This window comes from Curtobacterium sp. UCD-KPL2560 (assembly GCF_001705035.1).
Lineage (GTDB): Bacteria > Actinomycetota > Actinomycetes > Actinomycetales > Microbacteriaceae > Curtobacterium.
Map to the genome: position 1 here is coordinate 1 of NZ_MCIG01000009.1, position 57671 is coordinate 57671.

General features: G+C 72.7%; 49 protein-coding genes (1 of these 49 running past the window's edge). 30 read left to right on the forward strand and 19 right to left on the reverse strand.

Translation table 11 applies throughout. The features are described 5' to 3' along the window. The first annotated feature begins 225 nt into the window (after positions 1–225). From BEP24_RS04135 to BEP24_RS04195, 13 genes are all read left to right on the forward strand, one after another. The gene (locus BEP24_RS04135; protein ID WP_065960598.1) at positions 226–636 is read left to right on the forward strand and encodes a hypothetical protein; all 411 of its coding nucleotides are present in this window, start codon (positions 226–228) and stop codon (positions 634–636) included. Positions 637–918: 282 nt separating this feature from the next. After that, on the forward strand, positions 919–1992 hold the full coding sequence (locus tag BEP24_RS04140) for a BMP family ABC transporter substrate-binding protein (RefSeq protein WP_065960599.1): 1074 nt from the start codon (positions 919–921) through the stop codon (positions 1990–1992). 86 nt (positions 1993–2078) lie between these two features. After that, entirely contained in the window at positions 2079–3599 is a 1521-nt protein-coding gene (locus tag BEP24_RS04145; RefSeq protein ID WP_065960602.1) for an ABC transporter ATP-binding protein, read from the forward strand. A gap of 145 nt (positions 3600–3744) precedes the next feature. Then, on the forward strand, positions 3745–4989 hold the full coding sequence (locus BEP24_RS04150) for an ABC transporter permease (protein WP_083230075.1): 1245 nt from the start codon (positions 3745–3747) through the stop codon (positions 4987–4989). Then, on the forward strand, positions 4986–6272 hold the full coding sequence (locus BEP24_RS04155; RefSeq protein ID WP_065960604.1) for an ABC transporter permease: 1287 nt from the start codon (positions 4986–4988) through the stop codon (positions 6270–6272). The genes BEP24_RS04150 and BEP24_RS04155 overlap by 4 nt, the downstream gene beginning before the upstream one ends. A 19-nt stretch (positions 6273–6291) precedes the next feature. Beyond that, complete coding sequence (locus BEP24_RS04160; protein ID WP_083230066.1) at positions 6292–6819, forward strand: cytidine deaminase; 528 nt, start codon at positions 6292–6294, stop codon at positions 6817–6819. 1 nt (position 6820) lies between these two features. Beyond that, on the forward strand, positions 6821–8110 hold the full coding sequence (locus BEP24_RS04165; RefSeq protein ID WP_065960606.1) for a thymidine phosphorylase: 1290 nt from the start codon (positions 6821–6823) through the stop codon (positions 8108–8110). A 134-nt stretch (positions 8111–8244) separates the two neighbouring features. Continuing rightward, positions 8245–9357: an adenosine deaminase gene (locus BEP24_RS04170; RefSeq protein ID WP_065960607.1), complete on the forward strand. Its 1113-nt coding sequence runs from the start codon at positions 8245–8247 to the stop codon at positions 9355–9357. A 5-nt stretch (positions 9358–9362) separates the two neighbouring features. Continuing rightward, positions 9363–9809: a PTS sugar transporter subunit IIA gene (locus tag BEP24_RS04175; RefSeq protein ID WP_065960608.1), complete on the forward strand. Its 447-nt coding sequence runs from the start codon at positions 9363–9365 to the stop codon at positions 9807–9809. Continuing rightward, on the forward strand, positions 9806–10084 hold the full coding sequence (locus BEP24_RS04180; protein ID WP_065960609.1) for a PTS sugar transporter subunit IIB: 279 nt from the start codon (positions 9806–9808) through the stop codon (positions 10082–10084). The genes BEP24_RS04175 and BEP24_RS04180 overlap by 4 nt, the downstream gene beginning before the upstream one ends. A 32-nt stretch (positions 10085–10116) precedes the next feature. Beyond that, on the forward strand, positions 10117–10944 hold the full coding sequence (locus BEP24_RS04185) for a purine-nucleoside phosphorylase (protein ID WP_065960611.1): 828 nt from the start codon (positions 10117–10119) through the stop codon (positions 10942–10944). 44 nt (positions 10945–10988) lie between these two features. Next, positions 10989–12680 carry a phospho-sugar mutase gene (locus tag BEP24_RS04190; protein WP_065960699.1) on the forward strand — a complete coding sequence of 564 codons (1692 nt, stop codon included), beginning with the start codon at positions 10989–10991 and terminating at the stop codon, positions 12678–12680. Between the two features lie 347 nt (positions 12681–13027). Next, complete coding sequence (locus tag BEP24_RS04195; protein WP_139197504.1) at positions 13028–13981, forward strand: hypothetical protein; 954 nt, start codon at positions 13028–13030, stop codon at positions 13979–13981. Positions 13982–14138: 157 nt separating this feature from the next. Here BEP24_RS04195 and BEP24_RS04200 read toward each other — a convergent pair whose 3' ends face one another. Further along, complete coding sequence (locus BEP24_RS04200) at positions 14139–15911, reverse strand: biotin carboxylase N-terminal domain-containing protein (RefSeq protein WP_065960616.1); 1773 nt, start codon at positions 15909–15911, stop codon at positions 14139–14141. A gap of 96 nt (positions 15912–16007) precedes the next feature. Continuing rightward, positions 16008–16805: a Maf family protein gene (locus BEP24_RS04205; protein ID WP_065960617.1), complete on the reverse strand. Its 798-nt coding sequence runs from the start codon at positions 16803–16805 to the stop codon at positions 16008–16010. Positions 16806–16819: 14 nt separating this feature from the next. Between BEP24_RS04205 and BEP24_RS04210 the strand changes: the two genes are divergently transcribed. The 4 genes from BEP24_RS04210 (at position 16820) to BEP24_RS04225 (ending at position 21302) form a co-directional block, all read left to right on the forward strand. Continuing rightward, a complete protein-coding gene (locus BEP24_RS04210; RefSeq protein WP_065960619.1) occupies positions 16820–18079 on the forward strand; it encodes a TRAM domain-containing protein in 1260 nt (419 codons plus the stop codon). Between the two features lie 162 nt (positions 18080–18241). After that, on the forward strand, positions 18242–18958 hold the full coding sequence (locus BEP24_RS04215; protein WP_065960621.1) for a response regulator transcription factor: 717 nt from the start codon (positions 18242–18244) through the stop codon (positions 18956–18958). 5 nt (positions 18959–18963) lie between these two features. Next, entirely contained in the window at positions 18964–20256 is a 1293-nt protein-coding gene (locus BEP24_RS04220; protein WP_065960623.1) for an ATP-binding protein, read from the forward strand. Then, positions 20253–21302, forward strand: a complete 1050-nt coding sequence (locus tag BEP24_RS04225) for a hypothetical protein (RefSeq protein ID WP_065960701.1) — start codon at positions 20253–20255, stop codon at positions 21300–21302. The genes BEP24_RS04220 and BEP24_RS04225 overlap by 4 nt, the downstream gene beginning before the upstream one ends. 499 nt (positions 21303–21801) lie before the next feature. Here the strand turns inward: BEP24_RS04225 and BEP24_RS04230 are convergent, their stop codons facing one another. Both BEP24_RS04230 and BEP24_RS04235 read right to left on the reverse strand, forming a co-directional pair. Beyond that, entirely contained in the window at positions 21802–22062 is a 261-nt protein-coding gene (locus tag BEP24_RS04230; protein ID WP_065960625.1) for an acyl-CoA carboxylase subunit epsilon, read from the reverse strand. Positions 22063–22093: 31 nt separating this feature from the next. Further along, positions 22094–23689, reverse strand: coding sequence for an acyl-CoA carboxylase subunit beta (locus BEP24_RS04235; protein WP_065960629.1), 1596 nt, complete (start codon positions 23687–23689; stop codon positions 22094–22096). Between the two features lie 74 nt (positions 23690–23763). Between BEP24_RS04235 and BEP24_RS04240 the strand changes: the two genes are divergently transcribed. The 3 genes from BEP24_RS04240 to BEP24_RS04250 all read left to right on the forward strand — a co-directional run bounded on the left by BEP24_RS04240 (position 23764) and on the right by BEP24_RS04250 (position 26526). After that, the gene (locus BEP24_RS04240) at positions 23764–24627 is read left to right on the forward strand and encodes a biotin--[acetyl-CoA-carboxylase] ligase (protein WP_065960631.1); all 864 of its coding nucleotides are present in this window, start codon (positions 23764–23766) and stop codon (positions 24625–24627) included. A 4-nt stretch (positions 24628–24631) separates the two neighbouring features. Beyond that, on the forward strand, positions 24632–25150 hold the full coding sequence (locus BEP24_RS04245; protein WP_065960633.1) for a PH domain-containing protein: 519 nt from the start codon (positions 24632–24634) through the stop codon (positions 25148–25150). A gap of 68 nt (positions 25151–25218) precedes the next feature. Continuing rightward, a complete protein-coding gene (locus BEP24_RS04250; RefSeq protein WP_065960634.1) occupies positions 25219–26526 on the forward strand; it encodes a UDP-glucose/GDP-mannose dehydrogenase family protein in 1308 nt (435 codons plus the stop codon). Positions 26527–26612: 86 nt separating this feature from the next. Here BEP24_RS04250 and BEP24_RS04255 read toward each other — a convergent pair whose 3' ends face one another. Continuing rightward, positions 26613–27248 carry a hypothetical protein gene (locus BEP24_RS04255; RefSeq protein WP_065960635.1) on the reverse strand — a complete coding sequence of 212 codons (636 nt, stop codon included), beginning with the start codon at positions 27246–27248 and terminating at the stop codon, positions 26613–26615. 94 nt (positions 27249–27342) lie between these two features. Continuing rightward, entirely contained in the window at positions 27343–27825 is a 483-nt protein-coding gene (locus tag BEP24_RS04260; RefSeq protein ID WP_065960636.1) for a GtrA family protein, read from the reverse strand. A gap of 157 nt (positions 27826–27982) precedes the next feature. On the opposite strand from BEP24_RS04260, the gene BEP24_RS04265 reads away from it, so the two are divergent. After that, positions 27983–29119: a 5-(carboxyamino)imidazole ribonucleotide synthase gene (locus BEP24_RS04265; protein ID WP_065960638.1), complete on the forward strand. Its 1137-nt coding sequence runs from the start codon at positions 27983–27985 to the stop codon at positions 29117–29119. Positions 29120–29189: 70 nt separating this feature from the next. Next, complete coding sequence (purE, locus tag BEP24_RS04270) at positions 29190–29657, forward strand: 5-(carboxyamino)imidazole ribonucleotide mutase (RefSeq protein ID WP_065960703.1); 468 nt, start codon at positions 29190–29192, stop codon at positions 29655–29657. 244 nt (positions 29658–29901) lie between these two features. Here the strand turns inward: purE and BEP24_RS04275 are convergent, their stop codons facing one another. The 3 genes from BEP24_RS04275 to rfbB all read right to left on the reverse strand — a co-directional run bounded on the left by BEP24_RS04275 (position 29902) and on the right by rfbB (position 33039). Next, positions 29902–31044, reverse strand: coding sequence for a glycosyltransferase family 1 protein (locus BEP24_RS04275; RefSeq protein ID WP_065960641.1), 1143 nt, complete (start codon positions 31042–31044; stop codon positions 29902–29904). A gap of 142 nt (positions 31045–31186) precedes the next feature. Next, positions 31187–32038, reverse strand: a complete 852-nt coding sequence (gene rfbD / locus BEP24_RS04280; protein ID WP_065960705.1) for a dTDP-4-dehydrorhamnose reductase — start codon at positions 32036–32038, stop codon at positions 31187–31189. Between the two features lie 14 nt (positions 32039–32052). Further along, entirely contained in the window at positions 32053–33039 is a 987-nt protein-coding gene (rfbB, locus tag BEP24_RS04285; protein WP_065960644.1) for a dTDP-glucose 4,6-dehydratase, read from the reverse strand. 91 nt (positions 33040–33130) lie between these two features. On the opposite strand from rfbB, the gene rfbC reads away from it, so the two are divergent. Both rfbC and rfbA read left to right on the forward strand, forming a co-directional pair. Beyond that, positions 33131–33739, forward strand: a complete 609-nt coding sequence (gene rfbC, locus BEP24_RS04290) for a dTDP-4-dehydrorhamnose 3,5-epimerase (RefSeq protein ID WP_065960647.1) — start codon at positions 33131–33133, stop codon at positions 33737–33739. Between the two features lie 10 nt (positions 33740–33749). Continuing rightward, on the forward strand, positions 33750–34613 hold the full coding sequence (gene rfbA, locus BEP24_RS04295) for a glucose-1-phosphate thymidylyltransferase RfbA (protein ID WP_065960648.1): 864 nt from the start codon (positions 33750–33752) through the stop codon (positions 34611–34613). Between the two features lie 91 nt (positions 34614–34704). Here the strand turns inward: rfbA and BEP24_RS04300 are convergent, their stop codons facing one another. Then, complete coding sequence (locus BEP24_RS04300) at positions 34705–35556, reverse strand: glycosyltransferase family 2 protein (protein WP_065960650.1); 852 nt, start codon at positions 35554–35556, stop codon at positions 34705–34707. Further along, a complete protein-coding gene (locus BEP24_RS04305; protein WP_065960652.1) occupies positions 35553–36674 on the reverse strand; it encodes a glycosyltransferase family 1 protein in 1122 nt (373 codons plus the stop codon). Before BEP24_RS04305 ends, BEP24_RS04300 begins: the two co-directional genes overlap by 4 nt. Before the next feature lie 76 nt (positions 36675–36750). Here BEP24_RS04305 and BEP24_RS04310 point away from each other — a divergent pair, with 76 nt between their 5' ends. Continuing rightward, positions 36751–38163 carry a glycosyltransferase gene (locus tag BEP24_RS04310; RefSeq protein ID WP_065960654.1) on the forward strand — a complete coding sequence of 471 codons (1413 nt, stop codon included), beginning with the start codon at positions 36751–36753 and terminating at the stop codon, positions 38161–38163. Between the two features lie 90 nt (positions 38164–38253). On the opposite strand, the gene BEP24_RS04315 is transcribed toward BEP24_RS04310, so the two are convergent. From BEP24_RS04315 to BEP24_RS04325, 3 genes are read right to left on the reverse strand one after another with little or no spacing between them, the layout of a single operon-like run. Further along, positions 38254–39195, reverse strand: a complete 942-nt coding sequence (locus tag BEP24_RS04315; RefSeq protein ID WP_065960657.1) for a glycosyltransferase family 2 protein — start codon at positions 39193–39195, stop codon at positions 38254–38256. 5 nt (positions 39196–39200) lie between these two features. After that, positions 39201–40409, reverse strand: a complete 1209-nt coding sequence (locus BEP24_RS04320) for an ABC transporter ATP-binding protein (protein ID WP_065960659.1) — start codon at positions 40407–40409, stop codon at positions 39201–39203. Positions 40410–40412: 3 nt separating this feature from the next. Next, positions 40413–41324, reverse strand: a complete 912-nt coding sequence (locus BEP24_RS04325; protein WP_083230068.1) for an ABC transporter permease — start codon at positions 41322–41324, stop codon at positions 40413–40415. 274 nt (positions 41325–41598) lie between these two features. Between BEP24_RS04325 and BEP24_RS04330 the strand changes: the two genes are divergently transcribed. The 3 genes from BEP24_RS04330 (at position 41599) to BEP24_RS04340 (ending at position 49571) form a co-directional block, all read left to right on the forward strand. Then, positions 41599–43506, forward strand: coding sequence for a glycoside hydrolase family 99-like domain-containing protein (locus BEP24_RS04330; RefSeq protein ID WP_253181563.1), 1908 nt, complete (start codon positions 41599–41601; stop codon positions 43504–43506). Between the two features lie 49 nt (positions 43507–43555). After that, the gene (locus BEP24_RS04335; RefSeq protein ID WP_065960664.1) at positions 43556–46591 is read left to right on the forward strand and encodes a glycosyltransferase; all 3036 of its coding nucleotides are present in this window, start codon (positions 43556–43558) and stop codon (positions 46589–46591) included. Positions 46592–46832: 241 nt separating this feature from the next. Beyond that, a complete protein-coding gene (locus BEP24_RS04340; RefSeq protein WP_065960666.1) occupies positions 46833–49571 on the forward strand; it encodes a hypothetical protein in 2739 nt (912 codons plus the stop codon). Between the two features lie 550 nt (positions 49572–50121). Here the strand turns inward: BEP24_RS04340 and BEP24_RS04345 are convergent. Further along, positions 50122–51801, reverse strand: coding sequence for a DUF2142 domain-containing protein (locus BEP24_RS04345; protein ID WP_065960668.1), 1680 nt, complete (start codon positions 51799–51801; stop codon positions 50122–50124). 213 nt (positions 51802–52014) lie between these two features. Here BEP24_RS04345 and BEP24_RS04350 point away from each other — a divergent pair, with 213 nt between their 5' ends. Next, positions 52015–52776 carry a polyprenol monophosphomannose synthase gene (locus tag BEP24_RS04350; RefSeq protein WP_216093102.1) on the forward strand — a complete coding sequence of 254 codons (762 nt, stop codon included), beginning with the start codon at positions 52015–52017 and terminating at the stop codon, positions 52774–52776. After that, a complete protein-coding gene (locus BEP24_RS16865) occupies positions 52773–54035 on the forward strand; it encodes a lipopolysaccharide biosynthesis protein (RefSeq protein WP_141693348.1) in 1263 nt (420 codons plus the stop codon). The genes BEP24_RS04350 and BEP24_RS16865 overlap by 4 nt, the downstream gene beginning before the upstream one ends. 125 nt (positions 54036–54160) lie before the next feature. Here the strand turns inward: BEP24_RS16865 and BEP24_RS04360 are convergent, their stop codons facing one another. The 4 genes in view from BEP24_RS04360 to BEP24_RS04375 are tightly spaced (at most 50 nt apart) and all read right to left on the reverse strand, a layout consistent with a single transcriptional unit that may run on beyond the window. Further along, complete coding sequence (locus tag BEP24_RS04360; protein ID WP_065960671.1) at positions 54161–55180, reverse strand: glycosyltransferase family 2 protein; 1020 nt, start codon at positions 55178–55180, stop codon at positions 54161–54163. Further along, positions 55177–55677 carry a DUF2304 domain-containing protein gene (locus tag BEP24_RS04365; RefSeq protein ID WP_065960673.1) on the reverse strand — a complete coding sequence of 167 codons (501 nt, stop codon included), beginning with the start codon at positions 55675–55677 and terminating at the stop codon, positions 55177–55179. The genes BEP24_RS04360 and BEP24_RS04365 overlap by 4 nt, the downstream gene beginning before the upstream one ends. After that, entirely contained in the window at positions 55674–56411 is a 738-nt protein-coding gene (locus tag BEP24_RS04370) for a glycosyltransferase family 2 protein (RefSeq protein WP_065960675.1), read from the reverse strand. Before BEP24_RS04370 ends, BEP24_RS04365 begins: the two co-directional genes overlap by 4 nt. Before the next feature lie 50 nt (positions 56412–56461). Next, positions 56462–57671 carry the 3' portion of a DUF2029 domain-containing protein gene (locus tag BEP24_RS04375; RefSeq protein ID WP_065960677.1) on the reverse strand. It continues 239 nt past the right edge of the window, so the window shows 1210 of its 1449 coding nt (coding positions 240–1449); its start codon lies beyond the right edge, outside the window; its stop codon occupies positions 56462–56464.

The following is a 57671-nucleotide window of genomic DNA, read 5'->3' on the forward strand; positions in this document are numbered from 1 at the left end:
GGACGGGGACGGGGGCGGGGACGGGTACGGTCGTCCCGGCCCTGGGGGCCGGAACGAACCGGGGGAGTGCTGGCGGGGGAGATCACGGCGGAAGTCGGCACGGTACGGGGTCGGACGCGCCGCGCGACCGGTGGGTGTCTCGCAGCCGTGGCGGTCGTCGGCCTCCTCGGCGGGTGCGCGCTTCTGCACCCGGATGCGAGGACGACACGAGCAACGGCGCCCACGGTGGACGCGGACACCGCGAAGCAGCAGATGGTGGCCGCCGTGGACGACGCCACGGGGCTCCTCGGCGGCGACTGGCAGGCCCGGACCGGCCCGGACTACGCCGAGGACTGCACCCTCCCGAGCGGCGAGCAGGGCGCGCAGTGGCGGTACCTGACGGGGAGCACCCGCACCGGGGACCCCGCCGCCGACGGCGCGCGTGTAGCGGAGTACTGGCGCGGACAGGGCATGGACGTCGTCGTGCGCGGCTCGGCCGACGAACCGGCGGTCTTCGCCAGTGGCGGTGGGGAGATCTCCTCGATCAGCGTGTACACCCCCTCCGGCAACACCACCGTCCAGGCCCTCTCGCTGTGCTTCCCCGGCGACGCCGACCGCATGGCCGAACGGGACGCGGACGATGCGCCGCAGCCGTGAACCTCGCCGCCACGAACACGGCAGCCGTGTGACCCTTTCGTGCACGATCGCCGACCCGCACGGACGGGTGTAGCGCTCCACCACGAAATCGCCCTCGTGTCCCGCGGAGTGGGGACCGCCCGTGCCCTCCCGTTACGGGCGCGTTTCGGCGGGGTCGCGATCCCGTAACTGATCCCGGCACCCGCTCAGGGGCGTTCTGTACCGGCCCGACGGTCGTGTACTGTCGCCACGATCGCCCGGAACGCACGTGGTCCGGGCACCGCTCCCCGGAGGAACCAACCCGTGACATCTCGTACCCGTCAGGTCGTGCTCAGCGGCATCGCGCTCGCCGGCACCATGGCAGTCCTCGCTGGCTGCTCGGCCGCCCCGTCCGAATCCGCGTCCTCGAAGAAGAGCGACTTCCGACCCTGCATGGTCTCCGACGCCGGTGGCTTCGACGACAAGTCGTTCAACCAGCTCGGGTTCGAGGGCATGAAGGACGCTGCGTCCGACCTCGGCGCGACCTACAAGTCGGCCGAGTCGAAGGACGCGACCGTCTACGACTCGAACATCCAGCAGCTCGTCGGCCAGAACTGCAACCTCATCGTCACCGTCGGCTTCAACCTGGCCGACGCGACGAAGAAGCAGGCCGCGGCGAACCCCGACACCGACTTCGCGATCATCGACGACAACTCGATCGACGCGAAGAACGTCAAGCCGATCACGTTCGACACCTCGCAGGCCGCCTTCCTCGCCGGCTACGCGGCGGCGTCGTACTCGAAGTCCGGCGTCGTCGGCACCTTCGGCGGCATGCAGATCCCGACCGTCACCATCTTCATGGACGGCTTCGCGGACGGCGTCAAGTACTTCAACGAGCAGAAGAAGAAGGACGTCAAGGTCGTCGGCTGGGACGTCGACAGCCAGAAGGGCTCCTTCACGGGCGGCTTCGACGCCGGCACGCAGGCGAAGGCCGTGGCGCAGACGCTCCTCGACCAGGACGCCGACGTGATCCTGCCCGTCGGTGGTCCGATCTACCAGTCGGCTGCCGAGGCGATCAAGGACGCGAACAACGGTTCGGTGCTGATCGGTGCCGACAGCGACCTGTACGAGGCCGACCCCCGCTACAAGGACATCGCGTTCACGTCCGTCGAGAAGGGCATGCGCCCCGCCGTCAAGGACGTCGTCGAGCAGGCCGCCGGCGGCAAGTACTCGAACACCCCCTACGTGGGCACGCTGAAGAACGACGGCGTCGGCATCGCCCCGTTCCACGACTACGCGTCGAAGGTCGACTCGGGTCTGCAGGGTGAGCTGGACAAGATCAAGTCGGGCATCATCGACGGCTCGATCACGGTCGAGACCAAGGCGACCGTCAAGTAACACGACCGATGCGGGCGGGGGACCAGTCCTCCGCCCGCATCGACGTGTCCCCGCACAAGCACCGACAGAAACAGACTCAAGCGAACATGAAGCTCGAACTCCGCGGCATCACGAAGCGGTTCGGTCCCCTCGTCGCCAACGACCACATCTCGCTCACCGTCGAGCCGGGTGAGGTGCACTGCCTCCTCGGCGAGAACGGTGCCGGCAAGTCGACCCTGATGAACGTCCTGTACGGCCTGTACCAGGCCGACGAGGGCGAGATCCTCCTGGACGACGTCGTCCAGGACTTCGACGGACCGGGTGACGCCATGCGCGCCGGCATCGGCATGGTGCACCAGCACTTCATGCTCGTGCCGGTCTTCACCGTCGCCGAGAACGTCATGCTCGGTCAGGAGCAGACCTCCTTCGGCGGACGCCTCGACCTCGCCGGTGCGCGCGCCCGCGTCCGGGAGATCAGCGACCGCTTCGGCTTCGACGTCGACCCGGACGCCCGCGTCGAGGACCTGCCGGTCGGCGTGCAGCAGCGCGTCGAGATCATCAAGGCGCTGTCCCGCGACGCGAAGGTGCTCGTGTTCGACGAGCCCACCGCAGTGCTCACGCCGCAGGAGACCGACGAGCTGATGGGCATCATGCGCCAGCTCCGCGCAGCCGGCACCGCCATCGTCTTCATCACGCACAAGCTGCGCGAGGTGCGCGAGGTCGCCGACCGGATCACGGTCATCCGCCTCGGCGCCGTCGTGGGCGAGGCCTCGCCGACCGCGACGAACAACGAGCTCGCAGCACTCATGGTCGGCCGTGCGGTCTCGCTCGTGGTCGACAAGGCACCGGCCTCCGGCGGCGAGGACGCCCTCGTCGTCGACCACGTCACCGTCACCGACCCGTCCGGCGTCGTGCTCGTCGACGACGTCTCCTTCACGGTCCGCCGCGGCGAGGTGCTCGCCATCGCGGGCGTGCAGGGCAACGGGCAGACCGAGCTCACCGAGGCGATCATCGGCCTCGAGCCCGTGCACGCCGGGCGGATCGTGCTCGACGGCAAGGAGCTCACCGGCCGCACCGTCAAGCAGGTGCTCGACGCCGGGGTGGGCTTCGTCCCCGAGGACCGCAAGGAGGACGGGCTTGTCGGCGAGTTCACCATCGCCGAGAACCTCATGCTCGACCGTGCCGACCACGACGAGTTCGTCCGCGCGGGCACCATCCGAGCCGCCGAGCGTGACGCGTTCGCCGACGAGAAGATCGCCGAGTTCGACATCCGGACGCCGTCCCGCGCCACCGCGGCCGGCCGGCTCTCCGGCGGCAACCAGCAGAAGATCGTCCTCGCACGCGAACTGAGCCGCGAGCTGCGCCTGTTCGTCGCCGCCCAGCCGACCCGCGGCATCGACGTCGGCTCGATCGAGTTCGTGCACAAGCGCATCGTCGCCACGCGCGACACCGGCGTCCCCGTCATCGTCGTCTCCACGGAGCTCGACGAGGTCGTGGCCCTCGCCGACCGGATCGCGGTCATGTACCGCGGCGGCATCGTCGGCATCGTCCCCGCGGACACCCCCCGCGACGTCCTCGGCCTCATGATGGCCGGGGAACTCCCCGAAGGAACGAAGCAGGTCGCATGATGGCCGGAGAACTCCACAGCACCAACGCAGCAGGAACGGAGCTGGCAGCGTGAGCAACACGCCAGACCACACGCAGCAGCCGGCGACCCCGGTCGAGACCCCCACCGACGACCGCCTGCAGGACGTCGAGGCCACCCCGCACCTGATGACGGACTCCGCGGACGACACCGAGCGACGCGCCGGTGGCGACCGCTGGCGTGCGGCCGCGCAGCAGATCGTGAACGGCTCCGTGCTCGTCACGGTCCTGGCCGTCGTCCTCGCCCTCGTCGCGTGCGGTGTCCTCATCGCGCTGACCGACGAGAACGTCCGCGCCGCGGCCGGGTACTTCTTCGCCCGACCGACCGACACGCTGCAGGCGATCGGCACCTCGGTCGGCGGTGCGTACGCCTCGCTCTTCCAGGGGTCCGTCATCAACTTCGGTGCGCCGTCGTTCGCCCAGGCGGTCGTCCCGATCACGCGGTCGATCGACTACGCCGTCCCGCTCGTCGCGGCCGGTCTCGGCATCGCGCTGTCCTTCCGCGCGGGCCTGTTCAACATCGGCGGCCAGGGCCAGATCCTGATGGGCGCCGCGGCGGCCGGCTGGGTCGGCTTCTCGTTCGACGGCCCCGCCGCCGTGCACATCCCGCTCACCGTCCTCGCCGGCATCGTCGGCGGTGCGGTCTGGGGTGGCATCGTCGGCGTGCTCAAGGCACGGACGGGCGCGAACGAGGTGGTCGTGACGATCATGCTCAACTACGTCGCGCTCTACCTCGTCAGCTTCATGCTGCGCACCCCGGGCCTGCTGCAGGCCCCGGGCAGCGCGAACCCGATCTCGCCCGCGACGAAGGAGAGCGCGGTCTTCCCGGCGCTGTTCGGCCCGCGCTACGGCGTGAACGTCGGGTTCATCGTGGCGATCATCGCGGTCGTCGTGGTGTGGTGGCTCGTCAACAAGTCCTCGCTCGGCTTCCGCTTCCGCACGATCGGTGAGAACCCCCGTGCCGCACGCGTGGCCGGCATGAGCGTCCCCGCGCTGACGATCTGGGTGCTCGTGATCTCCGGCGCGCTCGTCGGCATCGCGGGTGCGTACCAGGTGCAGGGCGCCGTGACCTCGGGCTTCACGTCCGGCATCGACGCGGGCATCGGGTTCGACGCGATCACGGTCGCGCTGCTCGGACGCTCGAAGCCGTGGGGCGTGTTCTGGGCCGCCATCCTGTTCGGCGTCCTGAAGAACGGCGGCTACGCCATGCAGGCCGCGAACGGCATCCCGATCGACATCGTGGGCGTCATCCAGGCCCTCATCGTCCTCTTCATCGCCGCCCCGCCGCTCGTCCGCGCGATCTTCCGGATCCCGCAGCCGGGTGCGCGTCGCCGCGTCCGCACGAAGACCAGCAAGAAGGCGGTCGCCGCATGAGCACCCTGAGCCCCACCGCCGTCCCGGCCCTGCCCGCGGACCGTCCCGTCGAGACGACCCGGAGCTGGAAGACCCCGATCGCGTACGGCGTCTTCACGCTGCTCGCACTCGTGCTCTTCGGCTTCGCCCGCCGTCCCGGCACCGCCACCTTCCGGCTCTCGACGTCCGGTGACTTCTTCGCGCTGCCGAACGTGCCGCTCCCGGCGGCCGCGACCGGCGTGGTCGTCATCGTCCTGCTCGCGATCGCGACGGTCTACGCCGTCGTCGAGACCCGCGGGTCGCGCCGCGTCCCGCTCTGGGTCACCGCGCTGTTCGCGCTCGTCTTCGTCGTCGGCTTCCTCAGCTGGGCCGTCGCGGGCGACTCGATCACGATCCCCGGCATGCTCGTCGGCGCGCTGAGCCTCAGCGTCCCGCTCGTGTTCGGCGCGCTCGGCGGCGTGATCTCCGAGCGCGTCGGCGTCGTGAACATCGCCATCGAGGGCCAGTTCCTCGCCGGCGCGTTCACCTCGGCGATGATCGCCTCGCTGACCGGCTCCGCGTGGGTCGGGCTCGTCGGCGCCCTCGTCGCGGGTGTGCTCGTGTCGTTCGTCCTCGCGGCGTTCAGCATCAAGTACCTCGTCGACCAGGTCATCGTCGGTGTCGTCATCAACGCCTTCATCTCGGGTCTGACCGGCTTCCTGTACTCGCAGGTGCTCTCGCCGAACCAGCAGACGCTCAACGTCGGCATCCGGTTCCCCCGCATCGAGATCCCGGTCCTGCACCAGATCCCGGTGATCGGACCGATCTTCTTCGAGCAGACCGTCGTCGTCTACCTGGCGTACGTCGCCGTCGCGGTGGTCACCTTCGGTCTGTTCAAGACGCGCTGGGGCCTGCGCCTCCGCGCGGTCGGCGAGCACCCGCAGGCCGCCGACACGGTCGGCATCAACGTCGCGCGCACCCGGTTCTGGAACGTCTCGCTCGCGGGTGCGGTCGCCGGTCTCGGCGGTGCGTACTTCACGCTCGACGCCGCGGGCGGCTTCACGAAGGACATGACCGCGGGCGCGGGCTACATCGCCCTCGCCGCGGTGATCTTCGGCCGGTGGGACCCGATCCGCGCGACGCTCGCGGCGCTGCTGTTCGGCTTCGCCTCGAACCTGCAGAACACGCTCGCCGCGGTCGGCTCGCCCGTCCCGAGCGAGTTCCTGCTCATGCTGCCCTACGTCGTCACGATCTTCGCGGTCGCCGGCCTGGTCGGGCAGTCGCGCGGACCGGCGGCCGCCGGCAAGCCGTACACCAAGAGCTGACGGACTGGAGGCGCGGCACATGACCGACACGCACGCTGCGGGTGGCGACGGGGTCGCCACCGACCCCGAGACGGGCGAGCCGACCTGGACGGACCCGGCCACGAGCCTCCAGGCCGGTCCCGGCACCGACGTCGACGTGACCGTCGACGTCGACTGGGCCGTCCTGCGGGAGGCGGCGACCACCGCCATGGGGCGCGCCTACGCGCCGTACTCGTCGTTCCCGGTGGGGGCCGCGGCCCTCACCGACGACGGGCGCGTCGTGTCCGGCTGCAACATCGAGAACGCGTCGTACGGGGTCACCCTGTGCGCCGAGTGCTCGCTCGTGTCCCAGCTGCACATGACCGGTGGCGGCAAGCTCGTCGCGTTCACCTGCGTGGACGGCGACGGCGCGACCCTGATGCCCTGCGGGCGGTGCCGGCAGCTGCTGTTCGAGCACTCGGCCGAGGGCATGCTCCTCGAGACCGTCTCCGGCATCCGCACCATCGACGAGATCCTGCCGGACGCCTTCGGGCCGCGGACCCTCGCCACCTACCAGGAAGAGCACTGACATGGCCGTCGAGCCGTTCGACACCGTCGACCTGATCCGCACCAAGCGCTCCGGCGACGCCCTCAGCACGCCCGAGATCGACTGGCTGGTCGACGCCTACACGCGCGGCTACGTCGAGGACCCGCAGATGGCGGCCCTCGCGATGGCGATCTTCCTGAACGGGATGGAGCGCCGCGAGATCAAGGACCTGACGCTCGCGATGATCGCGTCGGGGGAGCGGATGTCGTTCGGCTCGCTCGGCAAGACGACCGTCGACAAGCACTCCACCGGTGGCGTCGGGGACAAGATCACCCTGCCGCTCGCACCGCTCGTGGCGTCGTTCGGCGTCGCGGTCCCGCAGCTGTCCGGCCGCGGACTCGGGCACACCGGCGGGACGCTCGACAAGCTCGAGTCGGTGCCCGGCTGGCAGGCGTCGATCTCGAACGACCGCATGATGCAGGTCCTCGCCGAGGTCGGGGCGGTCATCTGCGCCGCGGGCTCCGGACTGGCACCGGCGGACAAGAAGCTCTACGCGCTCCGGGACATCACCGGGACGGTCGAGTGCATCCCGCTCATCGCGTCGAGCATCATGTCGAAGAAGATCGCCGAGGGCACCGGGGCGCTCGTGCTCGACGTGAAGTTCGGTTCCGGCGCGTTCATGCCGACCTACGAGGCCTCCAAGGAGCTCGCGCAGACGATGGTCGACCTCGGGAACGACGCCGGGGTGGCGACCTCGGCGCTCCTCACCGACATGGGCGTGCCGCTCGGCCTGACCATCGGCAACGCCCTCGAGGTGCGCGAGTCGGTGGAGGTGCTCGCGGGCGGTGGCCCGGCCGACGTGGTCGAGCTGACCGTCGAGCTGGCGTCGGAGATGCTGCGGCTCGCCGGTCTGCCGGACGCCGACCCGGCGGCCGCGCTGGCCGACGGCCGGGCGATGGACACCTGGCGGCGGATGATCGCGGCGCAGGGCGGCGACCCCGCGGCGGACCTGCCGGTCGCCCGCGAGCAGCACGTCGTCACCGCGCCCGAGTCCGGTGTGCTCGTCCAGCAGGACGCGCTGCCGTTCGGCATCGCCGCCTGGCGTCTCGGCGCCGGTCGGGCCCGGGCGCAGGACCCCGTGCAGGCGGGCGCGGGCATCGAGCTGCACGTGAAGCCCGGCGACACCGTCACGGCGGGGCAGCCGCTGTGGACGCTGCACACCGACGAGCCGGAGCGGTTCGAGCGGGCGCTCGGGTCGCTCGAGGGCGCGTGGGCGATCGGGGCCGCGGCGGAGCCGCGCGGGCCGATCGTGCGGGAGCGCATCACCTCCTGAGTGGGCGGGGCGGCCGACCGCGCGCGGTCGGGGCGTCCGGGCGCGCGGCGTGTGCGGTCGGTACGGCCGGGCCCCGTCGGCGGTGGGTGTGCGTGGCCCGCGCGCGGTCGGTGCGCACCGGTAGCCTGGGACGCATGAGCGCCGACGCCCCCACCTACCGCCTCCCCGACGCCGGAGCGGTCATCGACGACCTGCCCAAGGTGTCGCTGCACGACCACCTCGACGGCGGGCTCCGTCCCGCGACGATCGTCGAGCTGGCGGACGAGGCCGGCGTCACGCTCCCGACGACCGACCCCGAGGCGCTCGGGCAGTGGTTCGCCGACCAGTCCGACTCCGGCTCGCTCGTCGAGTACCTGAAGACCTTCGACGTCACCACCTCGGTGATGCAGACCGCCGAGCAGCTGCACCGCGTCGGCAAGGAGTTCGTCGAGGACCTCGTCGCCGACGGCGTCGTGTACGGCGAGGTCCGCTGGGCACCCGAGCAGCACCTCCGTGGCGGGCTGACCCTCGACGAGACGGTCGAGGCGGTCCAGGCCGGCATCGCCGAGGCCGTCCAGGCCGCCGACGGCGCCATCCGCGTCGGGCAGCTCGTCACCGCCATGCGCCACGCCGACCGCTCGCTCGAGATCGCCGAGCTCGCCGTGCGCCACCGCGACCGCGGCGTCGTCGGGTTCGACATCGCCGGCGCCGAGGCCGGGTTCCCCGCCTCCGGACACCGCGCGGCGTTCGAGTACCTCGCGTCCGAGCTGTTCCCCGTCACCGTGCACGCGGGCGAGGCCGACGGGCTCGCCTCGATCCGCTCAGCCCTGGTCGACGGACGCGCGCTCCGCCTCGGTCACGGCGTGCGGATCTTCGAGGACGTCACGCTGTCCGACGCGGGTGACGGGTCGACCCTCGCGTCCCTCGGCGAGGTCGCGTCGTGGGTCCGCGACCGCGAGATCCCGCTCGAGGTGTCGCCGTCGTCGAACCTCCAGACCGGTGCCGTCGCGGCCTGGGGCGACGACCTCGCCGACCACCCGTTCGACGTGCTCTACCAGCTCGGCTTCCGGGTCACGGTGAACACCGACAACCGCCTCATGAGCCGCACCTCGCTGTCCCGCGAGCTCGCGCTGCTGGCCGGCACGTTCGGCTACGACCTCGACGACCTCGCGGCGTTCCAGATCAACGCCGCGCTCGGGTCGTTCCTGCCGCTCGAGGACCGCGAGGAGATCATCGCGACCATCACGGCCGGGTACCAGGAGGCCTGAGGCACATGCCGCTGCCACCACTGCCGGACACCGCCGTCGTGCTCGGCGCCGTCGTGTCGACCTGGCGCGAGGCACTGGAGCGCACGGGGGAGGCCCTCGTCACCTCGGGTGCGGCCACCGAGGCGTACACCCAGGCGATGATCGACCTCGTCGACGAGCACGGTCCGTACATCGTGATCTCACCCGGACTGGCGTTCGCGCACGCCCGACCGGGCCCGACGGTGCGCCGGGACGGCCTCGCGGTGGTGACGCTGCGCGAGCCGGTGGTGTTCGGGCACCCGCACAACGACCCGGTGTCCGTCGTCCTCGGGCTCGCGGTGGCCGAGGTCGGCGCGCACCTCGAGTCGATCGGCGAGATCGCCAACACGTTCAACGACCCCACGGTGACCGGGCGGCTGGCAGCGGCCTCGACACCCGACGAGGTCCGGGCGATCCTGGGGGTACCGGCGTGAAGATCGTCACCATCTGCGGCGCGGGCATCGGCTCGAGCGGCATCCTCAAGGTGAACGCCGAGAAGGCGCTCGAGTCGCTCGGCCTCTCCGCCGCCGTGGTCGCGGCGGACGTCGCCTCCGTCCGGGCCGCGGCCGACGACGCGAACGTCATCCTGACGAGCGCCGAGTTCGTCGAGGCCATCGGGGACACCTACGCCGAGGTCATCGTGATCCGGAACCACTTCGACCAGGGGGAGATCACGGCGGCCGTCGACCGGGCGCTCGGGGAGCACTGAGCGGTCTCCTGCCCGCCCTCTAGAGTTGGGGCATGAGCACGGAGAACCCGCTGAACGACCCCACCACCGACCCGTTCGAGGTCGCCCGCGACGCCGCCGCCGTCATCGCTGACCGGTCCGGCATCGAGCGGCACGACATCGCCCTGACGCTCGGCTCCGGCTGGGGCAAGGCGGCCGACCTCATCGGCGAGACCGTGTCGACCATCGACGCTGCCGACGTCCCCGGCTTCAGCGCGTCGGCGGTCCCCGGGCACTCCGGCACCGTCCGCTCGATCCGCCTCGCCGACGGGCGGCACGCGCTCGTGATCGGGGCGCGCACGCACTACTACGAGAACCACGGGGTGCGCCGCGTGGTGCACAGCGTCCGCACCGCGGCGGCCACGGGTGCCTCGGTGATGGTGCTCACCAACGGTGCCGGCGGCATCAAGGAGCACTGGAAGCCGGGCACCCCGGTGCTCATCAGCGACCACATCAACCTGACCGCGGACAGCCCGCTCGAGGGCGCCACGTTCATCGACCTGACCGACCTGTACTCGGCGCGGCTCCGCGCGGTCGCGAAGTCGGTCGACCCGTCGCTCGACGAGGGCGTGTACACGCAGTTCCGCGGCCCGCACTACGAGACCCCGGCCGAGGTGCAGATGGCCAAGGCGATCGGCGGGCACATCGTCGGCATGTCCACCGCGCTCGAGGCCATCGCCGCGCGCCAGGCGGGCATGGAGGTCCTCGGCTTCTCGCTCATCACGAACCTGGCCGCCGGCATCCAGAAGACGCCGCTGTCCCACACCGAGGTGCTCGAGGCCGGCAAGGAGGCCGAGCCGGTCATCGCCGACCTGCTCGCCCGGGTGGTGACCGCCCTGTGAGCCGGCACGACGGAGCATCGGACGGGTCCATCGCCGACGGCGACCTGACCGGCACCGAGGCCGGTACGGACGGGGCAGGGACCGGCTCCTCCGACGTCCTCGCGGTCGCGCGGGCCTGGGCCGACCAGGACCCCGACGACGAGACCCGTGGCGAGCTGCTCGCGGTGCTCGACCGCGCCACCTCGGGTGACGCCGACGCCGAGGCCGAGCTGCGTGCCCGGTTCGCCGGACGCCTGGCGTTCGGGACCGCCGGGCTGCGCGCCGAGCTCGGGTTCGGTCCACTCCGCATGAACCGCGTGGTCGTCTCGCAGGCCGCCGCTGGCCTCGCGCGCTTCCTCGTCGACACCGGCCGGGACCGCAGCGTGGTCATCGGCTACGACGGCCGTGTGAACTCCGACGTGTTCGCCCGGGACTCCGCCGAGGTCATGCGCGGCCTCGGGCTCGCGGTCACCCTGCTGCCGTCGGCGCTCCCGACCCCGGTGCTGGCGTTCGCGGTCCGGCACCTCGGCGTCGGGGCGGGTGTCATGGTCACGGCGAGCCACAACCCGCCGCGGGACAACGGCTACAAGGTGTACCTCGGCGGGGACGACGACGGCTCGCAGATCGTGCCGCCGGTGGACGGCGAGATCGCGGACGCGATCGCCGCCGTGGCGGCGACGCCGCTCGGCGACCTGCGACGCGCGACGGACTACGTGACGGCGGGCCCGGACCTGGCCGCGGCGTACGTGGCCGCGACGGCCGCGATCGTACCGGCCCCGCGCCTCCCGGTCGATGCCCAGCCGAAGGTCGTGTACACGGCCATGCACGGGGTCGGGTGGGAGACCGCGCGCGCGGTCTTCGCCGCCGCCGGCTTCGCGGAGCCGGCGACCGTGCCGGAGCAGATCGAACCGGACGGTGCGTTCCCGACGGTCGCGTTCCCGAACCCGGAGGAGCCGGGGGCGATGGACCTGGCCGAGGCGCGGGGCGCCGCGGTCGGTGCGGACCTCGTCATCGCGAACGACCCCGACGCCGACCGCCTGGCGCTCGCGATCCCGACCGGCGACGGGTTCCGGCGTCTCTCCGGGAACGAGGTCGGGTGGCTGCTCGGCTGGCGTGCTGCCCAGCGCGCCGCCGAGGCCGGGACGGGCGGGACGCTCGCGGCGTCGATCGTGTCCTCGCCGGCACTCGCCCGCGTCGCGGCGGCGCACGGTCTGGAGTACCGCGACACCCTCACCGGCTTCAAGTGGGTGTCGCGCGTGCCCGGACTGGTGTTCGGGTACGAGGAGGCGCTCGGCTACCTCGTCGACCCGCATGTGGTGCGCGACAAGGACGGCATCTCGGCGGCGCTCGAACTCCTGTCGCTCGCCACGTCGCTCGCCGAGCAGGGCCGGACGATCGCCGACCAGCTCGATGCCTTCGCCGCCGAGTTCGGTGCCTTCGCCTCCGGGCAGGTCGCGACGCGGGTCGACGACCTCTCCCGCATCGGCGAGGTCATGGCGGCCCTGCGTTCGAGCGCGCCGACGTCGCTCGGGGGCCGCGCCGTGCAGCGGGTCACGGACTACGACGCGGGGGTCGAGGGCTTCCCGCCGTCCGACATCCTGCGGTACGACCTCGACGGGGGCGCACGCGTCATCGTGCGTCCGAGCGGGACGGAGCCGAAGGTCAAGGTGTACATCGACACCGTCGCGGAGTCCTCGGCCGAGGCGCAGGCCCTCGTCGACGCCATCGCCGCGGACGTGCGCCCGCTGGTGTCGTAGGGTCGCGGCGGCGCCGCGCCCGGGCGCAGCTGCCGCGCCGCTGCCGCGCCGCTGCCTGCGTCGGCGCGGCGTGTCCGTGCGTCGGTCGCGGCGCCTTCGGACGCTCGCGCCATCCGCACAACGGAAAGCACGTCGCACCACGCGATCGCGTGGTGCGACGTGCTTTCCGTTGTGCGCGAGCACGTCGCACCACGGTGCGGAGGCGCGCGGCGGCGCCGGCGCGCGCCGCTGACGCGCGCCGCGCGCCCGCGTCGCACGTTCCTCCACAGAGCGGGAGGACTGAGCAGCTCTCCACAGCTCGGCCGCCGCGCGGTCGAGAACGTCGGACGTCGGTCACCGTTGCGGTCATGGCCAGGTTGGAGATCGTCGTCGGCGGTGGTGCGGACCCGAGTGGGAGGCGCGGCCGTGACCTCCGCGACCGCGCGCTCCGGGGTGAGCTCGTCCGGCTCGCACCGGGCCGGTTCGTCGACGCCGACGAGTGGCGACGAGCGAACCCCGGCGAACGGCACATCGCCCGCATCAAGGCCGTCCACGATCTGCTCGCCCCGCGGCTCGTCGTGTCGCACGCATCAGCGGCAGCACTCCACGGCCTGCCGTGGCCGGGGGAGTTCCCGGTCGCGGTCGAGGTGCTCGACCCCCTGCGCACCACCGGGCAGACGCTCCGCACGGTCCACAAGCGTGCCGGAGCCGGACGGCGGTTCCGCACGGACTCGATGATCGCGAACGGGCGCTCGCTCACCGACCGGGCGAGCACGGTCGCCGACCTCGCCGTCGCCTACCCGATCCGGACGAGTGTGCCGGCGCTCGACGTCGCCCTGGCCGCCGGGACCGACCGGGCGGACGTCCTCGCCGCGCTCGACGCCGCCGGGTCGGTGCAGTTCCGTGCCCGCGCGGAGCGTGCGATCGCGCTGGCGGACGGGCGGTCGGGGTCGCCGGGGGAGTCGGTGGCGCGGGTCGCGCTCGACGAGGTCGGTGCGCCGGAGCCGGAACTGCAGCACCGGTTCGACGACGTCGACGGGCTCATCGGCGTCGTCGACTTCTGGTTCCCGGAGCAGGGCGTCGTCCTGGAGTTCGACGGGCGCGTGAAGTACACCGACCCGTCGTTGCGCCGAGCCGGGCAGACCGCGGCCGACGTGGTGGTCGCCGAGAAGCACCGGGAGGACCGGATCCGTCGGCGTCCCGAGGTGCACGGCTTCGGTCGCATCGGCTTCGCGGAGACCGACGACACCGAGCGCCTCCGCGACGTCCTGCGCGTGCTCGGGGTGCCCACGACCCGGCGACGCTTCACGACCGTGCGGTGACACGACATGGTGCGACGTGCCCCCGAACAAGCAGGAGCACGTCGCGCCACGGGAAGCCGTGGTGCGACGTGCTCCGGGTTGTGCGAGGGCCACCAGCGCCGCGCGAGCCAGCGCCGCGCGACGCGCGCGACGCGCGCGAGCGCGCGGCAGCGCCGCGCTACGCCAGCTCGAGCAGCACGTGCCCGGACGACACCGTCTGGCCGACGGGGGCGTTCAGCCCGGTCACGACGCCGTCGCGCGTGGCCTGCACGGGCTGTTCCATCTTCATGGCCTCGAGGACGACGAGCAGGTCGCCCTTCACCACGGTGTCACCCTCGGCGACCGCGACCTTGACCACGGTGGCCTGCATCGGCGAGGTCACCGAACCGGACGAGGCGAGCCCGCCCTTCACGGCCGACGACCGGCGCTTCGGGGGAGCCGAGGGCCCCGCCGGACGACGACCGGCCACGGACCCGCCGCCGACGATCGACGGCATCGTGACCTCGATGCGCTTGCCCTGCACCTCGACGACCACGCTCTCGCGGGCGGCCGGTTCGGGCAGCTCCTCGGTCGCGCCGCTCCACGCGGGGATGTCGTTCTGGAAGTCGGTCTCGATCCACTGCGTGTAGATGCTGAACGGCTCGTCGTCCGACGTGGCGAACGCCGGGTCGGAGACGACCGCGCGGTGGAAGGGGAGCACGGTCGGCAGCCCGGTGACCTCGAACTCGGCGAGGGCGCGACGGGAGCGCTCGAGCGCCTCCTCGCGCGTCGCACCGGTGACGATGAGCTTCGCGAGCATCGAGTCGAACGAGCCGGAGACGACGTCGCCGGACACGACACCCGAGTCGACGCGCACGCCGGGGCCGGACGGGGCGTGGAAGGTGTGCACGGGGCCGGGAGCGGGGAAGAAGTTGCGCCCCGCGTCCTCGCCGTTGATGCGGAACTCGAACGAGTGGCCGCGCGGCTCGGGGTCGGCGTAGTCGAGCGTGCCGCCCTCGGCGATGCGGAACTGCTCGCGCACGAGGTCGATGCCGGTGACCTCTTCCGAGACGCAGTGCTCGACCTGCAGGCGGGTGTTCACCTCGAGGAAGGACACGGTGCCGTCGGCGCCGATGAGGAACTCGCACGTGCCGGCCCCGACGTAGCCGACCTCGCGGAGGATCGCCTTCGACGACTCGTACAGCCGCTCGGTCTGTGCGTCCGTCAGGTAGGGGGCCGGGGCCTCCTCGACGAGCTTCTGGTGCCGGCGCTGCAGCGAGCAGTCGCGCGTCGACACGACGAGGACGTTGCCGTGCTCGTCGGCGAGGCACTGGGTCTCGACGTGACGCGGCTTGTCGAGGTACTTCTCGACGAAGCACTCGCCCCGGCCGAACGCGGCGATCGCCTCGCGCGTCGCCGAGTCGAAGAGCTCCGGGATCGACTCGCGCGTGCGGGCGACCTTCAGTCCGCGACCGCCGCCACCGAAGGCTGCCTTGATCGCGACGGGGAGGCCGACCTCGTCGGCGAACGCGACGACCTCGGACACGTCCTGCACGGGCTCGATCGTGCCCGGGGCGAGGGGTGCGCCGACCTTCTCGGCCACGTGCCGCGCGGAGACCTTGTCGCCGAGGCGCTCGATCGACTCCGGCGACGGGCCGATCCAGACGAGCCCGGCGTCGATGACGGCGCGGGCGAAGTCGGCGTTCTCGGCGAGGAACCCGTAGCCCGGGTGCACGGCGTCGGCGCCGGAGCGACGGGCCACCGAGATGATCTTGTCGATGACGAGGTAGGTGTCAGCGCTCGTGGTGCCGTTCAGCGCGTAGGCCTCGTCGGCGAGGCGGGCGTGGAGGGCGTCACGGTCCTGGTCGGCGTAGACCGCGACCGACGCCTTGCCCGCGTCGCGGGCCGCGCGGATGATGCGGACGGCGATCTCGCCGCGGTTCGCGATGAGGACCTTGCTGATACGGGGCATGGTTCGTCAGCCTATTCGCGCCGACGAAGCGAGAATTGACCGGCATCCACAAAGAACGACGCCGAACAAGTGCGGATGTCTACGAAGGACCGACGGCTACGCCGACCACAGCTCGTGCCAGGCGACGCCGAAGCCCCGGAGCAGCATCGCGCGCAGGACCGGCAGCGAGAGCCCGACCACGGCGGACGGGGCACCGTCGATCCGCGAGATGTAGGCGGCCGCCCGCCCGTCGATCGTGAAGGCACCCGCGACCTCGAGGGGTTCGCCCGTCGCGACGTACGCGTCGACCTCGTCGAGCGACACGTCGTCGGCGAAGGTCAGCACCGCGCTGTCCACCGCCACCACGTGGTCGCCGGCGGCCACCAGCGTCGACCCGCCGGGCGCGACGTCGCCCAGGTGGCCGGCCGTGCCGAGCGGCCCGCCGCCCGACGCGTCCACCTGTCGGACGGGAGGCACGGTGCCGGCCCGCCCCGCGCCTCCCGTCCGTCCGCTGGCCGGGTCGGCGACCCGGTCCGCCCGACGGTCCACGACGCAGTGCCCGCTCCACAGGGTGCCGCCGCCGGCGGCGAGCATCTGCCGCCAGCGCTCACGGGCGACCGCGGGCTCGTGGGGCTTGCCGTACAGGACCCCGTCCACCTCGAACGCGGAGTCGCCACCGAACACGAACCCGTCCACGGGCGCGCCGGCCACCGTGCCGTCGGCGACCGCACCGGCCTTGGCGACCGCGAGCATCGCGACGAGCTCCGGGCCGGTCAGCGGTCGGCCGAGCGCGTCCTCGGCGGCGGCGACCGCGGCGTCCTCGTCGACGCCCGGGGCGACGAGCACCGGCTCGATCCCGGTCTGGGCCAGGAGCGCACGACGGGCGGGGGAGGTACTCGCGAGGTACAGACGCATGGGAACATCGAACCATGGGTGAATCCGTCGGAACGCTGCTCGAACTCGACGTCACCGGGATCGCCCACGGCGGCATCTCGGTGGCACGGCACGAGGGGCGCGTGGTGTTCGTCTCCGACGCCGTCCCGGGTGAGCGGGTCGTCGCCCGCGTCACCGAGGACCGCAAGAAGTCCTTCTGGCGCGCCGACACCGTCTCGGTCGTGACCCCGAGCGAGCACCGCGTCGAGCACGTGTGGGCCGAGGCCGCCCTCGACCGCGACCCCGCCGAGCGCGCCGGGGGTGCCGAGTTCGGGCACATCGCGCTGCCGCACCAGCGCACCCTCAAGCACGACGTCCTCGTGGACGCCTTCGCCCGGTTCGCCCGTACCGACCTGACCGAGGTGCTCGGCCACGACGTGGTGGTCGAGGCCGCGCCCGGCGACGACGCGGCGGGTGGGCTCGGGTGGCGGACCCGCGTGCGCCTGCACGTCGCCGAGGACGGCACCGCCGGCCCCTTCGCCGCACGCTCCCACTCCGTCGTCCCCGTCACGTCGCTGCCGCTCGCCGCGCAGGTCGTGCAGGACGCCGCGCCGCTCGCCCGCGGCGCGATGCCCGGCGCGGAAGTCGTCGACGTCATCGCCCCGAGCGGTGCCGAGGGCGCCCGCCTGGTGATCGACGACCAGGCCCCGTCGGTGGTGCGCGAGCGCGTCGGCGAGCGGTCGTTCGCGGTCGACGACACCGGGTTCTGGCAGGTGCACCGGCAGGCTCCGGCCGTGCTGACCGCGGCCGTGCAGGACCTCGTCGACCGCGACCGCCTCGACCCCGAGGGGCAGCACCTCGACCTGTACGGTGGGGTCGGCCTGCTCGCCGCCGCCCTCGGCGACCTCGTCGGACCGAAGGCGCGCATCACGAGCGTCGAGAGCGCACCGCGCGCCACCGAGCACGCGCAGGAGAACCTGGCCGAGTGGATCGGCGCCCGCGCCGAGACCGGGCGCGTCGAGCGGTGGCTCACCCGGACCGCCGCTGCCGCGTCGCGGCCGGAGCAGGAGCGGTTCCGCGCCGGCACGGTCGTGCTCGACCCGCCGCGCTCGGGTGCCGGACGCGAGACGGTCGTCCAGATCGCGGCGCTCCATCCGGCGCAGGTCGTCTACGTCGCCTGCGACCCGGTGGCGCTCGCGCGCGACGTCGCGACCTTCGCGGACCTCGGGTACCGCCTGGAGGCGCTGCGTGCGTTCGACCTCTTCCCGCACACCCACCACCTGGAGGCCGTGGCGCGCCTGGTGCCGGTCGCCTGACGGCGGGTGGGCGGTCGCGTCCGCAGCGCCGGAGCGGGCTCACGGGCGGCAGTTGCGTCACGGGGTGGTGCGGAAACGCCGACGACACCCGTCGCCGGTATCCTCTCCCTGTGATCGCTCCCGGTATCAGGGATCGGGAGCGCATCGGAACGAGAGGCCACCGTGGCAACAGGAACGAACACCAGCACCGGAGCGACGAGCGTGGCGACAGGGCCCGTGCGCGTCGCGATCGTCGACGACCACGAGTCCGTGCGGCTCGGCATCCAGGCAGCGTGCCAGAACGAGGGCTTCGAGGTGGTGCTCACCGCCGCGAGCGTCCCGGAGTACATCCAGCAGTTGGGGGACCGCGAGGTCGACGTCGTCGTGCTCGACCTCTCCCTCGGTGACGGCTCGACCGTGACGGCGAACGTGAAGGGTGTGCAGGGCACCGGATCGGCCGTCCTGGTGCACTCCATCGCCGACCGGGTCGCGAGCGTGCGGGAGGCACTGGCCGCAGGGGCGGCCGGCGTGATCCCGAAGTCGTCGGCGACGAAGACGGTCATGGCGGCGGTCGCGACCGTCGCCCGCGGCGACGTGCTCAACAACCTCGAGTGGGCGAGCGCCATCGACGCCGACCGGGACTTCGCGAAGGCCCAGCTCGGCCGGCGGGAGCGCGAGATCCTGCACCTGTACGCCTCGGGGCTGCCGCTCAAGCTCGCGGCCCAGCAGCTCGGGATCGGGTACTCCACCGCCCGCGAGTACCTCGACCGCATCCGCGTGAAGTACGTCGAGGTCGGGCGTCCCGCGCCGACCAAGGTCGACCTGCTCCGCCGGGCCGTCGAGGACGGCATCCTGCCCGGGCTCGACTCGGGCATCGACCCCGACACCGACGGTCGCTGACCCGGATGGACACCACGGCGGCACCGGTGCCGACCGACGGCGACGCGACGGGCGGGGGACCGGCAGGCCTGGCCCCCGCCGTCGCCGAGCCGGCCCCGTTCGGCGTCGACCCGTCGCGGAGCGTGCGGCCCGCCGTCACGCAGGCGTCGGTCGAGCGGGTGTTCGCCGTGGTGATCGCCGGCGCCGCGATCGGCTTCGGTGCCGTGAACGTGCCGAACGTCGTCCGCCAGCTGCAGTACCTCGACCCCGTGTGGGGTCCGGTCGCGGCGGGCGTGATGGCGGCGTCGTTCCTGTTCGTCGGGGTGACCGCGTTCGTGCAGCGGTACGCCCAGGTCGCGCAGATCGTCTGCGCGCTGCTCTTCCTGGTCGTCCTCGTGACGTGGCCGCTCACGGTGCACACCGCGCTGCCGGCCTCCCAGCCGCCGTGGCCGTGGTGGTTCTGCACCGTCGCGTCGACCGCCGCGGCGATGGGCTTCGCACCGTGGCGTGCGACCGTCTACGTCGCGCTGGTCCCGGCCGTCTACGTCGCGATCCGGCTCACCCCGGTCGGTGGCGAGGCCGGCGCCGGCGCAGTGCTGGACGGCCTGTACACGGTCATCCTCAGCGGTGGCGTGCTCGTCATCGCGGTCCTGCTCCGCCGTGCGGCCACCGCGGTCGACGTCGCGCAGGCCACCGCGGTGCGCCGCTACTCGCTCGCCATCCGGGCGCACGCGACCGAGGTCGAACGCGTCCAGGTCGACGCGATCGTGCACGACAGCGTCCTCACGACGCTGCTGTCCGCCGCCCGGGCCGAGACGCCCGAGGCGCAGGCGCTCGCCGCCCGGATGGCCCGGAACGCCGTCGACCACCTCGACGCCGCGGCCGCCGACGTGCCGGGCGACGCACCGCCGGTCTCGTCGACCGAGCTCCGCGCGCGCATCGTCGACGCGGTCGCCGGGCTCGCCGCGCCCGTCGCGGTGCGTGCAGCACCCGTCGGTGGCCTGCGGATGCCCGCGACCGTGGCCGATGCGCTCGCCTCCGCCGCGGTCCAGGCCGCCGTCAACAGCGTGCAGCACGCCGGTGGTCCCGAGGTCGACCGCTGGGTGCGCGTCGAGCAGCGGGGATCGGCCGTGCACGTCGAGGTCGGCGACGACGGCGCGGGCTTCGACCCGTCTGCCGTCCCGGCTGCCCGGCTCGGGGTCCGGCGGTCGATCGTCGAACGCGTCGTGATGGCCGGCGGCACCGCCACCGTGGAGAGCGCCCCCGGCGCGGGCACCAGGATCCGCCTGTCGTGGACGGCGACGGGAGGTCGACCGTGAGGATCTCGGTCCCGGCCGGCATCGCCATCGGTCTCGCGTCGCTGTTCTCCGTGTACCACCTGGTGCTCGCCACGGTCTCCCTGCCGCGCGTCGCCGACGCCGGTCCGGTGGTGGCCTGCATGGTCCTGTACGCCGCGGCCACCGGGGTCGCGCTGTTCCTGCCCGGCCGGGTGCTGCCGGTGTGGGCCGCGTGCTTCGCGCTCGCCACCGCGCTCGTGATCCCCGTGATCGAGGCACCGGTCATCGACCTCGCGCGGGACCACGAGCACACCACCTGGTGGGTCGCGGCGGTCGGCACGCTCATGGTCGTGCTCGTCGTCCGTGGGCGGCGCGCGTTCGCCTGGGTCGGCGTGGGGTTCCTCACGCTGTTCTCGGTCGGGTGGGCGGGCCTCCCGGCGCTCCAGTCGCTCGGTGTGGCGGGCAGCGTCGCCTGGGTCGTGATCGCCAGCGGGTTCGCCATCGCGATGGAGCGGGCGGTCCGGGTCACCCGGGACTTCGTGCTCGCCGAGCAGGAGACCGCCGACTGGCAGGCCGCCCAGGACGCGCACGTGTTCGAACGGCAGTTCCGCCTGAGCCAGACCACGCGGATGGCGCTGCCGATGCTCGAGCGGATCATGGCGACCGGCGGGGACCTCTCCGACGACGAGCGCGCGGAGTGCCTGCACCTGGAGCAGGCGATCCGCGACGAGATCCGCGGCCGGTCCCTGCTCTCCGACGACGTCCGCGACGAGGTGATGCGCCTCCGTCGGCGTGGGGCGACCGTGCAGCTGCACGACGACGGCGGTCTCGACGACCTGGAGATCGACGACCTGCGCCGCGTGCACGCCCGACTGGCCGACGCGCTCCGGCAGGCCCGCGAGGCCGACAACGTGATCGTCCGCACGGTGCCCGAGGGCGCGGACGCGGCCGTGACCGTGGTGGGGCTGCGGCTCGACACCGCGGCGAGCGAGTCCGCGGCGCTCGGTGCCGGGCACGACGACGGGGACGGCGACGAGGACGACTCGGTCGTGGTGTGGCTCGAGATCCCGCGTCACGCCTCGGTCTGAGCGCCGGGGGAAAGGGGGAACGGGCCGGACCCCGAGGGGACCGGCCCGTTCGCGACCCGGGCCTGAGCGGCAACCCGAATACCGCCCTGGCCCGTAGCTGGCCGGTGACGTCGTACCCTAGTCAGCCACCGACCAACGATGTTCTTCAACGAAGGACACCGAACACGTACGACTATGCCGTGGCCGTCGACACGTGTCAGTCGTCATTATGGGGGACAATCTGCGGCGTTCCGCGCGTTCCGCGCGATCCGCGTTCTCCGTGCCCCCCGTTCGAGGGCAGACCGACCCCTGAGTGCATCCTGCAACGGCACCGGAACGGGTCGCTGTGCCGCCCGGAGCGGGGTACATCGCCGCGCGTGACGGTGGACGCCACGAGACCCCCGCCGGTCGACGACGGGGGTCTCGTGGGTGTGGGTCGGGTGACGTCCGGCACCGGGTGCGGACCGTCGGCGGGCCCGGACCGACGACGGTGGCGCGGATCGCGACGGGTCGGATCGCGTCAGCGTGTCGCGCGCTGCCAGGCGCCGGGGCCGTGGTCGAGCGGGCGGCGCAGCCCGCGGGCCGAGACCTCCCACCCGGAGCGCGGGGAGACGGCGACCTCGGCGGCACCGAGCGCGGCGGCCTCGTCGGCCTGACGCTGCAGGACCGTGACGACCGCGGCGAGTTCCTCGGGCGAGGGCTCCCCGGCGACGACCCGCACGTCGGCGACCGACACGGGCTCCTCGGGCACCGGCGGGACGACCGCTGCGTGGCGGCCCATCAGCGCACGTCCCCGGTGTGTGCGACCCGGCTCACAGCGGGATGTTCCCGTGCTTCTTCGGCGGCAGCGAGGCACGCTTGCCGCGGAGCGCCCGCAGCGCCTTGATGACGGCGACGCGCGTCGCGTGCGGCTGGATGATGCCGTCCAGCTCGCCGCGCTCCGCCGCGAGGTACGGCGAGGCCACGTTGTACGTGTACTCGTTGGCCAGGCGGGCCCGCACGGCGGCGACGTCCTCGCCGGCCTCCTCGGCCCGCTTGATCTCGGCCCGGTACAGGATGTTCACCGCGCCCTGGCCGCCCATGACGGCGATCTCGGCGGTCGGCCACGCCAGGTTGATGTCGGCGCCGAGCTGCTTCGAGCCCATCACGATGTACGCGCCGCCGTAGGCCTTGCGGGTGATGACCGTGACGAGCGGCACGGTGGCCTCGGCGTAGGCGTACAGGAGCTTGGCGCCGCGGCGGATGACACCGGTCCACTCCTGGTCGGTGCCGGGCAGGTAGCCCGGCACGTCGACGAGCGTCAGGATCGGGATGCCGAACGCGTCGCAGAACCGGACGAAGCGCGCGGCCTTCTCGCCGGCGTCGATGTTCAGGGTGCCGGCCATCGCCTGCGGCTGGTTCGCGATGATGCCGACCGTGCGGCCCTCGACCCGGCCGAAGCCGATCAGGATGTTCGGCGCGAACAGCGGCTGGACCTCGAGGAAGTCGCCGTCGTCGACGAGGTGCTCGATGATCGCCGTGACGTCGTACGGCTGGTTCGTCGAGTCCGGGATGACCGTGTCGAGCTCGTGGTCGGCGTCGGTGGTCTCGAGCTCGGGGACGACGTCGTACGCCGGGGCGTCGGACAGGTTGTTGTCCGGCAGGAACCCGATGAGCGACCGCGCGTAGTCGAGCGCGTCGGTCTCGTCCTCGGCCAGGTAGTGCGCGACGCCCGAGACCGCGTTGTGGGTCTGCGCGCCGCCGAGCTCCTCGAAGCCCACGTCCTCGCCCGTGACGGTCTTGATGACGTCCGGGCCGGTGACGAACATGTGGCTCGTCTTGTCGACCATGATCACGAAGTCGGTGAGCGCGGGGGAGTACACGGCGCCACCGGCGGCCGGGCCCATCACGATCGAGATCTGCGGGATGACGCCCGACGCCTGGGTGTTCAGGCGGAAGATCTCGCCGTACTTGCCGAGCGCGACGACGCCCTCCTGGATACGGGCGCCGCCGGAGTCGAGGATGCCGATGATCGGCACGCCGGTCTTCAGTGCGTGCTGCATCACCTTGACGATCTTCTCGCCGGCGACCTCGCCGAGGGAGCCGCCGAACACCGTGAAGTCCTGCGCGTAGACCGCGACGTTGCGGCCGTGGATCGTGCCGACGCCGGTGACGACCGCGTCGCCGTACGGGCGCTTGGCGTCCATGCCGAACGACGTGGTGCGGTGGCGGACGAACTCGTCGAACTCGACGAACGAGTTGTCGTCGAGGAGCTGCTCGATGCGCTCCCGGGCGGTGCCCTTGCCCTTCGCGTGCTGCTTCGCGATGGCGGCCTCGCCCGCGGCGGTGACGGCCTCGTGGTAGCGGTCGCGCAGGTCCGCGAGGCGACCGGCCGTGGTCGAGAGGTCGGGGGTGTCTCCTGTGGTCACCCGCTCACCCTACCGGCGGCCACGACGGCGCCGGTTGGAGGACCCCCACGGTTCCTGCCCGTAGATTTGCGTGCATGTCCACACCCGAGCAGCCGACCCTCCCGCTTGCCCGGAGCGTGGTCGCGGCCGCCGGCGGGACCTTCGACGCCCCGGCGCGCACCGGCTCGACCAACGCCGACCTGCTCGCGGTCGCCGTCGACCGGCCGCACGGCAGCGTGGTCGTGACCCTCGACCAGACCGCGGGCCGTGGCCGCCTGGACCGCACGTGGTCCGCTCCGGCCGGCCAGACCCTCGCGCTCAGCCTGCTCGTGCGCGCCGACCTCGACGACCGCGACCGCGGCTGGTTGCCGCTCGTCGCCGGGCTCGCGATGCGCGACGCGGTGACCGCGGTCCTGCCGGACGCGGACGACGTGCGCCGCGCCTCCCGGCCGACCGGTGACCAGGAGACGGCGGGCCGGACGCCGGAGCCGCGCGTGCTCGTGAAGTGGCCGAACGACGTGCTCGTCGACGGCCGCAAGGTCTGCGGGATCCTCTGCCAGGTCGCCGCGGACGGCAGCGTCGTCGTCGGCGCGGGCGTCAACCTGACGATCCCCGCGGACGCGCTGCCGACGCCGACCGCGACATCGCTGACGGTCGCGGGCGCGACCGGCGGGGCGGCCGACCTGGCCGACGCGGTCGCGTCCGGCTTCCACACGGCCGTCCTGGAGGCGGTGGCCGCCCTGGTCGCGGGTGGTGCGGCCGCCGACGGGGTGCGGTCGCGGGTCCGTGGTGCGTGCGGCACGATCGGCCGCCGCGTCCGTCTGGAGCTGCCCGACGGCAGCGTCACCGAGGCGGACGCCACGGGCGTCGACGACGACGGCCGCATCACGATCCGGGATCGGGACGGCGCGGAGAGGGGCGTCGCGGTGGGGGACCTCACCCACCTGCGGTATGCATGACGGCATGACCGCCGAGCCGCCGCCCGAACGCGTCGTCGCCCGGCTCCGGCCGCACGCGCGGCGGCTCGTCCGTCCGGCGGTGTTCGTCGTGCTCGTCGCCGCGGCCGGTGGGTTCGGCTTCGGGGTGTTCCGCGCGCAGCTGGCGTGGGTGAACGTCGTGGTCGCGGCGGTGACGCTGCTGCTGGTCGTGCTCGGCGGGCTCGTGCCGCTGTTCCGCTGGATGTCGGAGCGGTACGTCGTCACCACGCGGCGGCTCGTCGTCGTGCACGGCCTCGGGACCCGCACGCGCCGGGAGCTCCTGCACTCGCGGGGCTACGACGTGACCGTCCGGCGTCGAGGCATGCAGGGGGTGTGGCGGTCCGGGGACGTCCTCGTCTTCCCCGGCGACGAACCGCCCGTGGTGCTCGGCGACGTCCCGCACGCCGACCTCGTGGTCGCCGTGCTGCACGACCTGGTCGAGGGGTACGAGGCCCGGCGGCGGCACCGGGAGCCCGACTGGGACGAGATCGTCGGCGGGTACTGAGGCGAGCGGGCCTCGACTTCGGCGCGTTCCGCCAGGTTCGCGACCCCGCGGTCCGGTACCGTCGTCCCGTGCGCATCTCCGTCATCGGCTGCGGGTACCTCGGTGCCGTGCACGCCGCCTCCATGGCCAAGCTCGGACACGAGGTCGTCGGGCTCGACGTCGACCCGGACAAGATCGGACGGCTCGCAGCGGGTGACGCCCCGTTCTTCGAGCCCGGACTGCCCGAGACCCTCGCCGAGGCCCTGGCCTCCGGCCGGATCGAGTTCACGACCGACCCGTCCCGCGTCGCGGGCGCCCGGGTGCACTTCCTGGCGGTGGGGACCCCGCAGGGGCCGAGCGGTGCCGCGGACCTCACCTACGTCGACGCTGCCGTGACCGGGCTCCTGCCGCACCTCGCGCCGGGCGACCTGGTCGTCGGCAAGTCCACGGTGCCCGTCGGGACCGCCGCGCGGCTCGCCGAGCGCGTCCGTGCGGTGCAGCCCGAGGCGACGCTCGTCTGGAACCCGGAGTTCCTCCGCGAGGGCTTCGCGGTCCAGGACACGATCACGCCGGACCGCTTCGTGTACGGCGTGCCCGCCGGCGAGGCCGGGCCGCGCGCGGTCGCGGTGCTCGACGAGGTGTACGCCCGGGCGCTCGCCGCCGGCATCCCGCGGCTCGTGGTCGACCTGCCGACCAGCGAGCTCGTGAAGATCAGCGCCAACGCCTTCCTCGCGACGAAGATCTCGTTCATCAACGCGATGGCCGAGATCGCCGAGGTCGCCGGGGCCGACGTGACGGCGCTCGCCGACGCGATCGGCCACGACGACCGGATCGGCCGGAAGTTCCTGAACGCCGGACTCGGGTTCGGCGGGGGCTGCCTGCCGAAGGACATCCGCGCGTTCCAGGCCCGTGCCGACGAGCTCGGCGTGGGGCAGTCGCTCGCCTTCCTGGGCGAGGTCGACGCGATCAACCTGCGGCGTCGCGCGCACGTCGTGACCCTCGCTGAGGAGCTGCTCGGCGGCTCGGTCGCGGGCCGTCGGATCGCGGTGCTCGGGCTCGCGTTCAAGCCGAACTCCGACGACGTCCGGGACTCGCCGGCGCTCGACATCGCGGCGCGGCTCGTCGAGCTCGGTGCGACCGTCGCGGCCCACGACCCGGCCGCGATCGGCACCGCGCGCCGCCTGCGTCCGGAGCTCGAGTACGCCGACCGCGCCGAGGACGCACTGGCCGGCGCGGACGCCGTGCTGGTGCTGACCGAGTGGGCGGCGTACCGGTCGCTCGACCCGCAGGCCGTCGCCGGGCTCGCTGCCGGGCGCATCGTCCTGGACGGGCGGAACTGCCTGGACCGGGACGCCTGGACGGCGGCGGGCTTCACCTACCGCGGCATGGGGCGCTGAGCGCGGTCGGACGCCGTGGTGCTCGGTCCCGTCCGTGCCGCCCGGGTCCGCCCCGGGCCCGGCGCCGGTGCCCGCCGTGGAGCCGCTCAGCCGACGGTCGCGGTGTCGGTCGTCCCGTCGACGCTGACCGTGCTGGTGGCCGAGCCGTCGGCCACGGTCGCGGTCCACACCGGTGCGGCCGTCGACCCGCCGAGCACCAGGGAGCGCAGCTCGCTGCCCGGCACGGCGGCCTCGGCAGCTGCCGCCGCGGGCCCGGCACCGGTCTGCACCGCTGCCGCGAGTGCGACGGTCGAGGCCTGCGCCGCGGCGTCGACCTGCTTCGGGAACGGACCGGACGTCACGCGGTCGAGGACCGCCGAGACGACCGACTGCGTCTGCGAGCCGTCCGGCCCGACGACGACGACCGTCCAGGAGTCACCCGATCCGGCGATCGAGACGACCGTCCCACCGCCGGCGGCCGCGACGCCCTGCGCCGCGACCTTCGAGAAGTCGATCTCGTCCGGGTGCTCGACGCCGCTGCCGTTCCCGGTGCCGCTCGTCGCGGTCGCGTCGGGCCCGGTGGCGTCGGTGGCCGAGCCGTCCGGTGACTGACCGGCGCTCCGGCTCGGGGCCGGGTCCCCGCCCTCGGTGCAGGCCGCGAGCCCGAGGCTCAGTGCGAGTCCGAGCCCGAGGGCGGCGACGATCGGGACAGTGCGGACCGGGACACGGCGGGATCGGCTCATGCCCCGATCCTCGCAGCGTCGGCGCGGACGCACCACGCGCGGTGCCGGAGGGTCGACGGACGGAACACGATCGTGACCTGGCGGGGTCGTCGGCTCAGCTGCCGGACACGACCTCGTCGCGCGGTGCGGCCACCTCGTCGCGGGTCTGGACGTCGCGCTCGGGGTGGTACACCCACACCTTGTAGAGCCAGAAGCGGAAGGCGGTGCCGAGACCGAGGCCGATCACGTTGCCGGAGATGTTGTCGGCGAGGGCCGACGTGAACCCGAGGGCGTAGTGCGAGATCGCGAGGCAGCCGAGGGAGATGGCCATGCCGCCGAGCGACACCACGACGAACTCCACGCCCTCGCGGGTCGCGACCGACCGTCGCTGGTCGCGGAACGTCCAGTAGCGGTTGCCCATCCAGTTCACGAAGATCGCGACGACGGTCGAGATCACCTTCGCCCAGAAGGGTCCCGAGTGCACCTCGTCCGGGTTGAGCACCGTGGCACGCAGCAGGTTGAAGATGCCGAAGTCGACGACGAAGCCGACAGCGCCGACGATGCCGAAGCGTGCGAGCTGGGCAATGAGTCGCCGCAAGGTCTCTCCAAGATCCGTAGAGTTGTCGCAGACCGTGCAGGGTACGGCCTGTCCGGGTCTGCCGGTCGGTCCGCGCCCGACCGGGCGTGGACAACAGCTGCCCAGTATAGACAATCCGCTGTCACCGGACGGTGGGACGACGGAAGGAACACACAGCATGGCGTTGCGGGTCGGGGTCATCGGTGGAGGTCAGCTGGCACGGATGATGGTGCCGGCCGCCGTGGAGCTGGGCATCGACATCCGGGTGCTCGCCGAGGGGCCGGGCATGTCGGCGGCCATCGCGGCGACCGCCGAGGGCGACTACCACGACGCCGAGACCGTGCTCGCCTTCGCGCGGGACGTCGACGTCGTGACCTTCGACCACGAGCACGTGCCGCAGGACGTGCTGCGTCGGCTCGAGGAAGCGGGCGTCGCGGTCCGGCCCGGACCGGCACCGCTCGCGGTCGCACAGGACAAGATCGTGATGCGCCGTCGCCTCAGCGACCTCGGGATCGCCGTGCCGGACTGGGCAGCGGTGCACGACGCCGAGGAGCTCGGCCGGTTCCTGGCCGACCACGGGGGTCGTGCCGTGGTGAAGACCCCGCGCGGGGGCTACGACGGCAAGGGCGTCCGGGTCGTCTCGGACCCCGCCGACGTCGCCGACTGGTTCGTCGCGGTCGCGGAGGCCGCCGGTGACCAGGCCCTGCTCGTCGAGGAGCTCGTGCCCTTCACCCGGGAACTCGCGCAGTCCGTCGCCCGTCGCCCGTCCGGCGAGGTCGTCGCCTGGCCGCTCGTCGAGACCGTGCAGCGTGACGGCGTCTGTGCCGAGGTGCTCGCCCCGGCCCCGGACAGCGCCGGGCGACTCGCGGACGTCGCCGAGGAGACCGCGGTGCGGATCGCGACCGAGCTCGGCGTCACCGGCGTCCTCGCCGTGGAGCTGTTCCAGACCGCAGACGACCGTCTGCTGGTCAACGAGCTGGCGATGCGTCCGCACAACACCGGGCACTGGACGATCGACGGCGCGACGACGAGCCAGTTCGAGCAGCACCTGCGGGCCGTGCTCGACCTGCCGCTCGGCGCGACGGGAGCCCATGCTCCGGCCGCCGTGATGATCAACGTGCTCGGGGGGCCCGGCGACGGCGACCTCGCGGCGCGCTACCCGGCCGCACTGACCGCCTTCCCGGAGGCGAAGTACCACTTCTACGGCAAGGCGCCGAGGCCCGGCCGCAAGATCGGTCACGTGACGGTGCTCGGTGACGACCTCGAGGATGTCGTCTACCGGGCGCGCTCGGCCGCCGCGCACTTCGACGACTGAGCCGGCCGGGGCGCTCGGCTAGGCTCGTGCCGTGACCGGAAGCGCAGCCGCCCCCCTCGTCTCGATCATCATGGGTTCCGACTCGGACTGGCCCACCATGCGGGCCGCCGCGGACACCCTCGACCAGCTCGGCATCCCGTTCGAGGCGGACGTCGTCTCGGCACACCGGACCCCCGACAAGATGGTCCGGTTCGCCCGGGCCGCCGCCGGCCGGGGGATCCGCGTCGTGATCGCCGGGGCCGGGGGTGCCGCACACCTGCCCGGCATGGTGGCCTCGATGACGACCCTGCCCGTGATCGGCGTGCCGGTGCAGCTGGCACGCCTCGACGGCCTCGACTCGCTGCTGTCGATCGTGCAGATGCCGGCCGGGATCCCGGTCGCCACGGTCGCGATCAACGGGGCTGCGAACGCCGGGCTGCTGGCGGCGCGCATCATCGGGTCGTCAGACCCCGCCGTCGCGGAGCGCCTCGCCGAACACGCTGCGGAACTCGAGCAGCTCGTCGAGGAGAAGGCCGCTCGCCTGCGCGACGCGCTCTGATCGCTGCCCGCGCCGGTTGCTGCTCGGCAGCGACACGAGCGCACACCGGGTGACCGCCCACCGGGCGCAGGCCGCACGGCGGGGCCGCCCCGCGCCTCCCGGCCGGGACCCGGTGACCACCGGACGGACCGTCCGCCGTAGGGGCGACCACCAGACGGACCGTCCGCCGCAGGGGCGGCCACCAGACGGAGCACCCGCCGCAGCGACCGCGCCGATCCGTCCGCGCGCCGAGCGGTCGGCGCGCCTACAGGTCCGCGTGCAGCTGCCAGGTCGCGACGGCGCTGTCCCGCCAGTCGTACATGCGCGCCCGGTCCGGCCCGGCGATCGCCATCCGGTCCGCGAGCACCCGGTCGCTGACGACCTGGTAGACCGCCTGCGCGAGCCGCTCCGGGTAGGAGTCCCGCGGGTCCCGCTCGACGGTGACGCCCGCGTCCGCGGCGACCTCGCGCACCGCGGGGTCGTCCGAGTGCACGACCGGGGTGCCGAAGTGCATCGCCTCGATGACCGGCAGGCCGAACCCCTCGGCGAGGCTCGGGAACACGAACACCGTTGCCCGGTCGTAGGCGACGGCGAGGTCGGCGTCCGACAGCCGGCCGAGCACGAGCAGGCGCTCGCGGGGGAGCCCTGCCGCCTCGGCGAGCCCGTACACGTCGACGTCGCCCCAGCCGTCCGGCCCGGCGATGACGAGCGGCACGTCCGAGGGTGCGTCCGGGTGGGCCATGGCGGTGATCAGGTGCCGGAGGCCCTTGCGCGGTTCGAGCGTCCCGACCGCGAGCACGTAGCGCTCCGGCAGCCCGAGGCGCTCGGCGCGCACGTCGGCGTCGACGGGCACCTGCAGTCGCGGGCTCGGGGCGCCGCCGATCACCCGGAGGCGGTCGTCGAAGCGCCGGATCTCGTTGAGGGCTGCGGCGACCGCGTGGGTCGGCACGACGACGGCGTCGGCGTGCTTCCACGCACGGTGCACCATCGCCTTGTGGAAGTGCACGCCGCGGGGCGTGAGCGTCTCGGGGTGCGTCCACGGCACCGTGTCGTGCACCGTGACGACGACCTGTCGGCCGGGCTCGGCCACGCGGTCGTGCCGGACGAGGGGAGCGAGCACGCTCGGCGCGTGCACCAGGCCCTGCGCGGCGGAGCCGACGATCCCGGCCTGCCACGCCAGCGAGAGCTCGCGGCGGGGGAGCGCGAGCCGCTGCAGCTCGGTCAGCCCGGGGAGCAGCGTCGTGATGCGCTCGAGGTCGGCCGGCGAGCACGCGGACACGATGCCCTCGACCTCGCAGCCGGACGGTGCGGTGGCGATGAGCTGCCGGGTGAGTTCCTCCGCGTAGCGGCCGATCCCGCCGGGGACCGGGGCGATCACCTGGTCCACGATCATGCGGAGGGTCGTCATTCGGGTGGTTCCTTCCGGGGCGGACCGACCGGCGGCGCGGCCCGTCGGGCCCCGACACTACCAGGGGCGGTCTGGAGGCTCGGGGCCGGGTCGCGGGGGCGCACCCGGCCCGTCGCGCGGCGACGGGCCGGGTACGGGTCGGTCAACGGCTGAGCGCGCCGGCCTGGACGGCCGCGGTCAGTGCCTCGCGCCAGTCGCGCATCGGTGCCATGCCCGCGCGCGCCCAGCCCTCGTGCCCGAGGACGCTGTACGCGGGCCGGGCGGCGGGACGCACGAAGGCGCCGCTGTCGGTCGGCAGCACGCGCTCCGGGTCGAGACCGTTCTCGGCGAAGATCGCCCGGGTGAAGTCGAACCAGGACGCCTGGCCCGCGTTCGTGCCGTGGTAGATCCCGGCGGGAGCGTCCGAGCGGGCGAGCTCGACGATCCGGGCCGCGAGGTCGCCGGTCCACGTCGGCTGCCCGACCTGGTCGGTCACGACGCTGACGGTCTCGTGCGAGGCGGCGAGCCGGAGCATCGTCGCGGCGAAGTTCGGCCCGTGCGCGCCGTAGATCCACGCGGTCCGCACGACGTACGACGAGTCCGGTGCGATCTCGCGCACCAGGCGCTCGCCGTCGGCCTTGGTACGGCCGTAGGCGTTGATCGGGTCGGTCGGCGCGTCCTCGGCGTAGGGCGCGGTGCCGTGGCCGTCGAAGACGTAGTCGGTCGACACGGTGATCAGTCGCGCACCGTGTCGTACCGCCGCACGGGCGAGCAGCTCGGGCCCGGTGGCGTTGACCGCGTGCGCGTCGTCCTCGTGCGTCTCGGCGTCGTCCACCTTGGTGTACGCGGCCGAGTTGATGACGACGTCGTGCCCGGCGACGGCCGCGTCGACCGCGTCCGCGTCGGTGACGTCCAGGTCGGCCCGGCCGAGGGCCGTCACCGACTCACCCGCGAGGGCGTGCTGCAGGTCCTGGCCGAGCATGCCGCTCGCGCCGGTGATGAGGTACCGCGTCATGGTGTCGGTCCGACTCACGCGAGCGCGGCCCGCTCCTTCAGCGGCTCCCACCACGAACGGTTGTCGCGGTACCACTGCACGACGTCCGCGAGGCCCTGCTCGAAGGGCACCTGCGGCTCGTAGCCGAGCTCGGCCTGGATCTTCGAGATGTCGACCGAGTAGCGGAGGTCGTGGCCGAGGCGGTCCTGGACGCGGTCGACGTACGACCAGTCCTTGCCGGTGGCGTCGAGGAGCAGCTGGGTGAGCTCCTTGTTCGTCAGCTCGGTGCCGCCGCCGATGTTGTAGATCTCGCCGGCGCGACCGCGGGTGAGCACCATCGCGATGCCACGCGTGTGGTCGTCGACGTGCAGCCAGTCGCGGATGTTGTCGCCCTCGCCGTAGAGCGGCACGTGGCGGTCGTCGATCAGGTTCGTCACGAAGAGCGGGATGACCTTCTCGGGGAAGTGGTACGGCCCGTAGTTGTTCGAGCAGCGCGTGATCGAGAGGTTCAGCCCGTGGGTGCGGTGGTAGCTCCGCGCGAGCAGGTCGCTGCCGGCCTTCGACGCCGAGTACGGCGAGTTCGGCTCGAGCGGGCGCTCCTCGTCCCACGAGCCCTCGCTGATCGAGCCGTAGACCTCGTCGGTGGAGACGTGCACGAAGCGCTCGGTGCCGTGGCGCAGCGCCGCGTCCAGCAGGCGCTGGGTGCCGACGACGTTCGTCTCGACGAAGATGCCGGAGTCGCGGACCGAGCGGTCGACGTGCGACTCGGCGGCGAAGTGCACGATCGCGTCGACGGTCGGGACGACCTCGTCGAGCTTCGCGGCGTCGCGGATGTCGCCCTGCACGAAGGAGTAGCGCGGCGAGTCGGCCACCGGTGCCAGGTTCTCGAGGTTGCCCGAGTAGGTCAGGGCGTCGTAGACGACGACCTCGGCCCCTTCGAGGCCGGCGTAGGCGTCCTCGAGGGTTCTGCGGACGAAGTTCGAGCCGATGAAGCCGGCCCCTCCGGTGACGAGGATCTTCACGCGCTTGTTCCTAACAGTGATCGGTTCGACGGTCGGCGGGCAGTCTAGCGGGAGCGTGTCCGCACCGACGGCCGGTTGCTAGGGTGTCCGGGTGCAGATCCGCGAACTGAAGATCCAAGGCGCGTGGGAGTTCACCCCCGTCCAGCACGGCGACGCACGGGGGGCCTTCCTCGAGGCGTACCGTGCCGACGTGCTGGAGGACACCGTGGGACACCCGCTCGACCTCCGCCAGGTGAACATGTCGATCTCGGCGCGCGGGGTCGCGCGCGGGATCCACTACGCGCTCGTCGCGCCGAGCCAGGCGAAGTACGTCACGGCCGTCCGCGGGGCGTTCATCGACTACATCGTCGACATCCGGGTCGGCTCGCCGACGTTCGGCCAGTGGGACTCCGTGCGCATCGACGACGTCGACCGCCGGGCGGTGTACCTGTCCGAGGGCCTCGGTCACGCGATCGTCGCCCTCGAGGACCAGTCCACGGTCAACTACCTCGTCAGCGCCCACTACGACCCGCAGCGCGAGAAGGGGATCAGCATCCTCGACCCGACCGTCGGTCTCGAGCTCCCGAGCGGCATCGGCGAGCCCGTCCTGTCCGAGAAGGACACGAGCGCACCGACGCTCGAGCAGGCCGCCGAGCAGGGCCTGCTGCCGACGTACGAGGAGTGCGTCGCGTACACCGAGTCCCTCCGGACGAAGCAGTAAAGGGGTCCCCGTGAAGGGCATCATCCTCGCCGGGGGTTCCGGCACGCGTCTCTGGCCGATCACGAAGGGCATCAGCAAGCAGCTGATGCCGATCTACGACAAGCCGATGATCTACTACCCCCTGTCGACGCTCATGATGGCGGGCATCCGCGAGGTCCTGGTCATCACGACGCCGGAGTACAACGAGCAGTTCCGCGCCCTGCTCGGCGACGGCTCGCACCTCGGCATGACGATCGAGTTCGCCGTCCAGCCCTCGCCCGACGGTCTCGCGCAGGCGTTCGTCATCGGCGAGGAGTTCATCGGCGACGACAGCGTCGCGCTCGTCCTCGGCGACAACATCTTCCACGGCACGGGCCTCGGCACGAACCTGCGGAAGAACACCGAGGTGGCCGGCGCCACGATCTTCGCGTACCAGGTCGCCGACCCGACCGCGTACGGCGTGGTCGAGTTCGACGACGAGTTCCGCGCGCTGTCCATCGAGGAGAAGCCGGAGCAGCCGAAGTCCGACTACGCGGTGCCCGGTCTGTACTTCTACGACAACCGCGTCGTCGAGATCGCGAAGACGATCGAGCCGAGCGCGCGCGGCGAGCTCGAGATCTCGACGGTCAACGAGCGCTACCTCGAGGACGGCTCCCTGAGCGTGCAGGTCCTGGACCGTGGCACGGCGTGGCTGGACACCGGCACGTTCGAGTCGATGATGCAGGCGTCCGAGTACGTCAAGGTCATCGAGGACCGCCAGGGCAGCAAGATCGGCTGCATCGAGGAGATCGCCTGGCGCAACGGCTGGATCGACGACGACGCGCTCGCGCAGATCGCCGCGCCGCTGGTCAAGAGCGGGTACGGCGTGTACCTGCGTCGACTCCTCGGCCGCTGACCGCGACCGTCCGACAGGACACCTGACACGGGACGCCCCGGCCTCGACGAGGCCGGGGCGTCCTGCACGTGCCGGAGGCGTCGGGACGGGGTCAGCGCTGCCCGCGGGTGACCCAGCGCGCGCGTGCGGTGAGCCCGACGCGGAGCACGAGCCGCAGGGGCGCGAGCCACCACGCGTCGTACCGACGGGACAGGAAGCGGTAGGCGCTCCTGTGGTGCTCGCGCTCCATCCGCTTCACGTTGCGGGCCGTCGAGTGCGCGCCGCTGTGCGTGACGACGGCGCTCGGGACGTACCGGTTCGCCCAGCCGGCCTCGGTGACGCGGGCGCCGAGGTCGACGTCCTCGAAGTACATGAAGTAGCCCTCGTCGAACCCGCCGAGCGCCGCGAAGCGGTCCCGCCGGACGAGCAGGCACGCCCCGGAGAGCCACCCGGCGTCGCGCTCGCGGTCGGTGTCACGTTCGGCCTTGTACCGCACCGACCACGGGTTGCCCGGCCACATCCGTCCGAACGCGGCGTGCCCGATCCCGGTCCGGATCGACGGCAGGTTCCGCGCCGACGGGTACACCTCGCCGTCGGCGTCGATGATGCGCGGGCCGAAGACGGCGCCGTCCGGGGTCCGGGTCGCCGCCTCGACGAGTGTTCCGATCGCACCGGGGGTGACCTCGACGTCCGGGTTGGACACGAGCACGTACTCGACGTCGGCGCCGAGCGTCGCCACGCCCGCCGCGACACCGCCGCCGTAGCCGCGGTTGTCGGGCAGGTCGACGAACCGGGCACCGTGGCGCTCGGCGACGGCCCGCTCGGCGGCCTGCTCCGACGAGGCGTTGTCGACCACGACCACGTCGACGTCGGCGTACCCGTCGGACGCGCGCACGCTCGCGAGGAAGCCGTCGAGGGCGTCGGTCGAGTCGTACGCGACGGTGACGACGGCGACGCGGCTCATCGCGCGCTCCGGAAGGCGTCGAGGTGGGCGCGCGCGGTCGCGGCCCAGGTGAACCCGGCGGCGCGGGTGACCGCTGCCGTGCCGAGTGCGTCGCGGCGGTCGGGGTCGGCGAGGAGCGAGCGGAGCGCCTCGGCGATCGCTGCCGCGTCGGGTTCGGTGTACGCGACCGCGTCGCCGCCGACCTCGGGCAGTGCGGTGCGGTCGGTGGTCAGCACGCACGCGCCCGTCGCCATCGCCTCGAGCACGGGCAGCCCGAAGCCCTCGGCGGAGCTCGGGTAGGCCACGACCGTGGCGCCGCCGAGCAGACCGGGCAGGGTCTCGACGGGCAGGTAGCCGACCTCGTGCACGCCGTCCTGCGGCCCCACGGCGTCGAGGGCGGCGGCCGCGACCGGGTCCCACCCGCGCTGTCCCGCGACGACGAGGTCGGGCGTGCCCGGGTGGTCGCGACGGAGCCGGCGGTGGGCCTCGACGAGCGGGCCGACGTTCTTGCGCGGTTCGATCGTCCCCAGGAACGCGATCCACCCGCGCCCGCGGTCGAGGCCGACCTCGGCTGCCGCGGCCGCGACGTCGGCGTCGCTCGGCTCGTGGAAGACCCGGCGGTCGACGCCGTGGTGTGCCACCGCGAGCTCGGCCCGCACCGGTCGGACGTGGGCGCGGAGGGCGTCGGCGGTCGCGGCGCTCGGCACGAGGCAGACGCGGCGACGAGCGAGTGCGGCGCGGGTCCAGGCGCGGAAGAACCAGCGCTTGACCGGCACGTGCGCGCCCGGGTCGGTGAAGAAGGTCGCGTCGTGCAGCGTGACGACCGTGCGGTGCGCCAGGAGCGGGAACGTGTAGTGGGGGGAGTGCAGCACCCGGGCGCCGGCGCGCAGGCGGAGCAGGGGGAGTCCGAACTGCTCCCAGACGAAGCGCAGCGGTCGCGAACGGATCCAGTCCGGGGCCACGGTGATGCGCGCCGACGGGGCGATCGCCCGGAAGTGCTCGACGTGTCCGCGGCGCAGGACGAGCGCGAACGGCGCACCGAGTTCGTGCAGGCCGGCGACGAGCCCCTCGAGGTAGCGCCCCACGCCCCCGAGACGTTCCGGCACCGCCGTCCCGTCGATCAGCAGCGGAACGGTCATGGAGCTGTACGGTTCCTCTCGGCTGGCAGGGCAGCGTCAAGCATAACGGACCCCGCCAGCCGCTACGCTCGCTCAGGTGACCACAACCCGTGTCCCTGCTCGCGCGCGCGTGCTCCTCATCGTGGGCGAGCCGATCTCCGAGCGCCTCGCCGGCCCGGCGATCCGCGCGTGGGAGATCGCCCGCGCGCTCACCGCCCGCAACCACCACGTGACCATCGCGTCCTCACGGTCCGTCTCGCGCGAGGGCGAGGGCTTCCGCGTCGTCGAGTTCCGCGGCGACAACGCCGAGGCGCTGGTCGACGAGTCCGACGTCGTCGTCTTCCAGGGCGGCTTCTACGCCTCGATGCCCTGGTTGGCGGTGCGCCCGCAGATCCAGGTGATGGACCTCTACGACCCGTTCCACCTGGAGTTCCTCGGGCGCCAGCACGGCTTCGACCGCGACGAGGAGACCCGCGTCGTGAGCGAGCTGACGAAGGAGCTCAACGCGCAGCTCTCCCGGGCCGACCTGGTGCTCTGCGCCAACGACCGACAGCGGGACCTCTGGATCGGCCAGCTGGCCGCGCTCGGTCGGGTGCGCCCGGTGAACGGTCGCGCCGGCGCGGCGGCGGGTGACGGCAGCGGGAGCATCGACGACCTCGTGCGCATCGCCCCGTTCGGGGTCACCGACCAGCCCTTCGAACCGACGACGGGTGTCCTGCGCGGTGTCGTCGACGGGATCGGCACCGACGACTTCGTCCTCGTCTGGGGCGGCGGCATCTACGACTGGTTCGACCCGCTGACCCTCATCCGCGCGGTCGACGTCGCACGGCACGAGGTCCCCGAGCTGCGGCTGTTCTTCATGGCGAAGGTGCACCCGAACGCCTGGCTCGACGGACACGCGGTCCCGGACCAGGCGGTCAGCCTGGCCCGCGAGCTCGGGATCCTCGGGACGCACGTGGTGTTCAACGAGGAGTGGGTGCCCTACGACGAGCGCGCCGGCTACCTCGCCGAGGCCGACGTGGGGGTCACCACGCACCCCGCGGGGCTCGAGACCCGCTTCAGCTTCCGCACCCGCAACCTCGACTACCTGTGGGCCGGCCTGCCGATCATCACGAGCGAGGGCGACGTGTTCGCCGACCTCGTCGAGCAGCACGGCAACGGGATCACCGTGCCGGTCGGCGACGTGGACGCCCTGGCCGCGGCGATCGTCCGGGCTGCCCGCGACGCACCGGCCCGCGAGGCGTGGGCGGCTGCGTCCCGCGACCTCGCGACCGCGATGACCTGGGAGCGCGTGCTCGGCCCGCTGCTCGACTTCATGGACGCGCCCGAGCGCAGCCAGGTGCCGATCTGGAACATGGTCGAGGACCCGCCGCCGCTACCGGCACGCACCCGTCTGGACGACGTGCGGACCTTCGCACGGCTGCTGCGGCAGGGCGGGCCGCGCCTGGTCGCGGAACGGGTCCGGGACCGCGTGCGCCGCGAGGCGCTGCGGCTCAGCTCCAAGCGCTGACCGCGCCGCGCTGCGCGCGGACTGCGTCGCGTCCGGGACGACGACGGGCCGGACGCGACCAGCGGAGGCGGGGCGCGCCTCCCGACCGGGTCAGCCGTCGAGTCGGGGACGCGGCGCGGTGGCGGTCCGGTCGATGGTGCGTCGGGCGCGGAGCGCGGCCGGGAGGCGCGTCACGGCCTGGGCGATTCCGTGCCGCTCGGCGCGCCCACGGTCGCGTGCGCGCGGGTCGCGGGCCGCGCTGTCGAGGGCGGTGCGGACGACCGTCCGCGCCACGGCGCGGGCGACGACGCCCCACGGGGCGTTCTTGACCGCCACGACCACGCGGTTCCGCGTGTTGGCGGTGACGAACCCCGCCGACCCGGTCCCGAGCGAGGACGCGTGCCGGTGCACCGCGACCGCGTCGCCGACGAACCGGACGCCGTGCCCGAGACGGCGCAGTCGCCAGCTGAGGTCGGTGTCCTCGTAGTACATGAAGAGCGACTCGTCGAACCCGCCGGCCTGGCGGAACGCCGGCATCGCGATCGCACAGGCGCCGCCGCAGAAGCCGAACACCTCCGGGTCGGCGTCGGCGGGGTGCGGGACGAGCCAGTCCCGGTCGCCGCCGTTGCCGGACCGGTCGACGACGTTGCCGGTCGAGTTGGTGCGGACCGGTTCGCCGGGCTCGGCGCGCAGGAGGATCCTGGCCGTCGTGGCGCCGGTGACGCTGCCGTCGAGGACCGGGGCGGTCAGGGCCCGGAGGAAGCCGGGCCGCGCGACCGCGTCGTTGTTGAGCAGCACGAGCACGTCGGCGGTCGAGGCACCCGCGGCGAGGTCGACACCCGCGCCGAAGCCGCCGTTGACGGGGCTCTCCAGGACGCGCACCCCGGGCAGGGCGCTCCGCAGCCGCTCGACCGAGCCGTCGCCGGACGCGTTGTCGACGACCGTGACGACGGCGTCGACCTCCGCGAGCTGGGGGAGGAGCGACTCGACGCACTCGATCGTCAGGTCCGCGCGTCGCCAGTTGACGACGACGACCTCGACCGCAGGCGCCACCGGCGTCAGAACTGGATCGCGGCTGCGGCGCCGATCGGACCGTACGAGCTGCTGTTCGGGCGGACCGTGAAGGTCGCGCCCTCGGTGAGGCGGTGGATCTCCTGGCCGCCGCGGCCGAACAGCGCGCTGGTGACGCGGTACTCGCCGCCGCCGAGACGGACGTCGGAGAACGTGAAGCGCACCGTCCGGGAGCCCTGGAACGACGGTGTCGGCACCTTGAGCATGTCGGTGTGCGTGCCGACCACGACCTGCCCGAACGGGTTGTCGACGTGCACGCCGATGCCCCAGTCGTCGAGCTGCGTCTTCGCGTCGAGCTCGACGTCGATGGTGAGCGGACGGTCCGGGGCGACGACGACCTGGTCGGTGCTCCGGTCGTGCTCGCCGTCGACCACGATCGAACGCACCCGGGCGATGTCGAACGCGGGGGTCGCGGCCTGGGCCGGACGCTCGGCGTTGGCGGCGTCCGCGTCGATGGTGGTCTGGAACCCGGAGCGCAGCACGCTCACGGCGTCCGTCGGGTCGCCGTCGAACATGACGTTGCCCCGGGCGAGCACGAGCGCGCGGGAGCAGAGGTCGGTGATCTGGTTCAGCGTGTGCGTGACGAGCACGATCGTCCGGCCCTCGGCCTGGAACGACGCGATCTTGTCGAGGCACTTCTTCTGGAACGCCTCGTCGCCGACGGCGAGGACCTCGTCCACGAGGAGCAGGTCGGGGTCGACGTGCACCGCGACGGCGAACGCGAGCCGGACGTACATGCCGCTCGAGTAGAACTTCACCTGCGTGTCGATGAACTCCGCGATGCCCGAGAAGTCGACGATGTCGTCGAAGTAGCGGTCGGTCTGGGTGCGCGAGAGCCCGAGGATCGACGCGTTCAGGTAGACGTTCTCGCGGCCGGTCAGGTCGGCGTGGAAGCCCGCGCCGAGCTCGAGCAGCGCGGCCATCCGACCCCGGCGCACGACGGAGCCGCTCGTCGGCTGGATGATCCCGCCGATGGTCTTCAGCAGCGTCGACTTGCCCGAGCCGTTCGGCCCGATGAGCCCGACCGTCGAGCCGGAGTCGATCTCGAGGTCGACGTTGCGGAGGGCCCAGAAGTCCTCACGGAACGCGCTGTTCCGACCGGCGCTGAGGACGCGCTCCTTGAGGCTCTTCTCCTTGTGCAGCACGAACCGCTTGGAGACGTCCTGGACGCGGACGATGGGGGTGGCGGGGGACATCGATCAGAGCTCCTGGGCGAAGTTGCCCTGCAGGCGGGAGAAGACCCGCTGCGAGACGAACAGCAGCACGAGGCCGACGACGAGCGCGACGAGCATGCGGGTGGCGAGGTGGTCCGGCGTGGTGCCGTGGCTCGTCTCGCCCCACATCGCCTGCTGGAAGCCGATCACGGCGATGGTGACGGGGTTGTTGAGGTAGATCTCGGTGAGCCAGCCGGGCACGCGGTCGGCGACCTGCGTCCACGAGTAGACGATCGGCGAGCCCCACATGGCGAGCATGAGCACGACCTCGACGAGGTACTGGACGTCGCGGAGGTACACGTTCAGGGCGCCGAGCAGGAGCGCGAGCGCGACGGCGTACACGATCGTCAGGACGAGGGCACCCACGCCGTAGAGCAGGTCCCAGCCGAACGCCACGGTCTGCAGCGCGAGCGCCGCGACGAGCAGGATGGCGAACTGGATGAGGAAGTTGAACAGCGACGACCCGACCGAGGACAGCGTGAAGATCTCGCGCGGCAGGTAGACCTTCTTGACGAGCCCCGCGTTCACCACGATGGACGCGGTGCCGGCGCCGACGATCTCCTGGAAGACGGTGAAGATCGTCAGGCCGGAGAAGATGTAGATCGCGAAGTTGTCGATCGCCTTGGCGTTGCCGAGGAACGTCCCGAGCACCACGTAGTAGATGAACAGCTGCGTGAGCGGCCGGGCGAGGCTCCAGAGGAAGCCGAGCGACGAGTCCTTGTACCGGGCCTTCAGCTCGCGCTTCGTGAGCATGCCGAGCAGTTCGCGCTGGACCCAGATGTCGCGGACGGTGTTGGCGAACCCGACGAGTCCGCTGCCGTTCGCCCCGGCGTGCTGCCAGGGCTCGGTGGCGAGCCGCTCCGCACGTTCGTTGGCCACTGCGCTCGCGTCTGGCATGTGCTGCGGTCTCCTCACGGGGGCTTCGGTCACGCGGACGCGCAGACCGGCGGCGACCTGACGATCGCCGCGGAGATACTACGATAGACCGCCTGGAGCAGCGGTCCGACCCTCGCTCCTCGCGATCGGAAGGGGCGACATCATCAGGATCCGAACGTGGGCCGGGGCGAAGCGACGCCTGGGGCGGTACCGCATCAGCCTCGGACGGGCACTGCTCCGCGAGGCCGCCGCCGCCGAGACCGCGGCCCTGCCGTCCTACGACTTCGGCACCTGGGTGCAGCGACGCTCCGGCGGCCGCTTCGTCGGGTTCCCCGAGCACTGGCGCGACCTGGTCGCCGCGGCCGACCGCGAGCGCACCCCGGCGGAGCGCGACGCGCCCCCGCGCGTGGCGGTCGTGCTGCACGTGCACTACCCGGAACTGCTGCCCGGGCTCGTCGAGCGACTGCGGTCCGTGCCCGAGCCGTTCGACCTCGTGGTCACGGTGACCGAGGGCGTGGACGTCGCGGTCGACACGAGCGCGCTCGACCTGGTGCGCCGCGTCGTCGTCCTGCCGATCGAGAACCGCGGTCGCGACGTCCTGCCGCTCGTGTCCGTCGTGAACGCCGGGCTGCTCGACGGCTACGACGCCGTGCTCAAGGTGCACACGAAGCGATCGGCCTGGCGCGCCGACCACGAGTCGCTGCAGGGGAGCGGAGCCGACTGGCGCGACGAACTGCTCGACGCCGTGCTCGGCGACCGCGACCAGGTCGCGCGCGTGATCGAGGCGCTCCGGCACACCGACGCGGGCATGGTGACCTCGGGCGCGTCCATCGTCGGCGCCGAGCACTGGGGCGCCGACGAGCACGGCGTCCGGTCGCTGCTGCGACGCCTCGAGCTCGAGGACCTCGTCATCGACCTGCGGTTCCCGGCCGGCTCGGTGTACTGGACGAAGGGCTTCGTGCTCCGCGGCCTCCGTGCCCTGCGGATGGACCGCGACGACTTCCCGGACGAGCGCGGCGAGATCGACGGCACCACGGCGCACGCCGTCGAGCGGCTGCTCGGGGTGCTCACCGTGGAGAGCGGTCTGACCGTGTCGGCCGTCGACGACCTGCCCGCACGACGGCCCGAACCGGCGGTGCGCGCCGAGCTCGTGCCCTTCTACCTGCCGCAGTTCCACACCTTCCCGGAGAACGACGCGTGGTGGGGCGCCGGCTTCACCGAGTGGACGAACGTCACGCGCGCCGTCCCCGACTACCACGGGCACGCGCAGCCGATGCTGCCCGGCGCGCTCGGGTTCTACGACCTGCACCGCGACGAGGTCCGGGCCGCCCAGACCCGACTCGCGCGGGACGCCGGCATCGGGGCGTTCATGTACTACCACTACTGGTTCGCGGGCAAGCGCCTGATGGACATGCCGCTCGAGCGCCTCGCCGCGAGCGACACCGACCAGCGGTTCTGCGTGATGTGGGCGAACGAGGACTGGACCCGCACCTGGGACGGCCGGGGCGACAGCGTCCTGATCGCCCAGGACTACGACCAGGTCCCCGCAGAGGACTTCATCGACCACCTGCTCCCGCTGCTGGGCGACCCGCGCTGGTTCCGCATCCGCGGCGCCGCCGTGATCGCGGTGTACCGCCCGGCACACCTGCCGGACCACCGCGCGACCATCGCGGAGTGGCGTCGGCGTGCGGACGCGGCCGGCGTCGGACCGCTGCACGTGCTCGGCGTGGACGTCGGCGCGGTGTTCGACGGGCTCGACGCCGACGGCATCGAGGACTCCGGGCTCGACGGCCTGATGGGCTTCCCGCCGCACAACCACGAGTGGCACTGGAAGGAGCAGGGGCAGCTCGGGGTCCGTCCGGACTTCGCGGGCCGCATCCTCAGCTACCGGGGCACGGCGGACGGGGCGATCTCGCGCCTGCGCCTCCCGGAGGGGTACGGCGCGGTGGCCCCCGGCGTGATGGTCGGGTTCGACAACACGGCCCGCCGGCAGCTCGCTCCCGACGTCTGGTACGGAGCGAACCCCTTCACCTTCCGACGCTGGCTGGCCGAGGCCGTCCGGTCCGCGGAGCGGGTGACCCCGGACGCGCCCGTGGTGTTCCTGAACGCCTGGAACGAGTGGGCCGAGGGCGCCGTGCTCGAGCCGACCGAGCGGTACGGGGCGACCTACCTGGACGCCGTCGCGTCGGTCGGCGCCCGATGAGCACCCCCTAGACTGCCGGAGTCAACCGCCACCAGTGGGAGAAGGATCGTTGCTGCACAACTTCAGGGTCTGGGCCGTCGAGAGCGCACGGAAGTCGCTCCCGATGAACTCGCGAGGCCGCGGGATCGCGATCGCGAGCTACCACTCCTACAAGGGCGCGCGCTCCTGGGTGGCCGACACCCGGCAGCTGTTCGCCAAGGTCCCGCAGCGCTCCGCCGGGTTCGAGTCGTACCACGACTTCCTCGCGCAGCAGCGTCGCATCCCGCACGCACCGCTCGAGCGGATGTCGGAGACGCGGTTCGCCGTGGTCGTCGAGTCCACGGACCCGAAGGCCGACCAGGAGACCCGCGAGAGCGTCCAGGGTCAGCGCGGTGACGCGGACGTGCAGGTGGTCGTCGTGCCGCGCGGCACGACGTTCGAGCGCATCCTCGAGCAGACCGACGCCGACTTCTACATGTTCCTGCGCGGTGGGAGCGTGCTGCGCTCGAACGCGTTCACGGACATCGCCCGCCTGCACCGCATCGACCCGGCGCTCCGGCTCATCGTGCTCGACTCCGACCACATCGGCAAGCGCGGCCGTCGGACCTCGCCGCGGTTCCGCCCGATGTGGTCGCCCGAGATGCTCCTCGGCGCGAACTACGTCGGGCGCGCGTTCGCGGCGAGCCGGGCGACCGTCGCCCAGGTGCCGGAGGCGGACCTGTCCGACCGCGGCGTCTGGCGGTTCCTGCTCTCCGCCGACCTCGAGGAGCGCACCGTCGGCAACGTCTCGCGCGTGCTGCTCTCCGAGCGCGTCGACGAGACCGCGTGGCGCGCGCTGCCCGCCGACGCGGCGATGGTGCGCGAGGTGCTCGAGTCGCAGGGCCACACCGTCTCGACGCGACCGCAGGACGGCGTCGTCCGGGTCTCCTTCGAGCCGCAGGCGTGGCCGAAGGTGTCGATCGTCATCCCGACCCGGCACAACCGCGGGAACCTCGACCGCCTGCTGCCGAGCCTGGCCCGCACCGACTACCCCGAGTTCGACGTCACCGTCGTCGACAACGGCGGCGAGACCGAGGAGCGCGCGGCCTGGTACGCGGCCGGCGAGCACGGCATCGTGCCGAAGGTCATCTGGTGGACCGAGACGCCGTTCAACTACTCGCGCGTGAACAACGTCGGCGTGCGCTCGACCGACGGCGACGTCGTGGTGATGCTCAACGACGACACCGAGATCGTCGACCCGACGTGGCTCCGGGACATGGTCGGCATGCTCGAGCGCGACGGCGTCGCGACGGTGGGCATGCAGCACCGCCAGGGCGACGGGCTCATCCAGCACGGCGGCGTGATGGTCGGCCCGAACGGGTTCGCCGACAACCTGTTCACGGGCATGCGTCCCGGGAGCGAGACGCTGCTCGGCTCGACCCGGTGGTACCGCGACTCGCTCGCGGTCACGGGCGCGTGCGTCGCGATCAGCCGCGAGCACTTCGAGGCGGTGAACGGCCTCGACGAGCGCTTCATCCTCACCGGTAGCGACGTCGTGCTCGGCCTCGACCAGATCATCGCGGGCCGCCGCAACGTGGTCATCCCGTTCGACATGGTGCGCCACTACGAGTCGATCACCCGCGGCACCTCGGTGCCGATGGAGGACTTCTACGCCAGCTACTGGCGCTACCACCCGTGGCTCCAGAACGGCGACCCGTACTCGTCGCCGAACGTCTCCCGGCTGTCCGCGGTGCCGCGCTTCGCGAGCACCCGCGACCCGAAGCCGGTCCAGCTCGCCTTCGCGGTGCTCGGTCGGGCCTACACGAAGGTCGCGCAGAGCTCGTCGATCTCCGACGAGGCGAAGTCGCTGCTCGGCGTCGCCTCGATCACGCACGGGACCGTCGAACGCGTGCACGAACTGCACGCCCGGACGACCGGCCCGCGCGCCGTCCGGACGATCAACTGGTTCATCCCGGACGTCGACATGCCGTTCTTCGGCGGCCTGAACACCGCCTTCCGCCTGGCCGACAAGCTGACGCGCGAGCACGGCGTGCACCACCGTTTCATCGCGTACGCGCAGCCGAACGAGGCGTACATCAAGTCCGCCATCGCCGCGGCCTTCCCGTCGCTCGCCGAGTCCGAGGTGATGTTCTACGACGGGTCCGACGAGCAGATCGCCGCGGTGCCCGAGGCGGACGCCGCGATCGCGACGCTCTGGCTGACCGCGATGCACGTCGCGCGCTCGGACAGCGCACCGCGCAAGTTCTACCTCATGCAGGACTACGAGCCCGCGTTCTACCCGGCGTCGAGCATGTTCGCGATGGCCGAGGAGAGCTACCGGCTCGGCCTGTACGGCATCTGCAACACCGAGAGCATGCACCGCATCTACTCGGGGGAGTACGGCGGGAAGTCGATCCCGTTCACGCCGGCCGTCGACCGTTCGATCTACCACCCGGACGGCCGCCGCGAGAAGGGCGAGGACGAGCCCGTCACGATCTTCGCGTACGCCCGCGACCACTTCCGCAACTGCTGGGAGCTCGTCTTCCAGGCGCTCACCGAGATCAAGCGCCGGCACGGCGACGGAGTGCGCATCGTCGCGGCCGGGGCACGGTACCTGCCGCAGAGCGCCGACTTCATCGACATGGGGCTGCTCGACTACCGCGCCACGGGTCGCGTCTACCGCGAGACCGACATCGGGCTCACCATGCAGATCTCGCGCCACCCGTCGTACCTGCCGCTCGAGCTCATGGCGAGCGGTGTGCCGATGGTCGCACCGGACAGCGAGTGGTTCACCTGGCTGTTCCGTGACGACGAGAACTCGCAGCTCACCATGCGGTCGCTCGACGACATGGTGGAGAACCTCGACACGCTGATCCGCGATGCGCAGCTCCGCCGCAAGCTCTCGGCGGGCGCACTGCGCACGATCGACGAGCACCACAGCTCGTGGGACCACGCGCTCGAGCACATCTACCCGTTCCTGGTGGACCCCGAGGGCGTCCTCGCCGAGCAGGCGCCGGCCCAGGCGCCGGCCGGCACGCTCGCGGCAGCCGAGGCCGAGGCCGAAGCGGCAGCGCAGGCGGCACCGGCCGCCGACGCGGCCGACACCGCGGCCAGCAGCACGGACTGACTGACTGACCGGAGCGGATCGACCGGAGCGGTCGCCGACGCGAGCAGCGGGTGGTCGCCCCGGACGCCTTCCCCCTCGGACAGCGTGTGGTCACCCCGGACCCCCCGATCGCGGGATACACGTGGGACTGATGTGAACTCGTGTTATCGCATAGCATCTGACTGTCCATGTCTGCTGGGTCCCGGTCAGCAGGTGATCAGGCGCCGTGTGGACACGCGGCGACGCCCGAAGGGGAAGCACCATGGCAGCGCTGCTGCGATCCATCTGGTTCCGAGGAGCCATCGCGCTCGCGCTCGTCGCGACCGTGGTCGGCGGTCTCGTGGCCGTGCAGTCGAACTCCGCCGGGGCCGCGACGTTCCAGGCCGGCAACATCATCTCGGACGCGAACTTCTACAACGCGAACGCGATGTCGCAGGCGCAGATCCAGTCGTTCCTCGAGGCGAACGAGCCCTCCTGCGGGAACGGCAACTGCCTGCGGCTGAAGCGGACCGACACCTCGTCGCGCTCGGCCGACGCGATGTGCGGTGCCTACCAGGGCGCCGCCGGCGAGCTGACCTCGTCGATCATCTTCAAGGTGCAGCAGTCCTGCAGCATCAGCGCGAAGGCGCTGCTCGTGATCCTGCAGAAGGAGCAGTCGCTCGTCACGATGAGCGCTCCGTCCGACGCGCGTCTGGACCGGGCGATGGGCTACGCCTGCCCGGACAACACCGCGAAGCCCGGGTGGTGCGACCCGGCGTACGCGGGCCTGTACAACCAGATCTACCTCGCCGCGTGGCAGCTCAAGCGCTACGGCAACCCGGCCGGAACGAGCAACTACTTCACCTGGTACCCGATCGGTGTCCCGTCGGCGGTGCGCTTCAACCCGGACCCGGGCTGCGGCTCCAGCCAGGTGACGGTCCAGAACAAGGCGACCGCGGCGCTGTACTACTACACGCCCTACCAGCCGAACGCGAACGTGCTCGCCGGCCGTACCGACAAGGCGTGCGGCGCGTACGGCAACCTCAACTTCTTCACCTACTACTCGAACTGGTTCGGATCGCCGACCGGTGCGTCGCAGCCCTTCGGCAACGTCGAGTCCGTGACCGCCGGCGTCGGGACGGTCAGCGTCGCCGGGTGGACGATCGACCCGGACGCACCGAAGACCCCGACCCAGGTCCACGTGTACATCGACGGCAACGCCGCCGGGGCACTCACCGCGAACCTGGCTCGAGCGGACATCGCCGCGGCGTACCCGGCGAACGGCGCGAACCACGGGTTCTCGGGCACCTTCGGCATCGCGGGCGGGCAGCACCAGGTGTGCCTGTTCTTCATCGACACGCAGGGCGGCGGGAACACCGGCGCGGGCTGCCAGACCGTGGACGTCCCGACGGGCAACCCGATCGGCAACCTGGACTCGGTCACGACGTCCGGCAGCACCGTGACGCTCCGCGGCTGGGCGATCGACCCGGACACGACGGCCTCGATCCCGGTCGACGTCTACGCAGGCGCCCAGGGCCAGCACGCGACGGCGGACCAGTCCCGTCCGGACGTGGCCGCGGCCTACCCGGCCTACGGCGCGGCGCACGGCTTCCAGACGACGATGACCCTGTCGCCGGGGACGTACGACGTCTGCGCCTTCGGCATCAACCAGGGCGCCGGGAGCGCGAACACGACGCTCGGCTGCAAGACCGTCACGATCGCGGCGGCGAGCGGCAACTCGCCCGCCGGTGTGTTCGACTCCGCGACGGCCACCGACGGCGGCATCTCGGTCAGTGGCTGGGCCTTCGACGCGGACGCCACCGGTCCGCTCACCATCCGGTTCACGGTCGGCTCGACGGTCACGACGATGACCACGAACCAGACCCGCAGCGACGTGCAGAAGGTCTACCCGAAGGCCGGCGCAGCGAGCGGCTTCGCGGGCAAGGTCGCCGCCCCGGCGGGAGCGCAGACCGTGTGTGCCACGGCGGTCAACGTCGGATCGGGCAAGGACACCGACCTCGGCTGCAAGACGGTCACCGTGCCGCAGCCGGTCGTCGACCCGGGCACGCCGCCCCGCGGCAACGTCGACTCGGTCGTCGCCGCTCCGGGCGGGATCGCGGTGCGGGGTTGGGCGTTCGACACCGACACGCCGAAGACCCCGCTGACGATCACGGCGACGGTCGGCTCCACCGTGACGAAGATCACGGCGAACGGCACCCGCACGGACGTCGGCAACGCCTACCCGGCGGCCGGATCGGCACACGGGTTCGAGACGACCGTCCCGGCCCGCACCGGGGTCAACCAGATCTGCCTCTCCGCCGGCAACACCGGGACGGGCGGCGACGCCTCCCTGGGCTGCTGGACGGTGACCGTCGCCGACGCCGGCAGCAAGCCGATCGGCTGGTACGACGGGGCCACCGCGGTGTCCGGCGGTGTCCGGGTCTCCGGGTGGGCGTTCGACCCCGACACGGCGAAGCCGATCGCCGTCCGCGCCACCGTCGGTGGGACCACGACGACGATCACCGCGTCCGGCGCGCGGACCGACGTGCCGAAGGCGTACCCGGCCGCGACCGGGACCACCGGGTTCGACGCGACGATCCCGGCGGCGACCGGCACCCAGACCGTCTGCCTCACCGCGGTGAACGACGGGGCCGGCGGTGACACCGACCTCGGGTGCCGCCAGGTCACCGTCGCCGGTGACCCGGGGACCCCGCCGCGCGGGGTCGTCGACTCGGTCAGCGGCGTCGCGGGCGGCATCGCCCTCCGCGGCTGGTCGTTCGACGCGGACACCCCCGCGACGGCGATCACCGTGAACGCGCAGGTCGGCTCCGCGGTCACCCCGCTGACGGCGAACGTCACCCGCACCGACGTCGGGAAGGCCTACCCGGCCGCCGGCGCGCAGCACGGGTTCGAGGCGACGGTGCCGGCGGCCTCGGGCACGCAGCAGCTCTGCGTGACCGCCGTGAACACCGGTGCGGGCGGCAACGTCTCGCTCGGCTGCTTCACGGTCACGGTGCCCTGACCACCGGGCGACCGCTCGACGCACACGGGGACGGCCCCGGTTCCGCGAGGAGCCGGGGCCGTCCCCGTGTGCGTGGCGGTGTCCGGTCGCCCGTTGCGGTGCCGGCCCGTCCGCCCGTGACGGTGTCGGTGGAGCCGCGGCCGCGGCCTTCGCCGCGGGGTGTGGAGTGGGTGGTCCTGGTCCTGGTCCTGGTCCTGGTCCTGGTCCTGGTCGTCGACGTCCCGCCCGTCCGGAGCCGGCGCCGTGCCGCGCTGCCGGGGCCGGTCGGACCCGGGAGGTCTGCCGCGCTCGTGGCGGGCGGTCGGGGGTGGAGCCGGGGTGCCGGGACGTCGGCTCACGGGCGGGCCGGATCCGTGCCTCCCGTGCCGGTGGCGCGTCGGACGACGGCCGGTCCCGTGACGGGTCGGTCAGGGGTGGAGCCGGGGTGTCCGGACGGCCGCTCGCTGACGGGCGGGAGCCGCGCCTCCAGGCCGGAGGCACGGCCGTCCGCCGTCGGCCGGCAGGACGACGGGCGCGAATGGCGGACCGCCGCGCGCCGGTCGTCCGAGGCTCAGCGAGCCTCGTGGCCCGGTGCGGTCCCGTCAGCGGTGACGATCCGCGTGGGAGCGGTGTCCGCGGTGGCGTCGTCCTCGGCGGACGCAGCGGTCGTGGTGGTCGTGCCCGTGCCCAGCGGGCGGTCGTCGTCGACGACCCCGTCGCCGTCGATCGGCAGCGGTGCCACGGGGGCGGCCGCGGCCCGCATCAGCAGGAACCCCCCGACGATCACCGCGAGCGTGAGCACCCCGACCCACACCGGCCAGCCGAGCGGCGGCTGCCACTGCGGCTCGGTCACCATGGCGCGCCAGCCGAGGTGCGCGCCGACGACGTAGCGCTTCAGCGCCCAGATCGAGCTGTGCACGTGCAGGACGGCGAGGGTGGCGAGCATGAGGCCGAACAGCCAGCGCACCCGGGCGTTCGAGAACGCCGTCGGGAACGCGTGGTCCAGGGTGACGCCAGCCGCGATGACCATGCAGGCCAGGAGGGCGAGCACGTAGCGGGCCTGCCAGATGTAGCCGTACTCCGTGACCGCGAACCCCTGCACGACCGGCGGCACGAGGACCATCGCGACCGCCAGGAGCGCGACACCGCGACGGCGACGTCCGCGGCCGAACACGAGCGCCCCGATCGTGAGCGCGAGCATCAGCCCGCCCCACAGCGACACCGTGGACGGGGGAGCGGGGGTGTCGATCCAGCCGAACAGGCCGATGTAGCCGTCGGAGTTCTGGAACGTCAGCGCGAACATGTGCACGAACCCGCGCAGGTGGCTCGTCCCGGCACCGACGTAGGGGATGCCCGGACCGAGGCTGTTGCTGCCGAGGGTCCACGCGAGGCCGGCGATCGCGGCGACGGCGAGCACGGCGGCCGCGATCCACACGGCACGGTCCCGCACGAGTCGGGCCAGGAGCCGGAGGTCGAGGAGCGTGGCGACCGCGACGAGGAGGAGCCAGAGCAAGGCGATGCTGCGCGTGTTCGCGAGCAGTGCGCCGGAGACCGCGACCGCGGCGGCGTGGGACGGCGCGACCCGCGGTGCCCGTCGTTCGGCGATGCGCGTCAGCCAGCAGAAGAGCATGACGGTGGCCGAGATCTCGAGGGCGCTCGGGTTCACCGAGCCGAGGATGAACAGCACCATCGGCGTCACGGCGACGGCGAAGGCGCCGAGGGCCCACGTCCGTGCCCGGAGCCCGGCCAGCGCGACGACGCCGAGGGCCAGGAGCGCGGAGCACCAGAGCAGGCTGGTGCCGCGCATCGCGTAGAGGGCCGCCTTGCCGTCCAGCACGAGGGAGGGCAGGCCGACGACCGCGTAGTAGACGGGGTTGTACGTCCCGGCGCTCGTCGTCGCGGTCCGCTCGGCGTCCGACTCGGTGACGGGCTTCTGGCAGTTCGCCGCGATGCCCGGGTCGAAGGCGAAGCACGCGAGGTCGGTCGTCTGGGCGGCCCAGGCCGGCACCTCGACGTCGCTCGCGCCGCGCTGCACCGACGACTTCGCGCCGACGAACTCCCCGCGGACGACGGCCGCGGCGTGGATCGTGTGCGCGGGCTCGTCCGGCGCGGACTCGAGGGGGCTGGTCATCGCCCAGCTGCCGGCCATCGCCGCGATGACGAGGAACGCCATCAGGAACACCTGCCACCCGGGGCGTCGGGCGCCGGTGGCGCGGGTCCGGTCGGTCGCTCCGAGCGTGGTTCCCGTCATCGGTGTTCCTGTGTCTCCTCACCCGGCGGTCCCCGCCGTCCGCCCACCGGTCGCGGGCCACGCGGAACTCTAGCAGCGACGGGTCCTCGACCCCCGTCCCGGCGGGCGGTGCGGGCCCGGCGCATCGAGCCGACCCGCGGACGCACGGTAGGCCGCCGAGAGCCCGTCGGCTACGATCACTCGGCGTACATCGACGAAGGAGCGGACCGAACAGTGGCCGAACACCAGGACGACGCGTCCGCCCCCAGCGCCCTCGTGGTGGTCCCGACCTACGACGAGGTCGAGAACATCGAGACGGCGATCGCCACCATCCACCAGCACGCACCGCAGGCGCACGTGCTCGTGGTCGACGACGCGAGCCCGGACGGCACGGGCGACCGCGTGGCCGAGCTCGCGCGGACGGACGACCGGCTGCACCTGATGCGGCGCACCGGCAAGCTCGGCCTCGGCACCGCCTACGTGGCGGGCTTCGGCTGGGGTCTCGAGCGCGGCTACGACCTGCTCGTGGAGATGGACGCGGACGGGTCGCACCCGGCCGACCGGCTGCCGGCGCTGCTCCGTGCGGTCGCCGACGCCCCGGCCGACGACGTCCAGCTCGCGATCGGGTCGCGCTGGGTGCGCGGTGGCTCCGTCGTCGACTGGCCGAAGCGCCGTGAGCTGCTCAGCCGGACGGCGAACCTGTACGCCCGGCTCATGCTCCGCGTCGGTGTGCACGACGTCACCGCCGGGTACCGGGTGTACCGCGCGGACGTCCTCCGCCGGATGGACCTCACCGGGGTGGACTCCAAGGGCTACTGCTTCCAGGTCGACATGACCCTGCGCGTGCACGACCTGGGCGGGCGCATCGTCGAGGTGCCGATCCAGTTCCGCGACCGCGTGCTGGGCACCTCGAAGATGGACCGCTCGGTGATCGTCGAGGCGATGCTGCGCGTGACCCAGTGGGGCGTGCAGCGCTGGTTCCGCGGGCGTCGGTGAGCGTTCCCGGCCAGACCGGTCCGGCGTCGCCCGTCGTCGCGACCACGGGCAACCTGGCACGGTCCGCTGCGTGGTCGACCGGTGGGATCGTCGCGCAGGGCGTGGCCCGGCTGGCGTACACCGTCCTGATCGGCCGGGCGCTCGGGTCCGCCGACCTCGGGCACGTCAGCGCCATCCTGTCCCTGTCGATCTTCGCCGCACTCGTGTGGCCCACCGCCGCGGGCAACGCCGCCAGCCGGTTCATCGCGTTCGCGGTGGCGCGGGGCCACGACGACCGCGCGGTCGTGCGGCTCCTCACCCGCACCTGGGCGGTGTCGGTCGTGGTGCTCGGCGCCGTGGCGGTCCCCGTCGCGTGGGGGTGGACGCACGACGGCGTGCTCGCCGCCACGGCCGCCTGGGCCGTCGCCGGGTACGGGGCGTACGCGTACGCCCGCACCGGCACGCTCGGACGGGGCCGCGCACGTCGGGTCGGGATCGCGGACGTCGGCACCGGCGTGCTGTCCGTCGCCGGGCTCGTGGTCGTGCTCGCCCTCGGTGCGGACGCGTTCGTCCTCGTGCCGATCTCCCTCGGGTACACGGTCTTCGCGGTGCTCTGCTGGCCGACGGGTGTCAGCGGCGCGACGGAGCTGCCCCGGACGGGCGTGCTGTCCTTCGCCGCGTGGAACGTCCTCGCGGGCCTCGCCACGAACGGTCTGCTGCAGCTCGCGATGATCAGCGCCGAGGTGTTCGCCGCGCCGGCACAGGTGGGCGTCTACGCGGCGGCCTTCACGATCGCGACCCCGGCCTCCATGGTGGGCCAGGCGGTCAGCCAGATCATCGTCCCGGCCTTCGCGCACGAGGCGGGCAACGGCTCCCTGCGCGACCGGCGCCGGCTCGGGGTGTTCCTGGCCTTCGCGGCGGGCTGCCTGGTGCTCTTCGGCGCGGTCGCGGCCCTCGCCGGGATCGTCATGCCGCTGTTCTACCCGGAGCAAGGCGTCGCCGCGGTGCCGGTGCTGCGCGGGCTGCTCGTCGGCGTGTACGTCTTCACGATCGCCCTCGTCCCCGCCGCGTTCCTGCTCGCCGCGGGGCGCTCGGGCGAGGTCGCGGTGGCGTCGCTCACCGGGCTCGTGGTCGGCGTCGTCGTGATCCTGCTCGCGGCCCCGGCGTCGCCGCTGACCGCCGGGACGACGGGGTTCGTCGTCGGGTCGGTCGTCAGCCTGGTCGCGCTCGTCGTGGTCGGCCTGCGGGCCGGACCTGCCGGAGCAGTCCGGCGGGACTGATCCGGCACCGGCGGGACGCTTCCGCGCCGGTGCACGCCGACGGTTCCCCGCCGGTGCGCAGTGACGGCCCGCCGGTGTAGCGGGGACGCGCCGGTGCCGCGGTGCCGAGCCCGCGCGGCGAGGACTCAGACGAACCGGCGGACGACGCCCCAGTAGGCGCGCATCACTGCCTGCAGGACCCCGGCACCCGGGGGGAGCGGGAACACCTGCTGGTCGAGCGTCGCCGTGAGCAGGCGCGCCATGCGGCGGTCGTCGACCACGGCCGCGGCCTCGACCCGGGCACGGCGCTCGACGAGCCACTGCCGGTTGTCGCGGATCCAGCGCCGGGCCTCGTGGTGCTGCGGACCCCAGCCCTGTGCGCGGGCGACGACTCCCATCGCGAGCCCGATCGCCCACGCGGGCAACGCGGTGGCTGCTCGCAGGCGCGGGCCGTAGAGCGTGGCCAGGAAGATGCGGCGGTTGCGCTCGAGCAGGAACATCTTGCGGGCGTTCCGGCTGAACTCGTAGTGGTGCAGCACGACCGCGTCGGGGACGAACACCACGCGGAGCCCGAGCTGCCAGGTGCGCCAGCTGAGGTCGACGTCCTCGTGGTAGGCGAAGTAGGTGTCCTCGAACCCGCCCACACGCTCCCAGAGCTCGCGTCGGAGCACCAGGCCCGCACCCGACGCGGACGCGATGTCCTGCTCCGTGGTGTGCGCGCTCGCGGGCTCGCCGTACGCGCCGGCCCAGCTGAGGCCGACCACGTGGACCGGGTTCCCCGCGGAGTTCATGGTGTCGGGACGGTCGGCGAGCCGGATGCTGCCGCTCGCTATGCCGACGTCGGGGCGGGCCGCCACCCGGACGAGTGCGGCGAGGGCGTCGGGCCGGACCTCGGCGTCGGAGTTCACGAGCCCGAGGTACGTCGTCGTGACGCCCTCGGCACCCAGGTTGACGCCGCCGGCGAATCCGAGGTTCTCGTCCGGCGTGCGGACGGTCAGACGGGGGTCGTCCGGCAGGGTCCGCACGGCGTCCGAGGTGCACCCGTTGTCGACGAGCACGATCGAGACGTCCACGCCCTCGGAGTCGAGCACCGAGCGGACGGCGGCGTGCAGGACGGGTTCGTCACCGTACGCCAGCATGACGACGGTGACGTCCGGAGCGGTCATGCGTCGTGGTCCGTGCCCGCGCGCCCGGTCGGTGCGTCGGCGGGCAGCGCGACGCGCTCACGGGTGACGGACGGCGACCCCGCTACGGGAGCCGCGGCGGGGCCGGCCACGACCGGTGCGGAGGTGTCCGTGGGGACGGTTCCGGCGGCACGGCGCTCGAGCCGACCGATCCGCTCCTCGAGCAGGGCGCTCTCCTCGGCCAGCACGCGGGTCTTGTCCTCGAGCACGGTGAGCTCGGCGCTCTGCGACACCGACACCATGAAGAGCAGCACGAGGCAGACGAAGAAACCGAGGTTCGTCGGCACCGAGAAGCCGAGGGCGGCGGCGGTCCCGACGAGCAGCCCCGGGAAGACCGCGACGACGAGGGCCACCACGCCGGCCACGATCCACCAGAGCGCGTGGCGCTCGCGGAGCCGGCGACGACGGAGCAGCTCGACGACCGCCACCAGGACGAGCAGGGCGACGACGATGCCGAAGACGTAGGTGGTGACGTTCACGAGCCGGGCACCTCCACCGTGCGCAGGGAGAGTCGGGGGCGCCACAGGGCGACGACGAGGGCCATCGCGGCACGACCGAGGTAGATCATCGCCTTGAACGGCGCGTGCGAGGGCGTTCCGCCGGCCCGGACGCGCATCGCGACCGGGATCTGCTCGATCGAGCAGCCGGCGCGGGCGGCGAGCACGAGGGACTCGACCGTGTCGCCGAGGTACTCGGCGGGGTAGTGCTCGGCGAACAGCTCGAGGGCGCGGGGACCGGCGCCCCGGAAGCCGGACGTGGTGTCGGTCAGCTTCGTGCCCGCGATGCGGGACACCACCGACGCCAGGACGACCATCGCCCACCGGCGCGGCCCGCGGGTCTCGTAGTCGCCGACTCCGGCGAAGCGCGCGCCGATCACGACGTCCTTGCGCTGCAGCGCGTCGAGGATCTGTGGCACGCCGGACGGGTCGTGCTGACCGTCGGAGTCGACCTGGACGGCGTAGCGGAAGCCGTTCGCGACGGCGTACTTGAAGCCCGCGCGCATCGCGCCGCCGACGCCGAGGTTGAACGGCAGGTCGAGGACCGTCGCGCCCGCACGTCGCGCCACCGCGGCCGTGTCGTCGGCCGAACCGTCGTTGACGACGAGGACGGTGGCCCCGGGCAGCGCTGCCTGGACCTCGCGCACCACGTCGCCGACCACCGCGCTCTCGTTGAACGCGGGCATGACGATGAGCGTCTGCTGGAGCAGGGACATGCCGACGATGCTACCAACCGCGGGCGAGCCGCCGGGCGCGCCGGGGACCGTCACGCGGGGTGCACCGGGGCGTCGTCGTCGCGGTCGCCAGCGGCACGACCGGACACGCCGACGGGCACGCCGTCCGCCGCGTGGTCGGACACCCGTTCGGACGCACCGTGCACACCGGAAGCACCGGAAGCACCGGAAGCACCGGAAGCACCGGAAGCACCGGGCGCACCGTGCCCACCGCGCGCCTCGGGTGCACCGGGCGTCCCGTCGGCCACGGGCCGCGCACCCGGCCGGTCGGTCGCGACGCTGCCGACCCGGAAGAACACCACCGCGAACGCGACGAGCAGCGCCGCTCGACCCCAGATGCCGACCGCCATCGCCTGGTTCGCCCACGTCGAGGTGCCGATGCCGACGGCGATGTAGAACGTGTTGCGGAAGAACCCGACGAACGCGCAGATGTCCGCCACCAGGTACGCGGCGATCCACCACCCGCCGATCCGTACGACGACGAAGAACGGCAGCAGCCACAGCACGTACTGCGGCGAGGCCACCTTGTTGCACACCATGTAGACGGCCAGCAGTGCGGCCGCCGACTCGATCCACGGCGTCGTGCCCCGGCGGAGCGCGAGCACGACCGTGACGACGAGCACCGCGAGGATACCGATCGCGGTCGTCACGGTGGACAGGGTGCCCATCAGCGTCTGGAAGGAGCCTTCCGGGGCCATCGACCAGGGCATCAGGCCGTAGAACCAGATCGACATCGTCGACGGGCTGATCGGGCGGCCGGCCTGGAACCGGAACACCGAGAGCCACCCGTCCAGGTTGATCAGCGCGAACGGCACGTTCGCCGCGAGGACGACCCCGATCCCGCTGCCGAGCGCGGCGACGGTGCGCTTGACGCGCGCGGCGAGGGCCACGTCGCGGTCGAGCAGCGCCGCGATCGCCAGCGGGGCGAGGAACATCAGCGGGTAGAGCTTGAACGCGCCGCCGAGGCCGAAGGCCAGGCCCGCCACGGCGTACCGGGTGGTCGTGGACCAGCGTGCGGGCGGACGGACGACGGCGACCAGACCGACGACCGTGCAGACCACCGGAAGCAGGTCCCAGTTCGAGACCGCGTAGAGCGCGAGCGGGGGCGTCGCCGCCCAGATCCAGGCGCGGCGCCCGGCGATGCGGGCGAGCAGGAGCGTCACGACGACGACGATCACGACCGCGACGGCCGCCGTGACGACGAGGAAGCCCCGCGCCGTGTCCACCGGCAGCGCGGTCAGC

Bases quoted from the DNA above. Each gene is read 5' to 3' on its own strand.
- BEP24_RS04145 (WP_065960602.1), top strand. From the start codon at position 2,079: ATGAAGCTCGAACTCCGCGGCATCACGAAGCGGTTCGGTCCCCTCGTC.
- BEP24_RS04150 (WP_083230075.1), top strand. From the start codon at position 3,745: ATGACGGACTCCGCGGACGACACCGAGCGACGCGCCGGTGGCGACCGC.
- BEP24_RS04155 (WP_065960604.1), top strand. From the start codon at position 4,986: ATGAGCACCCTGAGCCCCACCGCCGTCCCGGCCCTGCCCGCGGACCGT.
- BEP24_RS04160 (WP_083230066.1), top strand. From the start codon at position 6,292: ATGACCGACACGCACGCTGCGGGTGGCGACGGGGTCGCCACCGACCCC.
- BEP24_RS04165 (WP_065960606.1), top strand. From the start codon at position 6,821: ATGGCCGTCGAGCCGTTCGACACCGTCGACCTGATCCGCACCAAGCGC.
- BEP24_RS04170 (WP_065960607.1), top strand. From the start codon at position 8,245: ATGAGCGCCGACGCCCCCACCTACCGCCTCCCCGACGCCGGAGCGGTC.
- BEP24_RS04175 (WP_065960608.1), top strand. From the start codon at position 9,363: ATGCCGCTGCCACCACTGCCGGACACCGCCGTCGTGCTCGGCGCCGTC.
- BEP24_RS04185 (WP_065960611.1), top strand. From the start codon at position 10,117: ATGAGCACGGAGAACCCGCTGAACGACCCCACCACCGACCCGTTCGAG.
- BEP24_RS04195 (WP_139197504.1), top strand. From the start codon at position 13,028: ATGGCCAGGTTGGAGATCGTCGTCGGCGGTGGTGCGGACCCGAGTGGG.
- BEP24_RS04200 (WP_065960616.1), bottom strand. From the start codon at position 15,911: ATGCCCCGTATCAGCAAGGTCCTCATCGCGAACCGCGGCGAGATCGCC.
- BEP24_RS04205 (WP_065960617.1), bottom strand. From the start codon at position 16,805: ATGCGTCTGTACCTCGCGAGTACCTCCCCCGCCCGTCGTGCGCTCCTG.
- BEP24_RS04210 (WP_065960619.1), top strand. From the start codon at position 16,820: ATGGGTGAATCCGTCGGAACGCTGCTCGAACTCGACGTCACCGGGATC.
- BEP24_RS04220 (WP_065960623.1), top strand. From the start codon at position 18,964: ATGGACACCACGGCGGCACCGGTGCCGACCGACGGCGACGCGACGGGC.
- BEP24_RS04230 (WP_065960625.1), bottom strand. From the start codon at position 22,062: ATGGGCCGCCACGCAGCGGTCGTCCCGCCGGTGCCCGAGGAGCCCGTG.
- BEP24_RS04240 (WP_065960631.1), top strand. From the start codon at position 23,764: ATGTCCACACCCGAGCAGCCGACCCTCCCGCTTGCCCGGAGCGTGGTC.
- BEP24_RS04245 (WP_065960633.1), top strand. From the start codon at position 24,632: ATGACCGCCGAGCCGCCGCCCGAACGCGTCGTCGCCCGGCTCCGGCCG.
- BEP24_RS04255 (WP_065960635.1), bottom strand. From the start codon at position 27,248: ATGAGCCGATCCCGCCGTGTCCCGGTCCGCACTGTCCCGATCGTCGCC.
- BEP24_RS04265 (WP_065960638.1), top strand. From the start codon at position 27,983: ATGGCGTTGCGGGTCGGGGTCATCGGTGGAGGTCAGCTGGCACGGATG.
- purE (WP_065960703.1), top strand. From the start codon at position 29,190: ATGGGTTCCGACTCGGACTGGCCCACCATGCGGGCCGCCGCGGACACC.
- BEP24_RS04275 (WP_065960641.1), bottom strand. From the start codon at position 31,044: ATGACGACCCTCCGCATGATCGTGGACCAGGTGATCGCCCCGGTCCCC.
- rfbD (WP_065960705.1), bottom strand. From the start codon at position 32,038: ATGACGCGGTACCTCATCACCGGCGCGAGCGGCATGCTCGGCCAGGAC.
- BEP24_RS04300 (WP_065960650.1), bottom strand. From the start codon at position 35,556: ATGAGCCGCGTCGCCGTCGTCACCGTCGCGTACGACTCGACCGACGCC.
- BEP24_RS04305 (WP_065960652.1), bottom strand. From the start codon at position 36,674: ATGACCGTTCCGCTGCTGATCGACGGGACGGCGGTGCCGGAACGTCTC.
- BEP24_RS04320 (WP_065960659.1), bottom strand. From the start codon at position 40,409: ATGTCCCCCGCCACCCCCATCGTCCGCGTCCAGGACGTCTCCAAGCGG.
- BEP24_RS04325 (WP_083230068.1), bottom strand. From the start codon at position 41,324: ATGCCAGACGCGAGCGCAGTGGCCAACGAACGTGCGGAGCGGCTCGCC.
- BEP24_RS04340 (WP_065960666.1), top strand. From the start codon at position 46,833: ATGGCAGCGCTGCTGCGATCCATCTGGTTCCGAGGAGCCATCGCGCTC.
- BEP24_RS04345 (WP_065960668.1), bottom strand. From the start codon at position 51,801: ATGACGGGAACCACGCTCGGAGCGACCGACCGGACCCGCGCCACCGGC.
- BEP24_RS04360 (WP_065960671.1), bottom strand. From the start codon at position 55,180: ATGACCGCTCCGGACGTCACCGTCGTCATGCTGGCGTACGGTGACGAA.
- BEP24_RS04370 (WP_065960675.1), bottom strand. From the start codon at position 56,411: ATGTCCCTGCTCCAGCAGACGCTCATCGTCATGCCCGCGTTCAACGAG.